Origin of the sequence: Acidovorax sp. K2F (assembly GCF_025246485.1) — a bacterium.
GTDB lineage: Bacteria > Pseudomonadota > Gammaproteobacteria > Burkholderiales > Burkholderiaceae_C > Acidovorax > Acidovorax delafieldii.
The window spans coordinates 1-56,229 of the sequence record NZ_JAOBSQ010000007.1; the positions used below are offsets into that span (position 1 = coordinate 1).

General features: G+C 66.0%; 51 protein-coding genes and 1 pseudogene (1 of these 52 only partly in view). 25 read left to right on the forward strand and 27 right to left on the reverse strand.

The window, feature by feature from the left end:
- The 9 genes and pseudogenes from N4G42_RS02330 to N4G42_RS02370 all read right to left on the reverse strand — a co-directional run.
- A pseudogene (locus tag N4G42_RS02330) lies at positions 1–324 on the reverse strand (integrase); the annotation flags it as partial.
- A 71-nt stretch (positions 325–395) separates the two neighbouring features.
- Positions 396–620, reverse strand: a complete 225-nt coding sequence (locus N4G42_RS02335; RefSeq protein ID WP_260666012.1) for a DUF4224 domain-containing protein — start codon at positions 618–620, stop codon at positions 396–398.
- Between the two features lie 9 nt (positions 621–629).
- Positions 630–1,148, reverse strand: coding sequence for a hypothetical protein (locus N4G42_RS02340; protein WP_260666013.1), 519 nt, complete (start codon positions 1,146–1,148; stop codon positions 630–632).
- A gap of 117 nt (positions 1,149–1,265) precedes the next feature.
- Positions 1,266–1,574 (reverse strand): hypothetical protein, encoded by a 309-nt coding sequence (locus tag N4G42_RS02345; RefSeq protein ID WP_056165032.1) that lies wholly within the window; start codon positions 1,572–1,574, stop codon positions 1,266–1,268.
- Positions 1,575–1,598: 24 nt separating this feature from the next.
- Positions 1,599–2,831, reverse strand: coding sequence for a phage/plasmid replication protein, II/X family (locus N4G42_RS02350; RefSeq protein WP_260666014.1), 1,233 nt, complete (start codon positions 2,829–2,831; stop codon positions 1,599–1,601).
- Positions 2,832–3,035: 204 nt separating this feature from the next.
- Entirely contained in the window at positions 3,036–3,197 is a 162-nt protein-coding gene (locus tag N4G42_RS02355; RefSeq protein WP_158236081.1) for a hypothetical protein, read from the reverse strand.
- Positions 3,198–3,725: 528 nt separating this feature from the next.
- Complete coding sequence (locus N4G42_RS02360) at positions 3,726–3,872, reverse strand: hypothetical protein (RefSeq protein ID WP_158274175.1); 147 nt, start codon at positions 3,870–3,872, stop codon at positions 3,726–3,728.
- On the reverse strand, positions 3,869–4,513 hold the full coding sequence (locus N4G42_RS02365) for a helix-turn-helix domain-containing protein (protein WP_260666015.1): 645 nt from the start codon (positions 4,511–4,513) through the stop codon (positions 3,869–3,871). The genes N4G42_RS02360 and N4G42_RS02365 overlap by 4 nt, the downstream gene beginning before the upstream one ends.
- Before the next feature lie 142 nt (positions 4,514–4,655).
- A complete protein-coding gene (locus N4G42_RS02370) occupies positions 4,656–5,255 on the reverse strand; it encodes a helix-turn-helix domain-containing protein (RefSeq protein WP_260666016.1) in 600 nt (199 codons plus the stop codon).
- Between the two features lie 364 nt (positions 5,256–5,619).
- Here N4G42_RS02370 and N4G42_RS02375 point away from each other — a divergent pair, with 364 nt between their 5' ends.
- Positions 5,620–6,873, forward strand: coding sequence for an Hsp70 family protein (locus tag N4G42_RS02375; protein ID WP_108498074.1), 1,254 nt, complete (start codon positions 5,620–5,622; stop codon positions 6,871–6,873).
- A 101-nt stretch (positions 6,874–6,974) separates the two neighbouring features.
- On the opposite strand, the gene rsmI is transcribed toward N4G42_RS02375, so the two are convergent.
- On the reverse strand, positions 6,975–7,904 hold the full coding sequence (gene rsmI / locus N4G42_RS02380) for a 16S rRNA (cytidine(1402)-2'-O)-methyltransferase (protein ID WP_260666017.1): 930 nt from the start codon (positions 7,902–7,904) through the stop codon (positions 6,975–6,977).
- On the opposite strand from rsmI, the gene N4G42_RS02385 reads away from it, so the two are divergent.
- From N4G42_RS02385 to N4G42_RS02395, 3 genes are all read left to right on the forward strand, one after another.
- Complete coding sequence (locus N4G42_RS02385) at positions 7,904–8,314, forward strand: YraN family protein (RefSeq protein ID WP_192421029.1); 411 nt, start codon at positions 7,904–7,906, stop codon at positions 8,312–8,314. The genes rsmI and N4G42_RS02385 overlap by 1 nt on opposite strands.
- A 90-nt stretch (positions 8,315–8,404) precedes the next feature.
- Positions 8,405–9,004, forward strand: a complete 600-nt coding sequence (locus N4G42_RS02390; RefSeq protein WP_056059914.1) for an SIS domain-containing protein — start codon at positions 8,405–8,407, stop codon at positions 9,002–9,004.
- Complete coding sequence (locus N4G42_RS02395) at positions 9,001–9,666, forward strand: BON domain-containing protein (protein WP_260666018.1); 666 nt, start codon at positions 9,001–9,003, stop codon at positions 9,664–9,666. The genes N4G42_RS02390 and N4G42_RS02395 overlap by 4 nt, the downstream gene beginning before the upstream one ends.
- 205 nt (positions 9,667–9,871) lie before the next feature.
- Here N4G42_RS02395 and N4G42_RS02400 read toward each other — a convergent pair whose 3' ends face one another.
- The 4 genes from N4G42_RS02400 to N4G42_RS02415 all read right to left on the reverse strand — a co-directional run bounded on the left by N4G42_RS02400 (position 9,872) and on the right by N4G42_RS02415 (position 13,827).
- Positions 9,872–10,786 carry an NAD(P)-dependent oxidoreductase gene (locus tag N4G42_RS02400; RefSeq protein ID WP_260666019.1) on the reverse strand — a complete coding sequence of 305 codons (915 nt, stop codon included), beginning with the start codon at positions 10,784–10,786 and terminating at the stop codon, positions 9,872–9,874.
- A gap of 99 nt (positions 10,787–10,885) precedes the next feature.
- A complete protein-coding gene (locus tag N4G42_RS02405) occupies positions 10,886–12,022 on the reverse strand; it encodes a PilT/PilU family type 4a pilus ATPase (RefSeq protein ID WP_056059906.1) in 1,137 nt (378 codons plus the stop codon).
- A 58-nt stretch (positions 12,023–12,080) separates the two neighbouring features.
- The gene (locus N4G42_RS02410; RefSeq protein ID WP_015012256.1) at positions 12,081–12,716 is read right to left on the reverse strand and encodes a Crp/Fnr family transcriptional regulator; all 636 of its coding nucleotides are present in this window, start codon (positions 12,714–12,716) and stop codon (positions 12,081–12,083) included.
- Positions 12,717–12,783: 67 nt separating this feature from the next.
- Complete coding sequence (locus tag N4G42_RS02415; RefSeq protein WP_015012257.1) at positions 12,784–13,827, reverse strand: type IV pilus twitching motility protein PilT; 1,044 nt, start codon at positions 13,825–13,827, stop codon at positions 12,784–12,786.
- 37 nt (positions 13,828–13,864) lie between these two features.
- Here N4G42_RS02415 and N4G42_RS02420 point away from each other — a divergent pair, with 37 nt between their 5' ends.
- Positions 13,865–14,584, forward strand: a complete 720-nt coding sequence (locus tag N4G42_RS02420) for a YggS family pyridoxal phosphate-dependent enzyme (RefSeq protein WP_056745817.1) — start codon at positions 13,865–13,867, stop codon at positions 14,582–14,584.
- 6 nt (positions 14,585–14,590) lie between these two features.
- Here N4G42_RS02420 and ltaE read toward each other — a convergent pair whose 3' ends face one another.
- The 3 genes from ltaE to N4G42_RS02435 all read right to left on the reverse strand — a co-directional run bounded on the left by ltaE (position 14,591) and on the right by N4G42_RS02435 (position 17,722).
- The gene (gene ltaE, locus N4G42_RS02425; protein ID WP_260666021.1) at positions 14,591–15,661 is read right to left on the reverse strand and encodes a low-specificity L-threonine aldolase; all 1,071 of its coding nucleotides are present in this window, start codon (positions 15,659–15,661) and stop codon (positions 14,591–14,593) included.
- A gap of 109 nt (positions 15,662–15,770) precedes the next feature.
- Complete coding sequence (locus N4G42_RS02430) at positions 15,771–17,018, reverse strand: branched-chain amino acid ABC transporter substrate-binding protein (protein WP_260666022.1); 1,248 nt, start codon at positions 17,016–17,018, stop codon at positions 15,771–15,773.
- Between the two features lie 53 nt (positions 17,019–17,071).
- Positions 17,072–17,722, reverse strand: coding sequence for a TetR/AcrR family transcriptional regulator (locus tag N4G42_RS02435; RefSeq protein WP_121941770.1), 651 nt, complete (start codon positions 17,720–17,722; stop codon positions 17,072–17,074).
- A 155-nt stretch (positions 17,723–17,877) separates the two neighbouring features.
- Between N4G42_RS02435 and N4G42_RS02440 the strand changes: the two genes are divergently transcribed.
- On the forward strand, positions 17,878–19,488 hold the full coding sequence (locus N4G42_RS02440; protein ID WP_260666023.1) for an AMP-binding protein: 1,611 nt from the start codon (positions 17,878–17,880) through the stop codon (positions 19,486–19,488).
- 87 nt (positions 19,489–19,575) lie between these two features.
- The gene (locus N4G42_RS02445; protein ID WP_260666113.1) at positions 19,576–22,848 is read left to right on the forward strand and encodes an acetyl-CoA carboxylase family protein; all 3,273 of its coding nucleotides are present in this window, start codon (positions 19,576–19,578) and stop codon (positions 22,846–22,848) included.
- A 28-nt stretch (positions 22,849–22,876) separates the two neighbouring features.
- Here the strand turns inward: N4G42_RS02445 and N4G42_RS02450 are convergent, their stop codons facing one another.
- Positions 22,877–23,488 carry a LysE family translocator gene (locus N4G42_RS02450; protein WP_260666024.1) on the reverse strand — a complete coding sequence of 204 codons (612 nt, stop codon included), beginning with the start codon at positions 23,486–23,488 and terminating at the stop codon, positions 22,877–22,879.
- A 98-nt stretch (positions 23,489–23,586) separates the two neighbouring features.
- On the reverse strand, positions 23,587–24,393 hold the full coding sequence (locus tag N4G42_RS02455) for an AraC family transcriptional regulator (RefSeq protein ID WP_260666025.1): 807 nt from the start codon (positions 24,391–24,393) through the stop codon (positions 23,587–23,589).
- A gap of 90 nt (positions 24,394–24,483) precedes the next feature.
- Here N4G42_RS02455 and N4G42_RS02460 point away from each other — a divergent pair, with 90 nt between their 5' ends.
- The gene (locus N4G42_RS02460; protein WP_260666026.1) at positions 24,484–25,623 is read left to right on the forward strand and encodes an aminotransferase class V-fold PLP-dependent enzyme; all 1,140 of its coding nucleotides are present in this window, start codon (positions 24,484–24,486) and stop codon (positions 25,621–25,623) included.
- A gap of 33 nt (positions 25,624–25,656) precedes the next feature.
- Positions 25,657–26,952 (forward strand): DUF445 domain-containing protein, encoded by a 1,296-nt coding sequence (locus tag N4G42_RS02465; protein ID WP_260666027.1) that lies wholly within the window; start codon positions 25,657–25,659, stop codon positions 26,950–26,952.
- 55 nt (positions 26,953–27,007) lie between these two features.
- Here the strand turns inward: N4G42_RS02465 and N4G42_RS02470 are convergent, their stop codons facing one another.
- The 5 genes from N4G42_RS02470 to purU form a co-directional block, all read right to left on the reverse strand.
- On the reverse strand, positions 27,008–27,733 hold the full coding sequence (locus N4G42_RS02470) for an LrgB family protein (protein ID WP_260666028.1): 726 nt from the start codon (positions 27,731–27,733) through the stop codon (positions 27,008–27,010).
- Entirely contained in the window at positions 27,717–28,076 is a 360-nt protein-coding gene (locus N4G42_RS02475) for a CidA/LrgA family protein (RefSeq protein ID WP_056745800.1), read from the reverse strand. The genes N4G42_RS02470 and N4G42_RS02475 overlap by 17 nt, the downstream gene beginning before the upstream one ends.
- A 5-nt stretch (positions 28,077–28,081) precedes the next feature.
- Positions 28,082–29,581 (reverse strand): FAD-linked oxidase C-terminal domain-containing protein, encoded by a 1,500-nt coding sequence (locus N4G42_RS02480; protein WP_260666029.1) that lies wholly within the window; start codon positions 29,579–29,581, stop codon positions 28,082–28,084.
- 269 nt (positions 29,582–29,850) lie between these two features.
- The gene (locus N4G42_RS02485) at positions 29,851–30,756 is read right to left on the reverse strand and encodes a LysR substrate-binding domain-containing protein (protein ID WP_260666030.1); all 906 of its coding nucleotides are present in this window, start codon (positions 30,754–30,756) and stop codon (positions 29,851–29,853) included.
- Between the two features lie 12 nt (positions 30,757–30,768).
- The gene (gene purU, locus N4G42_RS02490) at positions 30,769–31,617 is read right to left on the reverse strand and encodes a formyltetrahydrofolate deformylase (protein ID WP_056059864.1); all 849 of its coding nucleotides are present in this window, start codon (positions 31,615–31,617) and stop codon (positions 30,769–30,771) included.
- Positions 31,618–31,689: 72 nt separating this feature from the next.
- Between purU and N4G42_RS02495 the strand changes: the two genes are divergently transcribed.
- Positions 31,690–34,011, forward strand: coding sequence for a putative bifunctional diguanylate cyclase/phosphodiesterase (locus tag N4G42_RS02495; protein ID WP_260666031.1), 2,322 nt, complete (start codon positions 31,690–31,692; stop codon positions 34,009–34,011).
- 23 nt (positions 34,012–34,034) lie between these two features.
- Here N4G42_RS02495 and N4G42_RS02500 read toward each other — a convergent pair whose 3' ends face one another.
- Complete coding sequence (locus N4G42_RS02500; protein ID WP_260666032.1) at positions 34,035–34,973, reverse strand: ChaN family lipoprotein; 939 nt, start codon at positions 34,971–34,973, stop codon at positions 34,035–34,037.
- A gap of 71 nt (positions 34,974–35,044) precedes the next feature.
- Between N4G42_RS02500 and N4G42_RS02505 the strand changes: the two genes are divergently transcribed.
- The 15 genes from N4G42_RS02505 (at position 35,045) to N4G42_RS02575 (ending at position 54,849) form a co-directional block, all read left to right on the forward strand.
- A complete protein-coding gene (locus N4G42_RS02505) occupies positions 35,045–37,000 on the forward strand; it encodes a type IV pili methyl-accepting chemotaxis transducer N-terminal domain-containing protein (RefSeq protein WP_260666033.1) in 1,956 nt (651 codons plus the stop codon).
- Positions 36,997–37,719, forward strand: a complete 723-nt coding sequence (locus N4G42_RS02510; RefSeq protein WP_015012276.1) for a response regulator — start codon at positions 36,997–36,999, stop codon at positions 37,717–37,719. The genes N4G42_RS02505 and N4G42_RS02510 overlap by 4 nt, the downstream gene beginning before the upstream one ends.
- 219 nt (positions 37,720–37,938) lie before the next feature.
- On the forward strand, positions 37,939–39,231 hold the full coding sequence (locus N4G42_RS02515; protein ID WP_060984777.1) for an MFS transporter: 1,293 nt from the start codon (positions 37,939–37,941) through the stop codon (positions 39,229–39,231).
- Between the two features lie 21 nt (positions 39,232–39,252).
- Complete coding sequence (locus tag N4G42_RS02520; protein ID WP_260666035.1) at positions 39,253–40,662, forward strand: NarK family nitrate/nitrite MFS transporter; 1,410 nt, start codon at positions 39,253–39,255, stop codon at positions 40,660–40,662.
- 34 nt (positions 40,663–40,696) lie between these two features.
- Positions 40,697–44,500, forward strand: a complete 3,804-nt coding sequence (locus N4G42_RS02525; RefSeq protein WP_260666036.1) for a nitrate reductase subunit alpha — start codon at positions 40,697–40,699, stop codon at positions 44,498–44,500.
- A 17-nt stretch (positions 44,501–44,517) separates the two neighbouring features.
- Positions 44,518–46,041 (forward strand): nitrate reductase subunit beta, encoded by a 1,524-nt coding sequence (narH, locus tag N4G42_RS02530; RefSeq protein ID WP_260666037.1) that lies wholly within the window; start codon positions 44,518–44,520, stop codon positions 46,039–46,041.
- Between the two features lie 20 nt (positions 46,042–46,061).
- Positions 46,062–46,763 carry a nitrate reductase molybdenum cofactor assembly chaperone gene (narJ, locus tag N4G42_RS02535; RefSeq protein ID WP_260666038.1) on the forward strand — a complete coding sequence of 234 codons (702 nt, stop codon included), beginning with the start codon at positions 46,062–46,064 and terminating at the stop codon, positions 46,761–46,763.
- Positions 46,760–47,491: a respiratory nitrate reductase subunit gamma gene (narI, locus tag N4G42_RS02540; protein ID WP_260666039.1), complete on the forward strand. Its 732-nt coding sequence runs from the start codon at positions 46,760–46,762 to the stop codon at positions 47,489–47,491. Before narJ ends, narI begins: the two co-directional genes overlap by 4 nt.
- Positions 47,492–47,638: 147 nt before the next feature.
- Positions 47,639–48,472, forward strand: coding sequence for a peptidylprolyl isomerase (locus tag N4G42_RS02545; RefSeq protein WP_409557793.1), 834 nt, complete (start codon positions 47,639–47,641; stop codon positions 48,470–48,472).
- A gap of 36 nt (positions 48,473–48,508) precedes the next feature.
- Positions 48,509–49,186 carry a carbonic anhydrase gene (locus N4G42_RS02550; RefSeq protein ID WP_015012284.1) on the forward strand — a complete coding sequence of 226 codons (678 nt, stop codon included), beginning with the start codon at positions 48,509–48,511 and terminating at the stop codon, positions 49,184–49,186.
- A gap of 100 nt (positions 49,187–49,286) precedes the next feature.
- Positions 49,287–51,731, forward strand: a complete 2,445-nt coding sequence (locus tag N4G42_RS02555; protein WP_260666040.1) for an adenosylcobalamin-dependent ribonucleoside-diphosphate reductase — start codon at positions 49,287–49,289, stop codon at positions 51,729–51,731.
- 59 nt (positions 51,732–51,790) lie between these two features.
- Positions 51,791–52,468: a nitroreductase gene (locus N4G42_RS02560; RefSeq protein WP_199170848.1), complete on the forward strand. Its 678-nt coding sequence runs from the start codon at positions 51,791–51,793 to the stop codon at positions 52,466–52,468.
- 45 nt (positions 52,469–52,513) lie between these two features.
- Positions 52,514–52,927 (forward strand): hypothetical protein, encoded by a 414-nt coding sequence (locus N4G42_RS02565; RefSeq protein ID WP_056745769.1) that lies wholly within the window; start codon positions 52,514–52,516, stop codon positions 52,925–52,927.
- An 8-nt stretch (positions 52,928–52,935) separates the two neighbouring features.
- Positions 52,936–53,523: a hemerythrin domain-containing protein gene (locus N4G42_RS02570; RefSeq protein ID WP_260666041.1), complete on the forward strand. Its 588-nt coding sequence runs from the start codon at positions 52,936–52,938 to the stop codon at positions 53,521–53,523.
- A gap of 243 nt (positions 53,524–53,766) precedes the next feature.
- A complete protein-coding gene (locus N4G42_RS02575) occupies positions 53,767–54,849 on the forward strand; it encodes an AbrB family transcriptional regulator (protein WP_056059827.1) in 1,083 nt (360 codons plus the stop codon).
- A gap of 27 nt (positions 54,850–54,876) precedes the next feature.
- Here the strand turns inward: N4G42_RS02575 and N4G42_RS02580 are convergent, their stop codons facing one another.
- Positions 54,877–55,176 carry a DUF3567 domain-containing protein gene (locus N4G42_RS02580; RefSeq protein WP_055392879.1) on the reverse strand — a complete coding sequence of 100 codons (300 nt, stop codon included), beginning with the start codon at positions 55,174–55,176 and terminating at the stop codon, positions 54,877–54,879.
- A 208-nt stretch (positions 55,177–55,384) separates the two neighbouring features.
- Positions 55,385–56,229 carry the 3' portion of a DUF3108 domain-containing protein gene (locus N4G42_RS02585; RefSeq protein WP_260666042.1) on the reverse strand. It continues 307 nt past the right edge of the window, so the window shows 845 of its 1,152 coding nt (coding positions 308–1,152); the start codon falls outside the window, past its right edge; the stop codon is at positions 55,385–55,387.

Consider the following 56,229-nt stretch of genomic DNA (forward strand, 5'->3'; position numbering starts at 1 on the left):
CGAGAACAGGGCCTTCTCGCGGTTGGCGCGCACCTTCGCCACCTGGCCGCGCAGGTCCATGTACTGGCGGATGTGCATGGGGGCGATGGCCTCGATGGGCATGTGCCCGAACACGCGCAGCAGGTTGGCGAGTTCCTTGTCGTTGTCGCGTCGGGTCTGCGCGCTCTTGGTGGGGAACACCTCGCGCACGTACCGCCTGGCCACCACCGAGAAAAGCCGCGTGGATTCATCCTCGCGCACCCCTTCACGCTGGGCCCAGAGGCGCAGGGCTTCGGCCCGGTCGTTGGAGAGCTTCGTCCACACGCGGGGCAGGGTGCCGCTCACGTGATACCAGACGTTGCCCTTGCGGTGGAAGCGCGGGGGATCATCGAAGTTGGATTGCCTACGCCGACCCATCACGCCCCCTGCATTGCGCTGAAATTCGGCTGATAGGTCTGGGCTTCGGGGACACCGCAACCCAGCACTTTTTCTGCGTATTTGCGGGCCACGATGGCCTGGCGATTGCCGTTGATCTCGAAGCGCCAACCCTTGGTGCGCAGCCACTCGACTTGCTTTCTTGGGGACTTGAACCCCGTGAGCGTGCTGAGTTCATCGGCGGTTAGAAAGAGCGGCGAGTCCACGATAGCTCCTCAACGGCGGGCAGCGGCGCGCGTGCGTTCCAATGCCTGCATGGCTTGTGCGGCGCGTGAGGAAACAGTGGCGGGGGGCGCATCCTCGATAGGCGCAGACGCTTCGAGAGGCAGCGGCAGTGTGGCATCTGCACCGAACGTTGGGGGCTGCTGATAGCTGAGGTCGGGAAGCTCTTCAAAAAGTGGTTCATTGGCTGAGCCCGCATGCATGGCACGCAGCCCCGTGATGATGTCTTTGGCCTTCTGGTACTGGTCCTGCAGGATGCAGACTTGCCGATACAGCAGGCGGATTTCGTTCACCTGGTCGGTGAAGATTTGGGAGCGGCCCCACTTCGACTCCCAGAACAAAGCAAGCACTGCAGCCCGGGGCACGGGTGTGGCCTCGCGCAACCAGCTGCGAACAGTGTTTTCATGGATGCCAAGGTATTTGCTCACCCCCTCGACACCCCCGCCAACCTCGTCCATGAACATGCGGAAGCAATCGATACCGTAGATATTTCTGGGGGCGTGAAAAAGCATAGAGGCCTCAATTCATGGCCTCTGGTGGCCTACATGGAGTAAGCTGCCAAGGCCGATCACGGATAGGGTTTTGTGGTTCGGTGGGCGCTCATGTGTTGCTGCACGTGAGCGCTTTTTTTATTCCGACTCGGGCAGCTTGAATGGCTGCTGGAACTTGGCTTTCACCAGCGTCACAGTGGCTGTGCCGTCTTTTCCCGGCCTGGTCTTGGTCGTGATGTCGTAGATGGCAGGGGCGCCGTAGTGCTTGATGTCGTTGAACACCTCGTCGCTGATGGCAACCTTCATCGGCTTGTCGCCTACTGCGTTGGGTGTCTCGACCTGTGTGTCGCTGATGAAGTAGACGTTGGCGCCCTTGATGATTTCGCCGGTTTTTTCACTGGTGAATTCGTACCGGTCGGCACGCAATACGAGAACGGTTTCGCTCATGATGATTTCCTTAGGGAGAAGGCCTTACGCGGCCAGTTGGAGTAGTCCGCTTCGGTAGTCGAAAGCGGGTCTTTCGCGCACCAGGCTGGTACAGCGCCTGGCGTTTGCACGAACGGGGGAGAAATCAGCGGGCAACATTTGCCCCTGACGCTCAATGAGTTGCATGTCGGTGGCGAGCCAGGACACACCTGCATCGACAAGCTGTTTGCGGCGGCGGTAGAACGTGGCGCGGGTGCTGCGTGTCTTCATGTCGTCTTCGCCGTGGGTGGCAAGGCCCAGCCAGAAGCCATGCAGCAGCCCTGCCAGCTCGGGCGAGAAACGGGCCTCCAGTCGATCACGCACCGCCAGGCTGGAGCGGACCACTTTCACACCATCACGACCCTCACGCAGCAGGCGGGCAATTTCCTTGTCGAAGACGGCCTGCAGGTAGTCGGTGGTGACCTCGCGCACCTTGGGCTTGTGGCCGAAGTCGTAGTCCAGCTTCTCCGCGTGCACTTCCACCTCGGCGCGCAGGCGGTTGTTTGCCAGGCGCTGGATGGCCGCAACCTTGCGATATGCCTGCCGTTGGGCCCAATCTGGCGCAGCGTCGCGGGGCTTGTTTTCCTGAAAGTAGTTGCGCAGCACCCAGGCCAGGCGCTTGCGGTCGTTCTTCTGGAACTCGGGCCCCTTGTGGTACAGCTTGATCGTTGTGGTGGTGCCCGGCACGAAGATCGACTCGTTGCCGTACTTCTGCATCTTCCGCCGCGGGAAGGCCACGTGGTAGATGCCCTCGAAGAACTCCTGCACGGCCTGGTAAGGCAACTGGAAGGACTCGGCCCAGTCCACCCGCTGTACCGTCCAATTGCCGGTGTGAGGCAGTTCAATGCCCATGAGCTGCTGCAGCAGCGCGCGCACGTTCTCGCAGGCTGTTTGCATGTCCTCGACCACCCCATAGACGTTCTGGCCGTGCATGGCCTTGGGGACTGAGCATTCCACGATCAGATAGGGCGGGCTAGGGTGCCATTCGGGCTTGCCGCTCTTGGACTTCTGGCAGTCCTCGTACATGGGTTTGACCATGATCCGTGAGTCGTAGGAGCCCTTGAGGTTGGTGCGGGTGACTTCCCACAGCAGCTCGCCGGTTTCGTTGAGCACCTGGCAGTAGCTCTGCCCCTGGGCTTTGACCTTGTCCACGATGTTGCGGGCCATGTAAGGGCTTTTGATCCGTACCGTATCGAGTCCCATGAGCTGCTGCGCTTCGCTGGCTGCTGTCTCACTCATGAGACTCATACGGGGTGTTACTGCCCGTGAAGGCGAGAATTTGTGCCGTTGCACGGGTGGCCTCCTGTGGTCGTTGAGGTGAGGTCTTTGCGCCAGAAAAGGGACGGCGATGCAGGCCCATGGCGGGCTGTGTGGGCGCACGATGCAATGCGCGGGTGGTGGGCGTGGTCCACCAGGCGAAGGCGGGCTGTGCGGGCTTCTGGCTCATACCTTCACCCAGGGCCACAGCAGCGCGAGCTGCACGGGCTTGAGGAACAGGAAGACGCCCTCGTGGTCGATGGAGAACGAGAAAGGGCCGGTGTTGGCCGAGGGGTTGGAAAGCACGTACCAATCGAGCTTGGCAATACCCAAATCGAGCTTGACCATGATTCAGAGCCTCTGTGTGATGTGTTGATGGGGTGACCTGGGCCGGGTCTGCAGCGGGGCGCTGTGGCCCTGCGTCCAGCCCACCGCGCGTGATGAAAACCGTGCGGGGGTCCTGCCAGGTCAGGAGAAAACCGGCAGCGCGCCAAACGGCCACATAGCCGTCGAAGCACTGCAGCTGGCGAAAGCGCTTGCACCGGCCATCGGGTAGCGTGGCCCTGGCGATCCACCCGCCGCCGTCTGCTTGATCCACCGCCCTGGCGGACCTGGTTCCCTCCCCCCCCGCATGCACTGGCGTGCAAGCGGGTGCCCCGGTCGGCGCCTTGTGGCGCCACGTCTGGGCAGCTCGGAGGAATGCGAAGGCACCCTGTTCGGCATTGAAGGGGGCAGCCTGGCTGCTGCGTGCGTGTTGGCTGCCGCCACTGCGCGTAGGCAAGTCGGTGCCCGCTGCTGTCTGCGCGGCCACCGCAGACGCAACAGGCCCGAAACCCGCATCAGAACTGGGTTTTGACGGTTCTGAACGCATCAAAATCACCGTCCGGTGGTCTGATTGCGTGCTGTCGGATCGCTCTTGGACGCAAGCGCGAGCATCAAAAGCAGTCCGATCACACCGGCGGCCAGGGCTGCGCCCTTGCCTGAGCCGGCCACCATCGAGATAGGCGTGGTGAAGGTGTTCATGCTGCCTCCGCTTCGGCATCGGCAGGGTCAGCCTCGGGCAGCAGATCAGCCAATGGCGATGCCGCCAGGTAGCCCGACAGCCAGTCGCCCATGGTCTTGGGCTGGGCACCTTCGGGCAGCTTGCGGGCGATGTTCCGGCCCTGTAGCATCAGGATGGCCACGTAGTTCAAGGCCAGCAGCGCGAAGATTTCGCGGATCGCGTTCTCGGTGGTTTCCGAGAATTCGCCACCGAAAAAGCCGCCCTTGGCGAACTCGGTGTTCAGGATGTCGCCCACCTTGAGGCGGTTGGCCTCGATCAGATCGGTGAGCTTTTCCACCTGGGCGGCGGGCACATCCTCAGACAGCAGGATGGCAGGGCGCGTGATGCGCTTGACCATGCCTCCCAGACCATTCAACAGCTCTTGATCGCTGGCCTCTTGCTCTTCGGGGAAGTCCTCGCCCTGTTCTGCATATTCAGCTTCTAGGTAGCTACGGAGTAGGGCTTGCTCTGAGGGTTTGAAGTTTCGCTTCCCGTTGCGAAACTCGCTGATGTAGGCCTTTGACAGGCCGGTACCCTCTGCAATTGCCGCAACCGTCAGGTTGAGGTCTTTTGCTGCTTGCTGCAGCTGTTCGGGCGAAACGCCCTTCTTTGATGTGTTCATGTATGCCTCGTGTCAAAAACACCCACATGGGTGTAATTGAGACTTTATGGCATGGTTTTGAAAACGTCAAATTTATTTTTTTGCAGACCTGGGGAAGTGAGCGTTGGGGAGGGCGGGTTGTAAAACTTTCTAAGAAATGGCGCTAGGTCGGATCGCCCCGATTCACCTTGTCGGTTTCGTCCGCTGCCGTGAGGATAGAGGCGGCGTACTTTCGAGCCACTTCTGTATCGACCAGCAGCTTCCCATGAAGGGTGGCTTCAAATTTGCCTGTCGCCACAAAGAGATTGATGCCACTTTCGGCCTCTGCAGACCTGCGGCGGTCTACCGTCGCCTTAACTCCGTGTCTTGCAGTGGCGAGGGCATTGGCGAGTTGGTAGAACGCTGCGCACTCGCTTGACGAGAGAAGCGGGAGCAAAAATTCCAATCTAGTCTTGTAGTCAACTGGCTCAGCGGAAGTTGACTCCATCTTGTGGTGCCACGTCCGTTCAGGAAATGGGTTCTCATCTCCAAAAATGAGTCGGTTGGGACTGATTCGGAGGACTTGGCATAGCTGCTTGATCTCACGAGCTCCGGGAAAATTTCTTCCCGTTTCATATCCCTTGATGGCGGAAAGAGATACCTGACTGCGAGTTGCTAGCTCTGCCTGGGTGAGGCCAAGCAGCTCACGAGCCTTGATGATCTCGGAGCCAATAGTCTGTTTCTCTGCCTGAAGCTCGGGAGTGTCGTTGGTAGATCCTGCCATCGGTGCAGTCTATCGCACGGATAGGCTTGCGGTGCTTCTACAAATCGGAGGGCAGCGACGGTTTCATGCGGCTCGACGTGGCACAATCCCGCTCCCTTTTGTAGAGGGCTTTTTCTTGTTGGCCGTTACTGCACAAGGATTTTTTGAAAGATTGAAAATCCTTGTGTCGGTGGTTCGATTCCGCCCCAGCCACCAAACAAAAGCCCTTGATTTGCAAGAATCAAGGGCTTTTTCAATTTCGTACCGCCGAAGCAGGGCCACACCCAGCTGGGCAGGTGCGCATGTCGAAATCCTGCGTTGCCTTGGTGCTGGTTGCTGCCCGTACCGCGCATTGCCTTCCTTGTTGTTTCTCACCACGTTCCCCATGCCCCTTCTGCAGGACACCACCCTTGGTATCGACTTCGGCACTTCCAACTCCGCGATGGCGGTGCGGCAGGGCGCGGGCCTGTCGCGGATGGTGGCGCTGGAGGGGGATGCACACACGCTGCCCACGGCGCTGTTCTTCAACGCCGAAGACCAGCGCACGCACTTTGGGCGCGATGCGGTGGCGCAGTACCTCGCGGGCACGGAAGGGCGGCTGATGCGCTCGCTCAAGAGCCTGCTGGGCAGTGCGCTGCTGCAGGACAAAACCGCAGTGCACAACCAGCTGGTCAGCTACCAGGACATCATCGGCCTCTTCTTGCGGATGCTGGCGCAGAAGGCCCGCGACGAACTCGGTGGCATGCCCGGGCGGGTGGTGATGGGGCGGCCGGTGCATTTTGTGGACGGCGATGCCGAGCGCGATCAGCAGGCCGAGGACGCGCTGCGCCAGGCCGCGCTGTCTGCAGGGTTCGAAAACGTGAGCTTCCAGTTCGAGCCCATTGCGGCCGCGCTGGACTACGAGCAGCGCATCGACCGGGAGTCGCTGGTGCTGGTGGTGGACATTGGCGGCGGTACGTCGGACTTCACGGTGGTACGCCTGGGCCCCGAGCGCATGGCCCGCGCGGACCGCAGCAGCGATGTGCTGGCCACCACTGGCGTGCACATCGGTGGCACGGACTTTGACCGGCGCCTCAGCCTGGACCTGCTCATGCCGCTGCTGGGCTTTCGCCACATCGGTCCGTCGGGGCGCGAGGTGCCCAGCCGCGTGTTTTTCGACCTCTCGACCTGGCACCTGATCCAGTGGCTGTATTCGCCGCGCGCACTGCGCGACGCGCAGAACCTGCGCACCGACTATGCCGATGCCGCGCTGCATGCCCGGCTGATGCGGGTGTTGAACGAGCGGCTGGGCCACCGCCTGGCCAACACGGTGGAGCAGGCCAAGATCGCGGCTTCTCTGGCCGATGCCGAGGCGCCCATGCCGCTGGACTGGGTCGAGGCAGGGCTTGGCGCCGCCATCACGCCGCCCGGATTGGCGCAGTCCCTGGCGCAGCCGCTGGAACAGGTGGTGGCCTGCGCCCGCGACTGCCTGCAGATGGCGGGACTGGGCGATGGGGGGGTGGATGCGATCTACCTGACCGGGGGCTCGTCGGCATTGCGGCCCCTGCGCCAGGCACTGCGCACGGCCTTCCCGGCAACTCCGCAAGTGGAGGGTGATCTGTTCGGCGGGGTGGCTGCGGGCCTGGCGGTTTCGCGGTAGTCACGACATCCAGTTTGCTATTAATTAAATAGCTGATACGGCATATTGCACTAGCGCTACTGCCTAAAACCACTGCAAAAACTGCCCGGGAGCATCTGGAGTCAGTCGTGTACGCCATCCCCGCGCTTCCACTCCAGCGCGGTGTCGTACAGCACGTTGCGCGACGCGCCCGTGATCTCGGCGGCCAGGCGCACGGCGGTCTTCAGGGGCAGCTCGGCCAGCAACAGGCGCAGCACGCGGTGGCTGTCGCCCGCGTCGCTGACCACAGGGATCGGGTGCAGCAGCACCACGAATTCGCCGCGCGAGCGCTGGGGCGACCCATCCAGCCACGCCGTCAGCGCCTGCGCGGGCTGGGTGGTGACTTCTTCAAACTGTTTGGTCAGCTCGCGCGCCAGGGTGACGGGGCGCTCGCCCAATACGGCCAGGGCCTGGGCCAGCTCGCCGATGCGGTGGGGCGCTTCGAGCAGCACCACGCACCGGGGCTCCTGGGCCAGCTGCTGCGCAATCACGTTGGCACGCTCCGCGTTCTTGACGGGCAGGAATCCTGCAAACACAAAGCCGCCGTGATCGGTGCTGTGGGCCACGGCACCGGCCACGCTCAATGCGGTGGTGATGCTGCTGGCGCCCGGCAGGGGCACGGCACGCAGGCCCGCCGCCTGCACGGCAGCCACCAGACGTGCGCCGGGGTCGCTCACGCCGGGGGTGCCTGCGTCGCTCACATAGGCCACGCGCTGGCCCTGCTGCAGCCGGTGCACCACGTTCTGCGCGGCTTCGGCCTCGTTGTGCTGGTGCACAGCCAGCAGCTGGCTGGCGCCCTTGTCGATGCCGTAGGCGCGCAGCATCGACTGCGTATGGCGCGTGTCTTCGCAGGCCACCGTGTCGGCCAGTTGCAGCACATGCAGTGCGCGCAAGGTGATGTCGGCCAGGTTGCCGATGGGCGTGGCCACCACGTACAGCGCGCCCTGCGGATAATGCTGCGCAGCGGCGGCGTCGTGCGCCGCGCTCTGGGCTGAAGCGAAAGATGAGCTCAATGAATTTCCTTGGAAAAAGACCACCGGCCGTTGCCACCCCGGGGGCTGCCAAAAAAGCCACCACGCGTGAGCGGGGCAACGCTGCCGAGGACCAGGCATTGGCCCATCTGCAGGCAGCGGGACTGCAACTGGCGGTGCGCAATTATCGGACGCCCGGACGCGGCGGGGGCGAGATTGATCTGGTGATGCGTGACCGGGATGGCACCCTGGTGTTTGTGGAGGTGCGCAGCCGCGCGCATGGCGGCTTTGGCGGCGCCGGTGCCAGCATCAGCGCGACCAAGCAGCAGCGCATCATCTTTGCCGCGCGGCACTACCTGATGCGCTTGCCGTCGCCACCGCCCTGCCGTTTTGACGTGGTGCTGGTGGAGGAGGGGGTGCAGTGGCTCAAGGCGGCGTTCGATGCGCAGTAGCGGCGGGCGCCGTACCGGTCGCCAGCGCAATGCAGGTGGCTACCCTTTGCTACAAAAGCTGTAACACGCGGCGGGTATCATCGGGCCCTCATGCTTGAGCAACGCATCCAACAGCATTTCATCGACAGCGCCGACCTGAAGTACCAGGCCGCGCAGACCCTGAGCCACCCCATTGCCGCTGCCGTACAGGCGGTGCTGGCCTGCGTGACCAGCGGCGGCAAGGTGCTGGCCTGTGGCAACGGCCCGTCCGCCGCCGAAGCGCAGCAGTTTGCCGCCTTTTGCGTGGCGGGCTTCGAACGCGAACGCCCCGAGCTGGCCGCGCTGGCGCTCACATCCGACAACACACTGCTCACGGCGGCTGCGGGCAGCAACGATGCCACCCAGCAGTTTGCGCGTCAGGTGCGCGCCCTGGGCCAGGCGGGCGATGTGCTGCTGGCCCTGACGGTGCACGGCAACGACCCCAACCTGCTGGCTGCCGCCGAGGCCGCGCACGAGCGCGACATGACAGTGGTGGTGTTGGCGGGCCGCACCGGCGGCAAACTGGCCGCCATGCTGCGGGAGACCGACGTCTTGATCAGCGTGCCCCACGACCGTGCGGCACGCGTGCGCGAAGTCCACACGCTGGTATTGCATTGCATCAGCGACGGCGTGGACGCACAGTTACTTGGTGAACAGGAGATCCCACTATGAACCCGACAACCCTGAACCGCACCCGCCGCGTGGTGGGCACTGCCCTGGCTGCTGCCACGCTGGCCGCCGCACTATCGGCCTGCGCGCCCCTGATCGTGGGCGGCGCTGTGGTCGGCGGCGTGATGGCGGTGGACCGCCGCACGGCCGGCACCCAGATCGAAGACGAAGGCATTGAGCTGCGCGCGGCCAACCGCATCCGCGAAGCCCTGGGCGACCGGGCCCATGTCAACGTGACCAGCTACAACCGCCAGGCCCTGCTGACCGGTGAAGTCGCCACGGCCCAGGACCGCCAGGCGGTGGAGCAGATGGTGTCGCAGGTGGAAAACGTGCGCTCGGTCGTTAACGATCTGGCCGTGATGCCCCCTTCTACGCTGAGCCAGCGGTCCACGGACACCTTCATCACCGGCAAGGTGCGTGCGAGCCTGGTGGATGCGCAGGACATCTCGGCCAACTCCTTCAAGGTGGTGACGGAGCGCAACACCGTTTACCTGATGGGCCGTGTGTCACAGCGTGAGGCCAACCGCGCCACGGACATCGCCCGAGGTGTGACCGATGTGCGCAAGGTGGTGCGCGTGTTCGAGATCGTTTCGGAGGAAGAGCTGCGCCGCATCGCGCCGCAGCCTGCGCCGGTCACCACGGACACCAAGCCGGCTGGCGGCTAAGGGCGGGCATCAGACCGTAGGGTCCCAGTCCCAGACCGCAGCGCGTGGTCTGGGACTTTTTTCTTGCAGCGCAGCGCTGGGGCTCCGCCGCGCTGCCACACGTCGCCGGCGTTGCACCCGGGGGTGAGGCTGCGACGACGCCTGCTTTGCCCGACCGCCAGTCCTGCCCTTTGTCGGGGCAGACACCTCAGGCGGCTGAGGGGGGTTACTTCAAGCGCTGAATCAGGCTGGATGTATCCCAGCGGTTGCCGCCCATCTTCTGCACATCGGCATAGAACTGGTCCACCAGTGCCGTCACGGGCACGCGTGATCCGTTGCGCTTGGCTTCGTCCAGCACCAGTCCCAGGTCCTTGCGCATCCAGTCCACCGCAAAGCCGAAGTCGAACTTACCGTCCACCATGGTCTTGCCACGGTTGTCCATCTGCCAGCTCTGGGCCGCGCCCTTGCCGATCACTTCCAGCACCTGCTTCATGTCCAGACCGGCGTTCTGGCCAAACGCCACGGCTTCCGACAGGGCCTGCACCAGCCCGGCGATGCAGATCTGGTTGACCATCTTGGCCAGCTGGCCCGAGCCGCTGGCGCCCAGCAGCGTGAAGGCGCGCGAGAACGCCATGGCCACGGGCTGAGCAGCCTCGAAGGCTGCGGCATCGCCACCGCACATCACGGTCAGCAGGCCGTTCTGAGCGCCGGCTTGGCCGCCGGACACGGGCGCATCCACAAACTGCAGGCCGAGCGCCAGGGCGGCCGCATGCAGCTCGCGGGCCACCTCGGCCGAGGCCGTGGTGTGGTCCACAAAAATCGCGCCGGGCTTCATGCCTGCGAAGGCACCGTCCGCACCCAGGGTGACCGAGCGCAGGTCATCGTCATTGCCCACACAGCAGAACACGATGTCGGCGCCTGCCGCCGCCTCGCGGGGCGTGGCTGCATGCTGGGGGGCCTTGGTGCTCGCATACTCTGCGCACCACGCTACGGATTTGGTAGCGGTCCGGTTGTACACAGTGACTTCATGACCAGCCAGCGCCAGGTGGCCTGCCATGGGATAGCCCATCACGCCCAAGCCCAGAAAGGCGACTTTGCGGGAGGGGGTGGTGTCGTAATTGCGGGGGTTAGTGCTTGGCATGGTGTGGCGGCAAGATGTTGCAAAAGTATGTGTGAAAACGAAAACCCGCCCAGGAGGGCGGGTGAAGCTGCGCGAAGGTGTGTGGACCTGGCTCTGGGGTCAAACGATCGCGAAATGCTCGGTGCCCTGTGCCAGGTCGGGTGACTTGGCGCGCTGGCTGTTGAGCTTGATCTGCAGGCGCAAGTCGTTGAGCGAGTCGGCATTGCGCAGTGCGTCTTCGTAGCTGATGACATTGGCCTCGTAGGCATCGAACAGCGCTTGGTCGAAGGTCTGCATGCCCAGGTTGCGGCTCTTCTTCATGATCTCCTTGATCTCGGAGACCTCGCCCTTGAAGATCAGGTCGGAGATCAGCGGGGTGTTGAGCATCACCTCCACCGCTGCGGCGCGGCCTTTGCCGTCCTGCTTGGGGATCAGGCGCTGCGACACCATGGCGCGCAGGTTGAGCGACAGGTCCATCAACAACTGGGCACGGCGCTCTTCGGGGAAGAAGTTGATGATCCGGTCCAGGGCCTGGTTGGCGCTGTTGGCGTGCAGCGTGGCCAGGCACAAGTGTCCGGTTTCGGCAAACGCCACCGCATGCTCCATGGTCTCGCGATCGCGGATTTCGCCCATCAGGATCACGTCGGGCGCCTGCCGCAGCGTGTTCTTCAGCGCTGCTTCCCAGCTGTCAGTATCCAGGCCCACTTCACGCTGCGTCACCACGCAGTTCTTGTGCGGGTGCACAAATTCGATGGGGTCTTCCACCGTGATGATGTGGCCGAACGAGTTCTCGTTGCGCCAGTCCACCATGGCGGCCAGCGTGGTGGACTTGCCCGAGCCCGTGGCACCCACCAGGATGCACAGGCCGCGTTTGGTCATCGTCACTTCCTTGAGCACCTGCGGCACACCCAGGCCGTCGATGGTGGGCAGCGTGAGCGGAATGGTCCGCAGCACCATGCCGACCTTGCCCTGCTGGATGAAAGCGTTGACGCGGAAGCGCCCGATGCCAGCGGGCGAGATGGCGAAGTTGCACTCCTTGGTGCGCTCAAAGTCCGCCACCTGCTTGTCGCTCATGATGGCGCGCGCCAGCGTGAGCGTGTGGTTGGACGTGAGGGGTTGCGGCGACACCTTGGTCACCTTGCCATCGACCTTGATGGCGGGTGGAAACTCTGCCGTGATGAACAAGTCGCTGCCGTTGCGGCTCACCATCAGCTTGAGCAGGTCATTGATGAATTTACTGGCCTGATCGCGTTCCATCAGAAGTTCTCCCGGGGGTGGTCGTCTGCCGGACGATCTTGTGTCGTGGATAGGTGCATCATTTCTGGTTGTCGCTCAGGCGTGCGCTCACCACGCGCAGGCGCAGCGACAGCTTGCGCGCCAGCAGGGCAATCAGGCTGGCGGCGAGTTGCGGATCCTTGGTCATCATGTCGTCCATGGCCTCGGCGGAGAGCACGGCGATCTCGCAGTCGGTCAGCGTGGTGCAGGCCGAAAAGCGGATGCCGCTGTCCAGCAGCGACATCTCTCCCAGGATGTCCCCCGGGCGTGTCTCGGCCAGTCGCAATTGTTCGCCCCAAGGCTGCACGCGGTCCACGGCGATGGTGCCGGTGAGCAGCACCACCATGAAATTGCCGTACTCATCCTGGCGAATCACGTCGCGATTGGACGGGACGGCCGCAAATTCAAAAAAGCGCTCCATGCGCTCCACGGCGTCCTTGTCCAGGTGCGCCATGTACTTGTCCTTGGCCCACAGGCCTTGCAGCAGTTTGCCGCCCCGGCTGGTAGGCAGGCGCTTGGCGCCCACTTCCACGGCGCGTGCCTCCCAGGGCACCAGCATGGAGTCGTCCACACCCTGGCCCGCAAACGCGGTGGAAAACAGCACGGAATCCGTGTGGTCGTCCGATGGCTTGCCGCTGCGGGCTTTCATTTTCAGAAGGCTCAAAATGCCTTTCATATCGCGCTCCGGTATGCGGCGCCTGCAGGGGCCGCAAAGTCGTTCATGGGGGTGTGCTGTCGGGGGCTCAGCCGGGGAAGTTCTCGGGGATCTTGGCCTTGCTGCGTGCTTCGGCCGGACTGATGATGTTGCGGCGCACGAGGTCGGTCAGGTTCTGGTCCAGCGTCTGCATGCCCACGCTGTTGCTGGTCTGGATGGTGGAGTACATCTGCGCCACCTTGGCCTCGCGGATCAGGTTGCGGATGGCGCTGGTGCCCAGCATGATCTCGTGCGCAGCCACGCGGCCGGAGCCGTCCTTGGTCTTGCACAGCGTTTGCGAGATCACGGCCTGCAGCGATTCGGACAACATCGCACGGACCATTTCCTTTTCTTCGGCGGGGAACACGTCGATGATCCGGTCGATGGTCTTGGCGGCGCTTGAGGTGTGCAGCGTACCGAACACCAAGTGGCCCGTTTCAGCAGCCGTCATGGCCAGGCGGATGGTTTCCAGGTCGCGCATTTCGCCCACCAGAATGGCGTCCGGGTCTTCGCGCAGTGCAGACTTCAGGGCCGCCGCGAAGGACAGCGTCATCGGGCCGACTTCACGCTGGTTGATCAGGCACTTCTTGGACTCGTGCACGAATTCGATCGGGTCTTCCACCGTGAGGATGTGGCCGTATTCGGATTCGTTGAGGTAGTTGACCATGGCGGCCAGCGTGGTGGACTTGCCCGAGCCCGTGGGGCCGGTCACCAGCACCAGGCCCCGTGGCTTCAAGGCCAGGTCGCCGAAGATCTTGGGGGCGTTGAGCTGCTCCAGCGTCAGGATCTTGCTCGGAATCGTCCGGAACACGGCGGCCGCGCCCCGGTTCTGGTTGAAGGCGTTGACGCGGAAGCGGGCCAGGCCTTCGATCTCGAAAGAAAAGTCCACCTCCAGGAATTCTTCATACGTCTTGCGCTGCGCGTCGCTCATGATGTCGTACACCATGGCATGCACCGTCTTGTGGTCCAGCGCATCGACGTTGATACGCCGCACGTCGCCGTGGACCCGGATCATGGGCGGCAGACCGGCGGAGAGGTGCAGGTCGGAGGCCTTGTTCTTCACGCTGAACGCGAGCAATTGGGTAATGTCCACGGAGTCCCTCTATCGTTTGGTACGCTTGCCAAACATTATGACCACGATTGCTAACAACCTCCAACAGGTTATGGGCCGGATCGCCCAGGCGTGCCGGGCTGCCGGGCGCGACCCGGGCCAGGTGGGCCTGCTGGCCGTTTCCAAGACCTTTGGCGCCGATGCAGTGCTGGAGGCGGTGGCCGCAGGCCAGCGCGCCTTTGGCGAGAACTACATCCAGGAGGGCGTGGACAAGATTGCCGCCGTGCGGGCTGCCTTGCCCGGCGTGGCGCTGCAGTGGCACTGCATTGGCCCTATCCAGAGCAACAAGACCCGCTTGGTGGCCGAGCACTTTGACTGGGTGCACACGGTGGACCGGCTCAAGATCGCCGAGCGCCTGTCGGCCCAGCGGCCCGATCACCTGCCGCCGCTGCAGGTATGTATCCAGGTCAACATCGACGGTGGGCCCACCAAGTCGGGCGTGGCCCCGTCCGAAGCCCTGGACCTGGTGCGCGCTGTCGCAAAACTGCCACGGCTGGTGGTGCGAGGACTCATGAGCATTCCGGACCATGCTCCTGAATTTGAAGCGCAATTGGCAATCCACACTAGCGCCAGAAGGCTATTTGACGAGATATCGGCAGTGGGAGAGCCAGGCCTGGGGCAGTTTGACACCCTGTCCCTGGGCATGACGGCCGACCTGGAGGCCGCCATTCAGGCAGGCAGCACGCTGGTGCGCGTGGGCACCGGCGTGTTTGGTGGCCGGACCTACCCCGCCGCCTGAGCGGGCTCAGCCCGGCAGCGTGAAGCGCGCCACGCAGTCCAGCGCCGCTGTCACATCCGCCTCACTCACATCCAGGTGCGTCACCCAGCGCAGCCGGGTGGCGCCGCCATACAGGCTGCTGGTCACGCGTACGCCGTGCTGCGCCAGCCAGGCGGTGAAGGCTGGGGCCACCTCTGCGTGCAGGTCGGTGAAGAGGATGTTGGTCTGCCACGGCAGCACGGTGAGCTGGCCCTGCAGCACGGGGTGGCTGCGGTTGGCTTCGGTCAGCCCTTGGGCCAGCCGGTCCAGGCGGGCGTGGTCTTCCGCCAGGCGCCGCACATGGTGCTGCAGCGCGTAGTGGCCGGCAGCCGCCAGGACACCCGCCTGCCGCATGCCACCGCCCAGGATCTTGCGGGTGCGGCGCGCCTGCCGGATGAAGTCGCGCGAGCCCAGCACCAGCGAGCCCACGGGCGCGCCCAGGCCCTTGCTCAGGCACAACGATGCGGAATCAAAGTGGCTGCACAGTGCGCGCGCTTCCGCATACACATCGGTGCTGTTGCGCGCGGCATTGGCCGTGGCGGCGTTGAACATGCGTGCGCCGTCCAGGTGCATGGCCAGCCCCCGGCTGCGCGCCAGTTGCGCCACCTCGGCGATGTAGGCGGGCGGCAGCACCTGGCCGCCGGTCGTGTTCTCCAGCACCACCAGACGGGTGCGCGCAAAGTGCGGGTCGTCGGGCTTGATGGCGGCGGCGATGTCGGTCACGCGCAGCGTGCCGTCGGGCTGCGTCTCCACCGGCTGGGGCTGGATGGAGCCCAGCACGGCCATGCCACCCGCCTCCCAGCGGTAGGTGTGCCAGCTCTGGCCCACGATGGCTTCGTCGCCGCGCTGGCAGTGGCCCCACAGCGCGATCAGGTTGGTCTGCGTGCCCGAGGGGGCGAACAGCGCGGCCTCAAAACCCAGCAGCTCGGCGGCATGGTCCTGCAGTGCGTTCACTGAGGGGTCGTCGGCAAACACATCGTCGCCCAGCGGGGCCTTGAACATGGCCTCGCGCATGGCGGGCGTGGGCTGGGTGACGGTGTCGCTGCGAAAGTCGGGCATGGGCGCGGTCCTTGTGGGTCGGGTCAATGAATGCAATGACCGGCCATGGTAGCGGCGGCCTGTGGCGGTTGCCGCTGTGGGGATTTCGGCGCCCTTCGGCGCCGTGGCATCAAGGCCGCGTCATCTTGCACTCGGTGCCTTGGGCTATTTCATTGCCGGTGTAGGCCGCATCGGTGCGAAAGCCATAGTTGGTGCCTTCCCAGCCCACCTTCACGGCCTTGCCGTCCACCGGCGCGATGGTGTTGACCACCTGGGGTAGCAGCAGCTGGTGGTCTTCGCCGCGCATGCGCACGGGGCCCACCACCGAGTCGAGCGTCAGGTCTTCCAGCGCACGGGCCACCTTCACCGGGTCGGTGGACTGGGCCTTGTTGATGGCGGCGGCGAGGAAGCGCGGCGTCATCTCGATGCGCGGCGCAAGGAAGTCCTTGCCCGTCTTGGCCTTGTAGGTCTTGGCCAGCGCGTCCACCTTGGGGGTGTCGGCCTGGCCGGGGTGCCATTCGGCCACCCAGGTCAACTGGCCCTGCTTGGCCTGCGACACGGCCAGCACCGTGCCGGGGATGGAGCCCGCGCTGTGGTTGAAGTAGCGCAGGTTGTAGCCCGCATCGCCCGCCGCCTTCAGCAGCAGCGTCATGTCCTGCCCCCAGTTGCCGGTGATGACCGAGTCGGCCTCCGTGCTCTTGACCTTGGCGAGGTAGGGCGCAAAGTCCTTCACGCGGCCGATGGGGTGCAGCGCCTCGCCCACAAACTGGATGTCGGGCCGCGCCAGGCCCAACATCTCGCGGCCATAGTGCGCCCACTGCTTGCCGTGCGCGTAGTCCTGGTTCAGCAGGTACACCTTCTTGATGTCCGGCTGCTTCTTGATGTAGTTGGCAATCGCCTTCATCTTCATGGCCGTGTTGGCCTCGAACTGGAAGTGCCAGAAGTTGCAGGCCTTGCCCGTCAGCTCGGGGTCGATGGAGGAGTGGTTCAGCACCAGGATCTCCTTGCCCGGGTTGCGCTGGTTGTGGCGCGCTGCCGCCTGCACCAGCGCCGTGACCACGGAGGAGCCCGAGCCGCCCGTCACGATGGCCTTGGCTCCCTGGTCAATGGCGGCCTGCAGCGCGCTCTGGCTCTCTTGCGCCGAGAGCTTGCTGTCGAACTGCAGCAGCTGCAGCTTGGTGCCCTTGAGCACGCCGCCCTTGGCGTTGATGTCCTCGATGGCGTACTGCGTGTGGGTGAGCATCAGCTCGCCCACGTTGGCAAAGGGGCCCGACAGCGGGTCGATGTAGGCGACCTTGAAGGTCTCCTGCGCGCTGGCTGCCGTGCCGATCAGCAGCGCCGCCGCAGCGGCCAGGGGGGTGAGGAACACGGTTTTCATGGGTTTTGTCTCCGGTGGTTGTTGTGCTTGGTGTAGGGTTGCTGCGGTGCGCGTCAGGCTGGGTTGCGCTTGCGGGTTCGCCGCAACCCCAGCACACGCCAGGCCAGCTGCGCCAGCTCCTGCGCCACCTCGTCTTGCGACAGGCGGCCGTCAGGGCGGTACCAGTTGTAGAGAAAGCCGGGCAGGCTGCAGGCGGCCAGGGCGGTGATCTTGGTGTCGTTGAACTCGAACATGCCGTCCTGGCGGCCCTGTTCGAGCAGTGCACACAGCCGGTCGTAGAAGTGGTTCGCCAAATCCTTCTGCGCCGCCAGGTACTCGGGCCGGTACACCTGCGGCTCGCGGTACGGGAAGAAGGCCGAGGGGTGGTGCTCCAGCGTGGCGCGGATCAGCCGCTCGATGCCCTCCGTCACCTTCACATGGGCAGGCCGGTCATCGTCCGCCGCAAAGTCCATCGCAGTGAAACACGCCACGGCAGGCGCCCACGACAGCGTCTCGAAGATCTCCTGCTTGTTGCGAAAGTAGTAATACACAAAGGGCTTGGTCACGCCCAGCTGCTGCACGATCTGCTCGATGGTGGTGTTGGCGTAGCCCTGCGCATCGAACAGCGCCTCGGCCGCGCGCAAGATGCGTTCGCGCTTTTCGTCCGACCCGGCCGTGGCGGCCTTCTGACGGCCGCTGGCCTGCACGGGGGGCTGCTGGTTCATCGGTGTCCTTTGCGCGACGTTGGAGTTATACCCATGGGTAGCATTGTTCTACCGTGCGGTATATATTGGCAAGACGCTGGCGGGTGAGGGCACCCAGAGAAAACCCTGAGTGGCCGCCAAGAACCAGCGATTCCAGACACCTCGGAGACAACGCCATGCCTTCTGCCGCACCGCAGCTGCCGCTGCACGAACACCTGCGCCGCCACGCGCGCGAAACGCCCGACCGCATCGCCTACCTCTGGTACGGCCAGCCCGTCACGTGGGCGCAGCTTGATGCGGCCAGTGATGCATTTGCTGCGCGCCTGCAGGCGCTGGGTGTGGCCAAGGGCGAGCCCGTGGCGCTGTTCATGAACAACTGCCCGCAGTACGTGATGGCGCACTACGGCATCCAGAAGATCGGCGCCATCGTCTGTCCTTGCGGGCCGCTGAACAAGGAGCACGAGCTCGAATACCAGCTCACCGACCTGCAGGCGCGCGTGATCGTCGCGGCCGATGTGCTGCTGCCCGTGGTGGACAAGGTGCGCGCCAAGACCGCGCTGCAGCAGGTGTTTGTGGTGCGCTATGCCGAGCTGCTGCCCGAGGGCGCGCCCAGCATCGACGTACCCGCCGAGCTGCTGGCCATGCGCGCCGCCATGGCGCCGGTGCCTGCGGGCTGCGAAGACTTCCTGGCCGCCACCCGCACCGGTGCGCGGCCTGCGCCCGTGGCGCTGTCGATGGATGACATCTCGCTCATGACCTACACCTCGGGCACCACCGGGTTACCGAAGGGCGCGATGCTGAGCTACGGCAACGCCACGTTCAAGACCGCTGCATCGGCGGACTGCAATGGCATGACACCGCACGAAACGCTGCTGGCAGTGGCGCCGCTGTACCACATCGCCGGCATGGTGATGGGCGTGAACCTGCCGGTCTACACCGGCGCCACCGCCGTGCTGCTGTACCGTTTTGATCCATTGGGCGTGGCCCAGGCGCTGGAGCGCCACCGCGTGACCTGGTGGTACAGCATCGCGCCCATGAACGGCGCGCTCATGCAGGTGCCCGGCGCACGCGAGATGGACTGGAGCGCGCTGCGCCGCAACCCAGTCACCAGCTTCGGCATCACCTTCACCGAGGCGCTGGCCCTGCAGTGGCAGCAGTTCGCGCCGAACTGCATTGCGCACGAGGCGGCCTATGGCCTGTCGGAAACCCACACCGTGGACACCGCCATGCCGGTGGACGCGATCCGCTGGGGCACCCAGGGCAAGCCCGTGCCGGGCAACACCCTGCGCATCGTCGACCCCGACACCGGTGCGCCGCTGTCCGTTGGCGAGGTGGGCGAGATCACCATCCACGGCCCCGGCAACTTCAAGGGCTACTGGAACAAGCCCGAGGCCACGGCCAAGACGCTGCGGGATGGCTGGGTCTACACCGGCGACATGGGCAAGATCGATGCGGACGGCTATGTCACCTTCATCGGCCGTTTCAAGGAAATGATCAAGGTGTCGGGCTACAGCGTGTTCCCCGAAGAGGTCGAGACCCTGCTCATCAAACACCCTGCCGTGGCACAGGCCGCGGTTATTGGCGTGCCCGATGCAGAAAAGGGCGAGGTGGTGCGCGCCTTCATCGTCAAGAAGTCCGGCCAGGAGGTGGACGCCGCCGGCCTGGTGGCCTGGTGCCGCGAGAACATGGCGCCCTACAAAGCCCCGCGCGAGGTGCGTTTCATCGACGCACTGCCCGCCACGGGCGCTGGCAAAGTGCTGCGCCGCCTGCTGCGTGATATTGCTTGAATGAGTGAAAAATTGGCTGCTGGCGCCAGTTGAATATGCGCTGGCAGCTATAAAAAATAGAGCGACTGCCCCATGCCATCTTCTGTTCTGTTCACCAAAGTGCTGGTTGCCAATCGGGGCGAAATCGCACTGCGCACCGTGCGCGCCCTGCACGACCTGGGCATTGCCAGCGTGGCCGTGTATGCCGACGATGACGCCGCCAGCCCCCATGTGCACGCAGCCATTGCGGCCGTGGCACTGGGCGCCACCGGCCCGGCGGCGTACCTGGACGGTGCGCGCCTCATCGCGATTGCCCAGGCGCAGGGCTGCGATGCCGTGCACCCGGGCTATGGCTTCTTGAGCGAGCGCGCCGACTTCGCCCGCGCCTGTGCCGACGCTGGGCTGCGCTTCATCGGCCCCACGCCTGCGCAGCTCGCGCTGTTCGGCGACAAGGCGCAGGCCCGTGCGCTGGCGCAGCAGCAGGGCGTGCCGCTCATGCCCGGTACGCAGGCGGCGGTGACGCTGCTGGAGGCGCAGGCCTTCTTCGCGCAGCACGCCCATGCTGGCATCGTCATCAAGGCCATCGGTGGCGGCGGCGGGCGCGGCATGCGCGCGGTGGCGTCGGCCGATGACTTGCCAGCGGCCTACGCGCGCTGCCGCAGCGAGGCGCAGGCCGCCTTTGGTGTGGACGGCGTGTACGTGGAGCGCCTGATGGGCAACGCCCGCCACATCGAGGTGCAGGTGCTGGGCGACGGGCGCGAGGTGATCGCGCTGGGCGAGCGCGAGTGCACGCTGCAGCGGCGCTTTCAGAAGGTGGTGGAGATCGCGCCCAGCCCTTCGCTGCCCGCAGTGCTGCGCGAGCGGATCACCACCGCCGCACTGTCCATGGCGCGGGCGGTGCAGTACGAAGGCCTGGGCACCTTCGAGTTTCTGGTGGACCTGGCCTCGAACGACCTGCCGTTTGTATTCATCGAATGCAACCCGCGCCTGCAGGTGGAGCACACCATCACCGAAGAGGTCACCGGCGTGGACCTGGTGCAGGCGCAGATCGCGCTGGCCGCAGGCCGCACGCTGCAGAACATTGGCCTCAACCCCGCCGCACCGCCTGCCGTGTTGGGCTTTGCCGTGCAGTGGCGCATCAACGCCGAAACCCTGGACGCGCAGGGCAACGCCACGCCCGGCAGCGGCACGCTCCGCCGTTTTGACCTGCCCGCAGGCCCTGGAGTGCGCGTGGACACGCACGGCGCAGCGGGCGCCACGCCGTCGCCGCACTACGACACGCTGCTGGCCAAGCTCATCGTGCACACGCGCAGCCCGCGTTTTGCCGATGCGCTGCGCCGCTCGCAGCGCGCGCTGGCCGAGTGCCGCATCGACGGTGTAGCCACCAACCTCGCGCTGCTGCAGGCCCTGGCCGCACGGCCCGAAATGGAGAGCCAGCAGGTGCACACGCGCTGGCTGGAAACCGTGTTGCCGGCATTGCTGAATGCTTCCGAAAAAATAGCTGCTAGCGCTTATCCATCAAGCGCTAGCGGCCAAAAAGACTCAAATTTCTCAATGTCTGCACCCGAAGGCGCTGTGCTGGCCCCCATGCCCGCCCGCCTGGTGCAACTGAGCGTGGCCGAGGGCGACGTGGTCGCCGCAGGCGCTGAGCTGGCCGTGCTCGAAGCCATGAAGATGGAGCACGTGCTGCTGGCCCCACACGCGGGCCGCGTCGGCGCGCTGCTGGCCGTGGCCGGTGGCTACGTCGCGCAGGGGCAGCCGCTGCTGGTGCTGGACGCAGTGGATGATGCGGCCGATGTCGAAGTGCAGGGCAGCGCTGCGCACGACCCCGACCACATCCGCGCCGACCTGCAACGCGTGATCGACCGCCACGCCTTCACGCTCGACGCCGCGCGCCCCGACGCCATGGCCAAGCGCCACGCGCAAGGCGGCCGCTCCGCGCGCGAGAACATTGCCGACCTGTGCGACGACGGCAGCTTCATCGAATATGGTGCCCTCGCCATCGCCGCGCAGGCGCGCCGCCGCAGCAAGGAAGACCTCATTGCCAACACGCCCGCCGATGGCATGGTCACGGGCATTGGCGGCATCAACGGTGCACTGTTTGGCGAGGTGAAATCCCGCGCGGTGGTCATGTCGTATGACGCCACCGTGCTCGCAGGCACCCAGGGCGCGCGCAACCACGCCAAGACCGACCGCATGCTCGGCATCGCGCTGGCGCAGAAGCTGCCGGTGGTGCTGTTCGCCGAGGGCGGCGGCGGGCGCCCGGGCGACACCGACATGCCCGTGGTGGCGGGGCTGCATGTGCACACCTTCGCCAGCTACGCGGCGCTGTCGGGCCAGGTGCCGGTCATCGGCATCGCGGCCGGGCGCTGCTTTGCGGGCAACGCGGCGCTGCTGGGCTGCAGCGACGTGATCATTGCCACGCGCGCCAGCAACATCGGCATGGGCGGCCCGGCCATGATCGAAGGTGGTGGGCTCGGCGTCTTCAAGCCCGAGCAGATCGGCCCGAGCCGCGTGCAGCATGCCAACGGCGTGATCGACGTGCTGGTCGATGACGAGGCCGGGGCGGTGCAGGCCGCGCGCCACTATCTGTCGTTCTTCCAGGGCCGCACATCGCAGTGGTCTGCACCCGACCAGCGCCTGCTGCGCGCCGTGGTGCCCGAGAACCGCCTGCGCGTGTACGACACCCGCACGGCGATGGCGGGCCTGGTGGACGACGGCAGCCTGCTGCTGCTGCGCACCGGCTTCGGTGCCGGCATCCACACGGCGCTGGCGCGCATCGAAGGCCGCCCCGTGGGTCTGCTGGCCAACAACCCGCAACACCTGGGTGGCGCCATCGACGCCGATGCGGCCGACAAGGGCGCGCGCTTCATGCAGCTGTGCAACGCGCATGGCCTGCCCATCGTGAGCCTGGTGGACACGCCCGGCTTCATGGTCGGCCCCGAGGTCGAAGCCACGGCCCAGGTGCGCCACGTGAGCCGCCTGTTCGTCACCGCCGCCAGCCTGCGTGTACCCACCTTCAGCGTGGTGCTGCGCAAGGGTTACGGCCTGGGCGCCATGGGCATGACGGCCGGGGGCTTCCATGCGCCCGTGTTCACTGTCGCCTGGCCCACGGGCGAGTTCGGCGCCATGGGGCTCGAAGGCGCCGTGCGCCTGGGCTTTCGCAAGGAGCTGGAGGCGCTGCCCGAGGGCGCCGAGCGCGACGCGCTGTTTGCCAAGCTGCTGGCCAAGTCCTACGCCAACGGCGAGGCGATGCACATGGCCGCCACGCTGGAGATCGACGCTGTGATAGACCCGGCCGACACGCGGGCCTGGCTGGCGCGGGGGCTGGCGTCGGCGCAGGTGGCTCCGCTGGGTCCACGTTGCATCGATACCTGGTGAAGCAGTACGGCACCTGGCACGGTGGTGCCTATCGGTGCATCAGGGCGAGCTTTGCGCCGAGCCCGACAAACGCGGCCGCAAAGCCGCGGCGCAGCCACACCAGCGCGCCGGGGCGCTGCAGCACCTGGTCACGAAACCGGGCGGCAAAGACGCCATAGCCCAAGAACACCACAAAGGTCATGGCCATGAAGACCAGCGAGAGCTGGACCATGCGCCACGCGGGCTGCGCTTCACCCGGTGCGATGAACTGCGGCAGAAAGGTGAGGAAGAACAGCGACAGCTTGGGGTTGAGCAGGTTGATCAGCATGGCTTCCGCGATACGCCCACCGGCTTTGCGTGCGGGTGCGTCAGTGCGAACCTCCAGTGTGGCGGGCGAGCGCCACGTGGCCCAGCCCATGTAGACCAGGTAGGCGACCCCCGCGTAGCGCAGGACTTCAAATGCCGTGGCGCTGGCGTTGAGAAGTGCGGCCAGCCCGGTGATCGCCGCCAGCAGGTGCGGCACGATGCCGAGCGTGCAGCCCAGCGCCGTCACGGCGGCGGCCCGCGCGCCGCCCGAGAGTCCGGCCGCCACGGTCAGCAAAGTTCCTGGCCCCGGCGAGACGACCACGATGAGAGAGGTGATGAGAAATTCGATGCCCATGGCGAGAGGCCGCGCGGCGGCGGCGTGAATTGGCGATGCCCGCAGCATCGGCCAACCCCCGCACAACGGTCTTGAACGAAATTGCAGGGTCCGGGCTGTCAGCCGCGTGTGCGGACGTAGGCGCCCGGTGTGATGCCAAAGCTGCGCGTGAAGAGGCGCGTCAGGTGGCTTTGGTCGGCAAAGCCACTGGCTGCGGCGACATCAGCCAGGGGCGTACCCGCACCCATCAGATGGCGCGCAAGCTGCAGTCGGCGCTGCAGCAGGTAGGCGTGCGGCGTCAGGCCCGTGGCCTGGGCAAATTGGCGCACGAGCTGGTAGCGGCTCAAACTTGCTGCATCGGCCAGTTGCGCGAGGCTCCAGGCCGCGGTGGGATCGTCGTCCATCATGGTGCGAGCCCTGGCGATGGACGCGGCGGATTGTTGGTGGCCCTTCGGCCGCAGCAGGCCGCTCAGCACCCGCAACAGGCATTCCTCCACATGCAACGCTGCGGCCGAGTGGTTGGGGCGGTGGGTGGCCGCGTCGAACAGCGCCAGTACCTGGTCCGCCAGCCGCGCATCGCGCATCGTCGGAGCATGGAATTCGAAGGCGGAGCCGTGCGGGCCCGGATGCACCTCTGCCGCCAATGGCGCCACCAGGGCGGGCTCCAGGTAGAGCATGCGCCAGGCGCGTCCACGCTCGTCCAGCGGCATGCCATCGTGGACTTCGCCGGGGTTGACCGTGATGGTGTCGCCTGGGCCCGATTCCACAATCCCCCGGCCGCTGGCCGATTTCTGCGCACCCCGCTCGATCACGCCGAGGCCGAACTGCAAGTGCATGTGCCTGCCGAAGACGAGGCGGGAGTCGGCCTGCATCGCTTCGATGCCGGGCAGTGCGGTGGGCAGGAATCGGAAGGGTTTTTGCTGCATGGCGCGCGGCCTTGGGGTGGCGCGGGGCCATGATAAGCTGACCTGATCGTCCCTTTTTCCTCCCTCAGTTTCACACGCGGAGACTCCTCTATGCCCGGCCTTTTGCCCGATATCGACCCCGATGGTTTGCTCGAATTTTCGGTGGTCTACACCGACCGCGCGCTCAACCCCATGTCCAAGCGCTTCACCGGCGTGGTGCAGGACATCCTGGGCACGCTCAAAGAGGTCTACCACGCCCACACGGCCGTGCTGGTGCCCGGCAGCGGTACCTTCGGCATGGAGGCCGTGGCGCGCCAGTTTGCCAACAAGGAAAAGGTGCTCATCGTGCGCAACGGCTGGTTCAGCTACCGCTGGACGCAGATCTTTGATGCCGACAAGGGCTTGGGCGGTGGTTCCGTGGTGTGCAAGGCGCGCCAGCAGGGCAGTGGCCCGCAGGCGCCCTGGGCACCATGCCCCGCAGAAGAAGTCGCCGCCACCATCCGCGCAGAAAAGCCCAAGGTGGTGTTTGCGCCCCATGTGGAAACAGCCAGCGGCATCATCCTTTCGGACGACTACATCCGCACGCTGACGGCGGCTGCGCATGAGGTGGGCGCGCTGTTTGTGCTGGACTGCGTGGCGTCGGGCGCGATGTGGGTGGACATGCAGGCCACGGGCGTGGATGTGCTCATCAGCGCGCCGCAAAAGGGCTGGAGCGGATCGCCTTGCTGCGCCATGGTGATGCTGTCCGAGCGTGCCCGCCAAGCCATCGAGGGCACCACGAGCAGCAGCTTCTCGTGCGACCTCAAGAAGTGGATGCAGATTGCCGAGGGCTACGAAAAGGGCCAGTACGCGTACCACACCACTATGCCCACGGATGCGCTGGTGCGCCTGCGCGAGGTGATGGCCGAGACGCGTGAATATGGATTTGCCAAGGTGCGTGACGAGCAGATCGAATTGGGCGCCAAGGTGCGCGCGCTGCTCGAATCGCGCGGCTTCCCCAGCGTGGCGGCCGAGGGCTTCAAGGCGCCCGGCGTGGTGGTGAGCTACACCACCGACCCCGGCATCCAGAACGGCAAGAAGTTCATGGAAGTGGGCCTGCAGACGGCTGCGGGTGTGCCGCTGCAGTGCGATGAGGGGCCGGACTTCAAGACCTTCCGCATTGGCCTGTTTGGCCTGGAGAAGTGGCACAACGTGGACCGCACGGTGGACCACCTGTCGAAGGCGCTGGACCAGATTGCGGCGGCTGCCTGACACATTGGGGTCGAGGTCGGCGGGCGTGCCCGGATGAACGCCGAGACTGATAGCGCAACCCTCGCCTTGCGCCGGGCCAAGCGCCAGGCACTGGGCCTATTGCTGCTGGTGACGGCCGTGTTCATCGCCACCAGCGTGGTCGAACGCGGACTGTGGCTCAACGGTGTGAAAGCCATGGCCGAGGCCGCCATGGTGGGTGCGCTGGCGGACTGGTTTGCGGTGGTGGCGCTGTTCCGGCGCCCGCTGGGCCTGCCCATTCAGCACACCGCAGTCATCGCGCGCAACCAGGCGCGCATCGGTCGCAACCTGGCCACCTTTGTGCGCGACAAGTTCTTGGACGTGCCTTCGCTCGTGTCGCTGATCCGCCGGCATGACCCGGCCGAGCGGCTGGCGCAGTGGCTCACGGCGCCTGGCAACGCCACGCTGCTGGGGCACCAAGCCACGCGCCTGGCCTCGGCTGCGCTGGAGACGGTGCAAGACGCGCAGGTGGAGCGCTTCATCCACAAGGCCGCGCGTGCCTTGATCGGGCAGGTGGATATGTCGCGTGCCTTGGCGGCGGTGCTCGACACCCTCACGCACAACGGCCGTCACCAAGCGCTGCTGGACGACGTGCTGGCCAAGCTCATCGAACTGCTGCAGAACGAGCAAACCCGCACCTGGGTCGCGCAGTCCATCGTGGCCTGGCTCAAGAAGGACCACCCGCGCACGGAGAAGTTGCTGCCCAGCGACTGGCTGGGCGACAAGGGCTCGGCCCTGCTGGCCCGCGCGCTGGAGAGCCTGATGGCCGATGTGGCCGCCAACCCGCAGCATGCACTGCGTGCGCAGTTTGATGTGGCGGTGCAGCGCTTTATCGAGCGTCTTCGCAGCGACCCGGAATGGGAGCGCAAGGGCGAGGAGATCCGCACATGGTTGCAGACCGACGCCACGGTGGCAGGTTATGTGCAGACCTTGTGGTTGGATCTGCGCGGCGCTCTGCAACGCGACCTGGCCGATGCCAACTCGGTGCTGGCGCGGCAGGTGGGCAAGCTGGGGTTATGGCTGGGCGAGTCGCTGGCGGGGGACGCGGCGCTGCGGCAGTCGTTCAATGACAGGCTGGAGCGTTGGGTAGAGGGTCTGGCTCCGGACGTGTCGGCGTTCATTGCGCAGCACATCGAGGACACGGTGCGGCGGTGGGATACGGAAGAGATGACGCAGCTGATCGAGCTGAACATTGGCAAGGACCTGCAGTACATCCGCATTAATGGCACCGTGGTGGGCGGGTTCATCGGGCTGGTGTTGTTTGCTGTGTCGCATGTGGGGGAGATGGGGCGGGCTTTGTGGGGCGGGTGAGGGCCGCTGAGCGCGGCGCAGCGTGGGACAAGAGGTGATGCCCCTGCCGGACCCCTCACAACAACCGGAACACCAGCGGCATCAGCACCGCCGCCAGCACCACCTGCAGCCCCAGCGCCAACCCTGCATACGCCCCCGCTTCGGCATGCACCTGCAGCGCATGCGCCGCGCCGATGCCATGTGAGGCCGTGCCCAGCGCGAAGCCCCGCAGTGCCATGCCTTGCGCGTCGGTGGGCAGGCGCATCAAGCCAAACAACCAGCGCGCAGACAGCGCCCCCACCATGCCCGTCAGCGCCGCGAATACGGCGGCCAGGGCGGGCACGCCGCCAATTTGTGCGGCAATGCCCATGGCGACCGGGGCGGTGACGGATTTGGGGGCCAGCGACATCAGCACATCACCCGGCAGGCCCAGTGCCCAGCCCAGGCCTACAGCGCTGGCGGCCGCCGCGCTGCCACCCGCTAGCGAGGCCAGCACCAGCAGGCCCCAACGCGAGCGCAAGGCCGCGCGGCGCTGCCACAGGGGCCAGCCCAGCGCCACCACCGCAGGGCCCAGCAAGAAGTGGATGAACTGCGCGCCCGCAAAGTACGTGGGATAGGCTGTGCCGGTGGCCAGCATGACCGTGGCCAGAATGGCCACCGACAGCATCACCGGGTTGGCCCAGGGCGCGTGCCCCGAGCGCACCGACAGCGCCTGCGCCAGCACATACACCGCCAGCGTTGCGGTCAGCCCGAACAGTGGGGCCGATGCCAAGTACACCCACAGCTCAACGAAGTTCGCCATGGTTCTCCTTGGGCTGCAAAAGACGCAGCACCAGCGCCGTCACGGCCATACCGACCCAGGTGGACAGCACAATCACCGCCACCAGCTGCAGGCCATAGGTGCTCAGCAGCGCCAGGTGGGTCATGACCCCCACGCCCACCGGCACAAACAGCAGCGACAGGTGCTGGAGCAAGAAGCCCGCCGCTGGGGCTACGGCATCCCGCACGGGCTGCCAACGCAAGGCCAGCAAGAGCAGCACCATGCCGACCACCGGCCCTGGGACCGGGAGCTTCAAAAAGTGAGACAGCGCCTCGCCCCCTGACTGCATGAGCAGAAGAAAGGCCAGCCCTTGCAGCGCCTTCATGGCGATCAGAAACGCGGCAGATCAGGGTGCTTGATCTGCCCCCCACGCACCAGCATCTTCCCGTACTCCGCGCACCGGTTCAGCGTGGGGATCACCTTGCCGGGGTTCAGCAACCCCGCCTGATCAAACGCGTGCTTGAGCCCGAACATCTGCGCGTTCTCCGCCGCAGAAAACTGCACGCACATGCTGTTGAGCTTCTCCACGCCCACGCCATGCTCGCCCGTCACCGTGCCGCCCATGGCCACGCTGGTCTCCAGAATCTCCGCGCCAAAAAGCTCGCAGCGGTGCAGCTGGTCAGCGTCGTTCGCGTCGAACAGGATCAGCGGATGCAGGTTGCCGTCGCCCGCGTGGAACACGTTGGCACAGCGCAGCTGGTATTTCTTTTCCATCTCCTGGATGGCCAGCAGGATGTCGGCCAGGCGCTTGCGCGGGATGGTGGAGTCCATGCACATGTAGTCGGGGCTGATTCGGCCGCTGGCGGGGAAGGCGTTCTTGCGGCCGCTCCAGAAGCGCAGGCGTTCGGCTTCGTCGTTGCTGACCGAGATGGCGGTGGCGCCTGCAGCGCGCAGCACCTCGCTCATGCGGCCGATTTCTTCCTCTACTTCTTCGGGCGTGCCGTCGCTCTCGCACAGCAGGATGGCTTCGGCGGTCAGGTCGTAGCCCGCATGCACAAAGTCCTCCACGGCAGCGGTCATGGGTTTGTCCATCATCTCCAGCCCGGCGGGGATGATGCCGGCCGCTATGACCGCAGCCACCGCGTCGCCCGCTTTGCGCACATCGTCAAAGCTGGCCATGATGCAGCGCGCCAGCTGGGGCTTGGGGATGAGCTTGACGGTGACCTCGGTGGTCACGGCCAGCATGCCCTCGCTGCCGATCACGGCGGCCAGCAGGTCGTAGCCAGGGGCGTCGAGTGCCTCGCTGCCGAATTCGACGAGCTCGCCTTCCACCGTGAAGCCCTTTACCTTGAGCACGTTGTGCACGGTAAGGCCGTATTTGAGGCAGTGCACGCCGCCCGAGTTCTCGGCCACGTTGCCGCCGATGGTGCAGGCGATCTGGCTGCTGGGGTCAGGCGCGTAGTAGAGGTTGTAGGGGGCCGCCGCCTCGCTGATCGCGAGGTTGCGCACGCCACACTGCACCACGGCCGTGCGGCTTTCGGGGTTGATGTCGAGAATGCGGTTGAACTTGGCCAGCGACATCGTCACGCCCAGGGCGTGGGGCATGGCGCCGCCCGACAGGCCCGTGCCCGCACCGCGCGCCACCACCGGCGCCTGCAGCCGGTGGCACACCTGCAGCACGGCCTGCACCTCGTCGTAGGTCTCCGGCAGGCACACCACCAGCGGGCGCTGGCGGTAGGCGGTGAGGCCGTCGCATTCGTAGGGCGTGGTGTCCTCGTTGTGCCAGAGCAGTGCGTGGGCGGGCAGCACGCGGCCCAGGGCCTGGACAACCTCGGCCTGGCGCGCGGCGCGTTCGGACAGGGCTACGGTGGAGTCGGCGGCAGTGTTCATGGCTGTCACTGTAGGGGATGGCTCGGTGCCCGGGCTTGAGCTTTTCTTCAGGGGATTGTGAAAAACACCGGATTGCTCACCAATTGATAGCTACTAGCGCCTTTTGGGCAAGCACTGGAGGCAAATTTGCCTGAACCTGGTGGAGGAGGGCGCGGCTCTGGCGAGGGCTGCCGAGCAAGGGCCGCCCCGCAGCAAGGGCTGCGTCCCCCTTCCCGGCGCAGCCAAGAGAAGGGGGAAGGCGCCCAAGGCGACTCAGGGAGATACCTCTACTACGCCATGGTTTTGCGCAGCCACTCGGCAAACGCCGCGCATTCCCACCGGTCCATGGTGCCCGTGCGCCAGCACAGGTAGTGCGCGTGGGGGCTGGCGGTGTCGGTGTCAAACAGGCGCACCAGTGTGCCGTTCTCCAGCCAGGGCGCGCCCAGCTTCAGGCGTACCAGCGCCACGCCCATGCCGGCAGCGGCGCCGTCGCACATCAGGCCGATGTCGTTGAACTGCGAGCCCTCGCTGGGTTCGGCCCAGTCGAGATCCGTGGCAGCAAACCAGGTGCGCCAGGGCTCCAGCGGGCTGCGCAGCAGGGGCACGCCCTCCAGGTCTTCGGGGCGGTCAAAGGGCCCGTGCTCGCGCACGAACGCGGGCGAGGCCAGGGGCGTGACCACGTCGCGCGCCAGCTCCACATGCTCCACGTCGGCATAGTGGCCGGGGCCAAAGCGCACCATCAGGTCGGCGTCTTCGGCCACCACGTCCAGCAGCGGTATGGAGACCTGCAGCGCCAGGTCGATCTCGGGATAGGCCTCGGTGAACTGGCGCAGGCGGGGGATGAGGATGGTGCGCGCAAACGTGGGCGTCACGGCCAGCTTGAGCCGCCGGCGCCCTGGCGCGGCCGCCTGGCCGGGGAACCGCTGCAGCGCACCCAACCCCTCGCGCACATGGGCCAGGTAGGCGCTGCCCTCGGTGGTGAGCGAAAAATCGGCCCGGCCAAACAGCCGCACGCCCAGGATCTGCTCCAGCTGCTTGACGCGGTGGCTCACGGCGCTGGGCGTCACGCACAGCTCGTCGGCCGTCTGCGTCACGCTGCGCAGGCGGGCCAGCGCCTCGAAGGTCAGCAGGCACTGGATGGGCGGGATGCGCCGGGCGGCGCTGCTGAGGAAGGAGTACGGGGCTGCCGTGGCCATGGGAAAGCTGGACTAGCGGAAGATGACTGTCTTGTGGCCGTTCAAGATCACGCGGTGCTCGCTGTGCCACTTCACGGCGCGGGCCAGCACCTGGCTTTCGGTGTCGCGGCCGCGGGCCGTGAGGTCTTCCACGGTGTCGGTGTGGTCGGCGCGGGCCACGTCCTGCTCGATGATCGGGCCTTCGTCCAGGTCGGCCGTCACATAGTGGGCCGTGGCGCCGATCAGCTTCACGCCCCGGTCATGGGCCTGGTAGTACGGCTTGGCGCCCTTGAAGCTGGGCAGGAAGCTGTGGTGGATGTTGATGGCCCGACCGGCCAACTTTTGACATAGGTCAAGAGAAAGTATCTGCATGTAACGGGCCAATACCACCAACTCGGCCCCTTCGCCCTCGATAATCTCAAACTGTTTGGCTTCGGCCTGGGCCTTGGTGCTGCCCGTCATCGGGATGTGATGAAACGGCACGTTGTAGCTGGCCGCCAGCTGGTAGAAGTCGCGGTGGTTGCTGATGATGGCGCGGATGTCGATGGGCAGCAGGCCACTCTTCCAGCGGAACAGCAGGTCGTTGAGGCAGTGGCCTTCCTTGCTGACCATGAGCACGGTTTTCATGGGGGCTGCCGTGGCGTGCAGGCTCCAGTGCATGTTGTAGGGCTCGGCAAAGCTGGTCAGGCGCGCTTTGAGGGTGGGGTGGTCGTGCTGGTCGCAGGCAAACTGCACCCGCATGAAGAACAGGCCCGTGGCGTGGTCGTTGTACTGCGCGGCTTCTTCGATGTTGCCGCCATGCTCCAGCAAAAAGCCGGAGACGGCGTGCACCAGCCCCAGGCGGTCGGGGCAGGACAGGGTAAGGATGTAGGCGTTGGTCATAGCTGTGCAATTGTCGCAGCAAGGGCCAAAGGCCGTGAAACCGTGAAATCAACAAGGAGCGCAAGAAGCGCAATGGGCAACGAGGGCTATGCCTCATCACTGGTCCCCTGGCGGGGCATGCTGCTGTACCTGGTGCTGGGGGTGGCCTGGGTGTTTGCGGGCGATGTGTTGCTGGCCCACTGGGTGACCGACCCGGCCCTGTTGACCCGTTTCCAGACCTGGAAGGGCTGGGGCTATGTGGCGCTGACCAGCGGCCTGGCCTGGTGGCTGCTGCGGCGCATGCGCCGCGCCGAAAAGGTGCGCATGGCCATGGCGCAGGAGCTGACGCAGATCGTGCGCCACGCGCCCGCCGGTTTTGCGCGGGTGGCGCTGGATGGCAGCTTTCTGTGGGCCAACGCCCGCCTGTGTGACCTGCTGGGCGCTGAGCCCGTGCAGACGCTGAGCCTTAATTTCCGCGATGTGATGATCGCCCAGGACCCCGACTGGGCAGCGTCGCAACTGGAGCGCCTGCTGGCCGGCGAGATCGACCACTACGTGGGCGAGCGCCACTGCCTGCGGCTGGACAACGGCCGCCGGGCGCCTGTGCTGTGCACCGTGACGCTGGCGCCCGAAGTGGGCGATGAGCCCGCGCACCTGGTGTGTGTGGTGCAGGACCTCGACGAGATCAAGGCCGCGCGTGCGGCGCTGCAGCGCAGCGAGGCCCGCCAGCGCCTGGCGGCCACGGTGGTGGACAACACCATGGAGGGCGTGGTGGTGACCGACGCCCACAGCCGCATCCTGTCGGTTAACGCGGCGTTCACCCGGCTGCTGGGCTATACCGAGGAGGAGCTGCTGGGCAAGACCCCGCGCGTCTTCAAGTCGGGCCGCCACGACAAGGCTTTTTATGAGGCGATGTGGTCGGCGCTGACCGAAACCGGGTACTGGCAGGGCGAGATCTGGAACCGCCGCAAGAACGGCGAGATCTTCCCGGAGCACATGTCCCTGTCGGCCGTGCGCGACCCGGCGGGCGAGATCACGCACTACGTGTGCATGTTCACCGACATCTCCGAAGAAAAGGCCCAGCAGCGGCAACTGGAATACCTGGCGCACAACGACCCGCTCACGGGCTTGTCCAACCGCACCTGGTTCGGGCACCAGCTGGAGCTGGCGGTGCAGGAGGCGCAAGGCAGTGGCGAGCACATCGCCGTGCTGCTGCTCAACCTGGACCGCTTCAAGGACGTGAACGACAGCTACGGCCATGCCACGGGCGACGAGGTGCTCAAACACATTGCGCGGCAGGTGCAGTCCGCCCTGCGGCCCGGAGACGTGCTGGGGCGCATGGCGGGCGACGAGCTGGCCGTGGTGGCGCGCAACCTGCGCCATGCCGACGGTGCGGCCGCCGTGGCGCGCCACCTGATCCGTGCCGTGGCCGAGCCCTGGCGTTCGCCCGATGGGCTGGAGGTGGTGGCGGGCGTGAGCGTGGGCATCTGCATGTTCCCCGAGCATGCGGGCACCACCGAGCTGCTGCTGCAGGGCGCCCATGCGGCCGTGTACGGTGCCAAGGCGCGCGGCCGGGGGGCCTGGTGCTTCTTCCACGAAGCCATGACCCAGGCGGCCCGCGAGCGGCTGGAGCTGGAGTCGCGCTTGCGTCTGGCACTGGCCCAGGGCCACCTGCAGATGTACTACCAACCGCAGATTGATATCGCCACCGGCCGCATCCAGGGCGCCGAAGCCCTGGTGCGCTGGAACGACCCGCAAGAGGGGCTGATCTCGCCCGCACGCTTCATCCCCGTGGCCGAGACCTCGGGCGTGATCGGCCCGCTGGGGGAATGGGTGGTGCGCGAGGTCTGCCGCCAGGGGCAGCAATGGCGTGATGCCGGGCTGCCTCCGCTGACCCTGGCGCTGAATGTGTCGCCGCGCCAGTTCCACCTGACCGACTTGGCCGGTTGCGCGGCGGCCGCGCTGCAGGCCAGCGGGTTCCCTGCGGCACTGCTGGAGCTGGAGATCACCGAAAGCGCCCTGGCCGAACGTACCGAAGAAGCCCGCCAGGTGCTGGTGCGCCTGCGTGAGCTGGGGGTGCGCATCGCGGTGGACGACTTCGGTACCGGCTATTCGTCGCTGGCGCAGCTCAAGCGGTTTCCCATCGACGTGCTCAAGATCGACCAGGGCTTCATCCGCGACATTCCACAGAGCGAGGACGACATGGCCATCAGTGCCGCCATCATCGCCATGGGGCACAGCATGGGCCTGTCGGTACTCGCCGAGGGCGTGGAGACCGAGGGCCAGCTGGCGTTCCTGCGCGAGCGGGGCTGCGACGCCTACCAGGGCTACCTGTGCAGCCGTCCTGTGCCTGCGGACGAGTTCGTGGCGTTGCTGCGGGCACAGGCCGAGCCCGCCGCCACCGAGCAGGGCTGACGGGGCGGGCTTTGATCAGGCTCTTAGACCTTCTGGCCCGGCGGCGCAGGGCGCCATTGCTCGCGCAACTCGGCGCACACATCGCGTGGGGGCAGCGCCGGGGTCTGGACCACGGCATCGGCTTGTGCACCTGATTTGATAGCTACAGACGCATGTTCCACCTGCGCTACCACCACTTTTGACACCAAACTGGCGGGCCAATGTGTGGGCACGCCCAGGTGGCGCAGCACATGGCCGCCGCCGGCCACCAGCAGCACCGTCTGGCCCGATCGCAACGCCTCCTGGGCCGTCTGGGCCAGGCTGGCGTCGCGGGCGATCTGGATGCGGGCCATGGGCGCGATTTGCGACTCGGGCAGCAGGCCACAGTGGCCGTCCCGCATGGCCTGCTGCTGCTCGGCCAGCGCCGGGGCGGGCAGGTGCTGGTCGAGGGAGGCGTCGGCCTTGGCGGCGCGCATGCGCGTGCGGGGCAGGTTGCCGCCCAGCACCGGCACCCCTGCGCCCACGGCAGCCATGACCACCGGGCCATAGGCCTTCCAGGGCCAGGCCGCGTCGTCCCACTGCAGGGCGGCACGCGCCTGGGCCTCGCTGGCATCGCGGGGCAAGCCCTGGGTGCTGTGCCCGCGCTCGGCCATTTCCATCACCAGGGCTGCCAGCTGGCCCCGGCTGGCGAGCCAGGCCACCGCCTCGCGCTGCAGGCGCTGGTGGTCCGGGGCGTCGTGCTGCTCGCCCAATAGCAGCACGTCGGCGGGCAGCCATTGCTGCAGGCGCTCCGGCCAGGCTGCGGCGGGCACCACCGCAGCAGCCTGTGTGGACGGGGACGGCATGGGCTTTAGGGCTGGGCCCGCGCAGCCGGCCAGGGTGGCCAGGCAGGCCACGGCCAGGACTGCGGATGCAGGGCGCCAGGAGATGGCACGGGTGGTGTGGAGGGTGGAATGGCGGATGAGGCGGCTCGGCGTATGCATCCGGCCATGCTAGCGGGCGCGCACTTGACGCAGGTCAAGAACCGCACAAAACCCCTTGCCTACACTGCGCCATGCGCTCGCGGCCCACCCTTTCCACCAAGCTCCTGGCCATGGGAGCCGGATTCTTGCTGGTGGCCCTGGCTTCCATTGGGCTCACCTTGTGGGTGACCTGGAAGCTCGAAGGCGGCGCGGCAGCCGTCAACGAGGCGGGCCGCCTGCGCATGAACATGCTGCGCATGGTGCTGGTGCTGCAGACCGAACCTCCCGAGGCCGTGCAGGAGCGCGCGCGCCAGTTCGACGCCAGCCTGGAGTTGCTGCGCACGGGCGATCCGTCGCGCCCGCTGTTTGTGCCGTGGAGCGACGAGACGCGCACGCGGTTCGACGGCATCCGCACCCGCTGGGCCGAGGCCCGCACCGGGTGGGTCAGCGCCTTGCCCCCCGACCGCGCCCGGAACCTGGCCGAGGCCGATGCCTTTGTGCAGCAGGTGGACGGCTTTGTGGATGCCATCGAAATCCAGATCGCAGGCTGGACCGCCGCGCTGCACCTGTTCCAGCTGTTCATGATGGCGCTGGCCATCGTGGCGGCCGTCACCTTCATGGCCGTGAGCTATTTGCTGGTGATCAACCCCGTGGCGCGCCTGCAGCAGGCCCAGGCCCGGCTGCGCCAGGGCGAGCTGGGCACGCGGCTGCCAGTGGACACCGACGATGAGTTCGGCCAGCTCTCGGCCGGCTTCAACCTGATGGCGCATGCGCTGCAGGCCTCGCACGACGAGCTGGAGCACAAGGTGCGCGAAAAGACCGCCAGCATCGCCGTGCAGAACCAGCGGCTGGCCGCCCTGTACGAGGTCAGTGCGCTGGCCAGCACCGCCAGCAGCTTGGAGCTGCTGGCCCAGGGCTTTGTGCAGCAGATCCGCCGCGTGGCGGGCGCCGATGCCGCCGCCGTGCGCTGGTCCAACGAGGCCAACGAGCGCTACGTGCTGCTGGCCGGCGATGGCCTGCCCGTGGCCATGGCCGAGGGCGAGCACTGCCTGCACACCGGCAGCTGCCTGTGCGGCCAGCCGCAGGCGCAGGCGCGCACCCGGGTCATCCCCATCACGCCATCCACCGAGGTCGCCTTGCCGCACTGCCGCGATGCAGGGTTTGAAACCATGGTCACCATCCCCGTCAAGATGCAGATGCGCATGCTGGGCGAGGTCAACCTGTTCTTCCGCTCGCCCGTCGAGATGACCGACGAGCTGCGCGATCTGCTCGAAGCCATGACCCGCCACCTGGCCAGCGCCATGGAGGGCCTGCGTGCCACCGCGCTGGAGCGCGAGGCGGCCGTGGCCGAGGAGCGCGGCCTGCTAGCGCGCGAGCTGCACGACTCCATCGCCCAGTCGCTGGCCTTCCTCAAGATCCAGACTCAGCTGCTGCGCGACGCAGTGGCGCGCGGCGACGAGGCCAAGCGCGACCGCAGCATCGGCGAGCTGGATGTGGGCGTGCGCGAGTGCTATTCGGATGTGCGCGAACTGCTGGTGCACTTTCGCACCCGCACCAGCGAGGAAGACATTGAATCGGCGCTGCGCGCGACCTTGTCCAAGTTCGAGCACCAGACCGGCATGGTCACCACGCTGGGCATGGTGGGCCATGGCCTGCCACTGGCGCAGGACGTGCAGATCCAGGTGCTGCACATGGTGCAGGAGGCGTTGTCGAACGTGCGCAAGCACTCGGGCGCGACGCGGGTCGATGTGCTGGTGCACCGCCACCCCCGCTGGCGCTTTGAGGTGCAAGACAACGGCACGGGTTTTGACGTGACGGCCGTGCCGCCCGATTCGCTGCACGTGGGCATGGGCATCATGCGCGAGCGGGCCCAGCGCATTGGCGCCGTGGTCCAGGTGGAGTCCGCGCCAGGGCAGGGCACCCGGGTGTGCATCGAGCTGCCTTCGGTCGTGCCCGCCCAGACCGTGGCCGTTGCGTCTGAGGGGCCATTGGCTCAAGCTGCCTACGCTGCCCAGGCCGACATTCCCCACACCGCCAACACTCCATGACGAACCAAGCTGCCTCCGCCACCGCATCTTCTCCCCTGGTCACGCTGCTGGTGGTGGACGATCACACGCTGTTCCGGCGCGGGTTGATCGCGCTGCTGGGCCAGTATGAGGGCCTGTCCGTGGTGGGTGAGGCGGGGGATGCCGCGCAGGCCCTGCGGCTTGCGCCCCAGCTGCAGCCCCAGGTCATCCTGCTCGACAACCACCTGCCCGGCGTGATGGGCGTGGATGCGATCCAGGGGCTGCGCGAGGTGTCGCCCACCTCGCGCGTGCTCATGCTCACCGTGAGCGAGGACGCGCAGGACCTGGCGACCGCGCTGCGCAATGGTGCCCAGGGCTACCTGCTCAAGACCATCGACGGCGAGCTGCTGGCGCAGGCCATTCACCGCGCCGCCAGGGGCGAGCCCGTGGTCAGCCCTGAGCTGATGGGCAAGCTCGTGGCGGCGTTCCAGTCGCAGGGCGCGCCCGAGGCGCCCCCCGCGCCGATGCCACCTGCCGACGCAGCGGCGGCCGCCCCCAACGGTTTCACCCCCCTGTCGCCGCGCGAGGAAGACGTGCTGCGCGAGATCGCCCGGGGTGCGAGCAACAAGGAGATCGCCCGCACGCTCGACATCGCCGAGACCACGGTGAAGATCCACGTGCAGCACATCCTGCGCAAGCTGGGTCTCAGCTCGCGCGTGCAGGCAGCGGTGTACGCCTCGGACCGGCAGCGCGCCGAATAGCACACGCATAGACGTCTGCACGCCCGCACACGCGGCGTGCATCGCGTGCTTGGCGGGCAGGGGCAGCACCGTCCAACGCGTGCGCCATAGTTCTTTCGGACGATGCCGCACCCCCAGTGACTACTCCCTCTGCCGCGCCGCACACCCTCTAGCGAAGGATGTGCAAAAGCCTCTGCACACGCGACCATTCCTCTCATGCAAAAAGAGAGGAATCGCGCAATGGCCAACGCAACTTTGCCGCCGGGCGACAGCCCGCAGCGCACCCGTCAGGCGTGGTCGGTGCTCATCGTCAGCACCTTCGCCTTCACCGTCTGCTTCATGGTCTGGATGATGTTTGGCGTCATCGGCATCCCCATCAAGAAGATGCTGAACCTGAACTCCACGCAGTTCGGGCTGCTGATGTCCATGCCCGTGCTCACGGGCTCACTGGTGCGGGTGCCCCTGGGTATCTGGACCGACAAGTTCGGTGGCCGCATCGTGATGGCGGCCGTCATGGCCACCACCGTGCCTGCTATCTGGCTCATGAGCTATGCCACGGAGTACTGGCACTTCCTGACGATCGGCCTGTTTGTGGGCTTGGCGGGGGGCTCGTTCTCAGTGGGTACGCCTTATGTGGCGCGCTGGTTCCCCAAGCATCGCCAGGGCACGGCCATGGGCGTGTACGGCGCGGGCAACTCGGGTGCGGCCGTCAACAAGTTCGTGGCGCCCGTGATCCTGGTGGCCTTCGGCTGGACCATGGTGCCGCAGGTGTACGCCGCCATCATGCTCGGCACGCTGGTGCTGTTCTGGCTGTTCAGCTACAGCGACCCGGCCCATCTGGTGCCCAGCAACGTCAAGTTCACCGACCAGCTCAAGGCGCTCAAGGACCCCAAGGTGCTCAAGTACTGCCAGTACTACAGCATTGTGTTTGGCGGCTACGTGGCGCTGTCGCTGTGGATGGTGCAGTACTACGTGGGCGAATACGGCCTGGACATCCGTGTGGCCGCATTGTTGGCCGCCTGCTTCTCGCTGCCTGGCGGCGTGCTGCGCGCCATTGGCGGCATGTTGAGTGACAAGTACGGCGCCCACAGTGTGACCTGGTGGGTGATGTGGGTGAGCTGGATCTGCCTGTTCCTGCTGAGCTACCCGCAGACCGACTTCACCATCCTCACGGTCAACGGCCCGCAGACCTTCCACATCGGCCTGAATGTGTACCTGTTCACTGGCCTCATGTTCCTGCTGGGCATCTGCTGGGCCTTCGGCAAGGCCAGTGTCTTCAAGTACATCAGCGACGACTACCCCCACAACATCGGCGCCATCAGCGGCATCGTGGGTCTGGCAGGCGGCATGGGCGGCTTCGTGCTGCCCATCCTGTTCGGCGCGCTGATGGACCTGACCGGTATCCGCTCCAGCGCTTTCATGCTGATGTATGGAGTGGTGTGGGTCTCGCTCATCTGGATGTACTTCACCGAAGTGCGCAACACCCGTCTCATGGGTTCGCAAAGCGCCGTCGCACAGACGGCCGCCCGCTGATTTTTTCCAAGGACTCTCACCATGTCTGCCACCACCACCAGCGGGCGCCAGGGGCGTCTGCTCACCCTCTGGGCCCCGGAGGACAAATCGTTCTGGGAGCGCGAAGGCGAAGCCATTGCCAAGCTCAACCTCTGGATCTCGGTGCCCGCGCTGTTCCTGGCCTTTGCCATCTGGCAGGTCTGGAGCGTGGTTGCCGTGAGCCTGCCCGGCCTCGGCTTCAAGTACTCGACCAACCAGCTGTTCTGGCTGGCGGCCGCGCCCGCACTCTCGGGCGCCACACTGCGCATCTTCTACTCCTTCATGGTGCCCCTGGTCGGTGGCCGCCGCTGGACGGCGATCTCCACCGCCTCGCTGCTGATTCCCGCCCTGGGCATCGGCTTTGCGGTGCAGGACAACACCACGGCCTACCCCACCATGCTCATCCTGGCGCTGCTGTGCGGCCTGGGCGGCGGCAACTTCAGCTCCAGCATGGCCAACATCAGCTTCTTCTTTCCGAAAGAGCGCAAGGGATCGGCGCTGGGTGTGAACGCGGGCCTAGGCAACCTGGGCGTGTCGGTGGTGCAGTTCCTCAGCCCTCTGGTCGTTACGGCCGGTATCTTTGGGGTCTTTGGCGGTGATGCGCAGACCATTGTGAAGAACGGCCAGACCGCGCATGTGTGGACGCAGAACGCTGCCTTCATCTGGGTGCCATGGATTGCGCTGACGGCGCTGGCCGCCTGGTTCGGCATGAACGACATTGCCGATGCGCGTGCCTCGTTCGCTGCGCAGGCCGCCATCTTCAAGCGCAAGCACAACTGGCTGATGTGTGTGCTGTACCTCGGCACCTTCGGGTCGTTCATCGGCTATGCCGCAGGCTTCCCGCTGCTCATCAAGAGCCAGTTTCCTAACATCAACCCCCTGGCCTACGCGTGGCTGGGGCCGCTGGTGGGCGCGGTGGTCCGGCCGTTTGGCGGGTGGCTGGCCGACAGGCTCGGCGGCGCGCGCGTCACGCTGTGGAACTTCATCGTCATGGCGATTGCCGTGGTGGGCGTCACGGTGTTCCTGCCATCTGCAGGCAATGAAGGTCAGTTTGCAGGCTTCTTCGTGTGCTTCCTGGTGCTGTTCCTCACCACCGGTATCGGCAATGGCTCCACCTTCCGGATGATCCCCGTGATCTTCCTGACCGAAGCCATGCGCGGTGTGGACCCCCGCAACACTGCGGCCGTGGCCCAGGCCAACAAGGAAGGCAACACCCTGGGTGCCGCCACGCTGGGCTTCACGGCCGCCATGGCGGCCTACGGCGGGTTCTTCATTCCCAAGAGCTATGGCAGCTCCATCGCGCTGACCGGCAGCCCCCACGCAGCGCTGTGGACGTTCTTCGCCTTCTACCTCGTTTGCATCGTGATCACCTGGTGGCACTACGCGCGCAAGAACGCAGCCATGCCTTGCTGATGACCCCTGAACAGAACAGAACAAGGAGCCCCCGATGAGCCATTTCCTCGACCGCCTTTCGTACTTCTCGCAGCCCCGCGAGACCTTTGCCCAGGGCCATGGCGAAACCAATGGTGAAGACCGCACCTGGGAAGACGCCTACCGTGACCGCTGGGCACACGACAAGATCGTGCGCAGCACCCACGGCGTGAACTGCACGGGCTCCTGCTCGTGGAAGATCTACGTCAAAGGCGGCATCGTCACCTGGGAAACCCAGCAGACCGACTACCCCCGCACCCGGCCCGACCTGCCCAATCACGAACCCCGTGGCTGTGCACGCGGCGCCAGCTACAGCTGGTACCTGTACAGCGCCAACCGCGTGAAGTACCCCATGGTGCGCGGCCGCCTGCTCAAGCACTGGCGCGCCGCCATCGCCCTGGCCAAGAGCCCGGTGGACGCCTGGGCCAGCATCGTCGAGAACGATGCCTCCAAGCGCGAATGGCAAAAGCAGCGCGGCCTGGGCGGCTTTGTGCGCAGCACCTGGGACGAGGTCAACCAGATGATCGCTGCGGCCAACGTGTACACCATCAAGAAACACGGGCCGGACCGCATCATCGGCTTCTCGCCCATCCCGGCGATGTCGATGATTTCGTACGCTGCGGGTTCGCGCTACCTGAGCCTCATCGGCGGCGTGTGCATGAGTTTTTACGACTGGTACTGCGACCTGCCCCCCAGCAGCCCACAGACCTGGGGCGAGCAGACCGACGTGCCCGAGTCGGCCGACTGGTACAACAGCTCGTACATCATTGCCTGGGGCTCCAATGTGCCCCAGACGCGCACGCCGGATGCGCACTTCTTGACCGAGGTGCGTTACAAGGGCACCAAGGTGGTGTCCATCACGCCCGACTACTCCGAAGTCGCCAAGCTGGGCGATCTGTGGATGCATCCCAAGCAGGGCACCGACGCTGCCGTGGCCATGGCCATGGGCCATGTGATCCTGAAGGAGTTCTACTTCAAGGACGGCGGCAAGGGCCGCTCGGCGTACTTTGATGACTACGCACGCCGCTACACCGACCTGCCGCTCCTGGTGGTGCTCAAGGAAAAGACGCTGCCCGATGGCCGCACGGTGATGGTGCCCGACCGCTATGTGCGCGCCAGCGACTTTCCGAACAAGCTCGACCAGTCCAACAACCCCGACTGGAAGACCGTGGGCTACGACGAACTGGGCCAGGTCACGCTGCCCAATGGCTCCATCGGCTTCCGCTGGGGGGCCGACGGACGTGCCGACCAGGGCCTGTGGAACCTGGAGAACAAGGAAGCGCGCACCGGCAACACCGTCAAGCTCAAGCTCTCGGTGATCGAGGACGGCGCGCAGGCCCACGACGTGGCCGATGTGGCCTTCCCGTACTTTGGCGGCGTGGCAACGCCCAACTTCACGGCCAACGAACAAGGCGGCGACGTGATGGTGCGCCGCGTGCCGGTGTCCCACCTGGAGCTGGCCGGGCACGAAGCCCAGGGCCGGGTGATGGTGGCCACCGTGTTCGACCTGCTGGCTGGCAACTACGGCATTGACCGGGGTCTGCCCGGCGAAGAGCAGGGCGTCACCTACGACAGCGACCGCCCCTACACGCCCGCCTGGCAGGAAAAGATCACCGGTGTGCCACGCGATCAGATCATCACCGTGGCCCGCCAGTTTGCCGACAACGCGCACAAGACCCATGGCAAGTCCATGGTCATCATTGGTGCGGCCATGAACCACTGGTACCACAGTGACATGAACTACCGCGGCATCATCAACATGCTGATGCTCTGCGGCTGTATCGGTCAGAGTGGTGGCGGCTGGGCGCACTACGTGGGCCAGGAAAAGCTGCGCCCACAGACCGGCTGGACGGCGCTGGCCTTTGCGTTGGACTGGATCCGCCCACCGCGCCAGATGAACAGCACCAGCTTCTTCTACGCCCACACCGACCAGTGGCGCTACGAGAAGCTGGGCATGGAGGAGGTCCTCTCGCCGCTGGCCGACAAGAAGGCTTATCACGGCGCGCAGATCGACTACAACGTGCGCGCCGAGCGCATGGGCTGGCTGCCATCCGCCCCCCAGCTCAAGACCAGCCCGCTGCAGGTGGCCAAGGACGCCGCAGCCCGGGGCATGGACGCCAAGGACTACGTGGTCCAGTCACTGAAAGACGGCAGCCTGCAGATGAGCTGCGAAGACCCGGACCACCCTGCCAACTGGCCGCGCAACATGTTTGTGTGGCGCTCCAACATTTTGGGCTCGTCGGGCAAGGGGCATGAATACTTCCTCAAGCACCTGCTGGGCACCACCCACGGCGTGCAGGGCAAGGATCTGGGCAAGGACGAAGCTAAGCCCGAGGAAGTGCAGTGGCACACCAACGCGCCCGAAGGCAAGCTGGACCTGCTGGTCACGCTCGACTTCCGCATGAGCACGACCTGCCTGTACTCCGACATCGTGCTGCCCACGGCCACCTGGTACGAGAAGAACGACCTCAACACCAGCGACATGCACCCCTTCATCCATCCGCTGTCCACCGCGGTGGACCCTGCCTGGCAGGCCAAGAGCGACTGGGAGATCTACAAGGGTTTTGCCAAGGCCGTGAGCGAGGTCAGCGTGGGCCATCTGGGCGTCGAAAAGGACGTGGTGCTCACACCCATCATGCACGACACGGCCGGCGAAATGGCCCAGCCCTATGGTGTGCGCGACTGGAAGCGGGGCGAGTGCGAACTGATCCCCGGCAAGACGGCGCCGCAGGTCACGGTGGTTGAGCGCGACTATCCCAACCTCTACAAACGCTTTACCGCGCTGGGCCCGCTGATGGAGAAGGTGGGCAACGGCGGCAAGGGCATTGGCTGGAACACGCAGACCGAAGTCGGCCAGCTGGGCGACCTGAACGGCCGCGTGAAGGAAGAGGGCGTGACGCAGGGCATGCCCCGCATCGTGACCGACATCGACGCCACCGAAGTGGTGATGATGCTGGCCCCCGAAACCAACGGCCACGTGGCCTGCAAGGCCTGGGAGGCCCTGGGCAAGCAGACCGGGCGCGACCACGTGCACCTGGCGCTGCACCGCGAGGACGAGAAGATCCGCTTCCGCGACATCCAGGCGCAGCCGCGCAAGATCATCAGCTCGCCCACCTGGTCTGGCCTGGAAAGCGAAAAGGTCAGCTACAACGCCGGCTACACCAACGTGCACGAGTACATCCCATGGCGCACCCTCACGGGCCGCCAGCAGTTCTACCAAGATCACCCGTGGATGCGTGACTTTGGCGAAGGCTTCGTGAGCTACCGCCCACCCGTGCACCTCAAGACGCTGGAAGAAGTGGAAGGCAAGAAGCCCAACGGCAACCGCGAGATCGCGCTGAATTTCATCACGCCGCACCAGAAGTGGGGCATCCACAGCACGTACAGCGACAACCTGATGATGCTCACGCTCAACCGGGGTGGCTCGGTGGTGTGGCTGAGCGAGGACGACGCCAAGGTCGCTGGCATCGTGGACAACGACTGGGTCGAACTCTTCAACGCCAACGGTGCCATTGCAGCCCGTGCGGTGGTGAGCCAGCGTGTAAACCCCGGCATGGTGATGATGTACCACTCGCAAGAGAAGATCATCAACACCCCTGGCTCCGAGATCACCGGCACCCGTGGCGGTATCCACAACTCGGTCACGCGCATCGTGCTCAAGCCCACCCACATGATTGGCGGCTACGCACAGTACAGCTACGGCTTCAACTACTACGGAACCATCGGCACCAACCGCGACGAGTTCGTGCTGGTGCGCAAGATGGACCGCGTGGACTGGCTCGACGATGAGCCTGTGTCCAGCACCGCAGCCCACGCCTGAAGCCAAGGAGAAACACGATGAAAATTCGCGCACAAATCGGCATGGTGCTGAACCTGGACAAGTGCATTGGTTGCCACACCTGTTCCGTCACCTGCAAGAACGTCTGGACCAGCCGCCCCGGGGTGGAATACGCCTGGTTCAACAACGTCGAAACCAAGCCCGGCATCGGCTACCCCAAGGAATGGGAAAACCAGGACAAGTGGAATGGCGGCTGGGTGCGCAGCCCCGACGGCTCCATCGCGCCCCGCCAGGGCGGCAAGTGGAAGCTGCTCATGCGCATCTTCGCCAACCCCAACCTGCCGCAGATCGACGACTACTACGAGCCCTTCACGTTCGACTACGACCACCTGCAGTCCGCGCCTGAAACCAAGGCCGCACCCACGGCCCGCCCGCGCAGCTTGATCACCGGCAAGCGCATGGAGAAGATCGAGTGGGGCCCGAACTGGGAAGAAATCCTGGGCGGTGAGTTCAGCAAGCGCAGCAAGGACAAGAACTTCGACGATGTGCAAAAGGACATCTACGGCCAGTTCGAAAACACCTTCATGATGTACCTGCCGCGCCTGTGCGAGCACTGCCTGAATCCGGCGTGTGTGGCATCGTGCCCCAGCGGCTCGATCTACAAGCGCGAGGAAGACGGCATCGTGCTGATCGACCAGGACAAGTGCCGTGGCTGGCGCATGTGCGTCTCAGGCTGCCCCTACAAGAAGATTTACTACAACTGGCAATCGGGCAAGGCCGAGAAGTGCATCTTCTGCTATCCCCGCATCGAAGCGGGCCAGCCGACCGTGTGCTCGGAAACCTGCGTGGGCCGCATCCGCTACCTGGGTGTGCTGCTGTACGACGCAGACCGCATCCAGGAAGCCGCCAGCGTGGAGCGCGACCGCGACCTGTACCAGGCCCAGCTCGACATCTTCCTGAACCCGAACGACCCCGATGTCATCAAGCAGGCCCGCATCGACGGCATCCCGGACAGCTGGATGGACGCCGCCCGCAACAGCCCCGTCTACAAGATGGCGGTGGACTGGAAGGTGGCCCTGCCGCTGCACCCCGAGTACCGCACGCTGCCCATGGTCTGGTATGTACCGCCCCTGTCGCCCATCACGGCCGCTGCCAATGCCGGCCACGTGGGCGTGAATGGCGAGATCCCCGACGTGTCGCAGCTGCGCGTCCCCGTACAGTACCTGGCCAACCTGCTCACCGCCGGTGACACCGGGCCCGTGGTGCGGGCGCTGGAGCGCATGCTGGCCATGCGCACCTACCAGCGCGACAAGCATGTGGAGCAGCGCCAGAACCTGTCGGTGCTCAAGCAGGCCGGCCTGTCGATGGCGGAGGTGGAGGAGATGTACCACGTGATGGCGATTGCCAATTACGAGGACCGCTTCGTCATCCCATCGGCCCACCGCGAGTACGCAGAAAACGCGTTCGACATCCGGGGCGGCTGCGGCTTCTCGTTTGGCAACGGTTGCTCCGACGGCGCCACCGAGACCAGTATGTTCGGTGGCAAGAAGCCGCGGACCATTCCCATCAAAGCGACTGTTTGAGCGACACGGAAGGAATCACCATGTTCAAGAAGAACCCGACCTCCGTGCGCCTGACCCTGCGCGCCCTGGGCTACCTGCTGAGCTACCCCGATGCTCAGCTGCGCAGCGTGATGCCGCAGCTCATCGACGCTCTGCAGGCCGAGCAAGCCCTGACGGCCGAGCGCATGGAGGAGTTGAAGGCGGTGTGCGAGCACCTGGCTGCACTCGACCCGCTGGAAGCCGAAGCCCGCTACGTGGACAACTTTGATCGAGGTCGCCAGACCTCGCTGCACCTGTTCGAGCATGTGCACGGCGATTCGCGTGACCGGGGCCCGGCGCTCATCGACCTGTTGCAGACCTACGAGAAGGCAGGCCTGCAGTTCCAGGCAGAGGAGCTGCCCGACCACCTGCCGGTGGTGCTGGAGTTCGCCTCCACCCAGCCGCCCGAAGTGGCCAAGGAGTTCCTGGGCGAAATGGCCCACATCCTCAATGCGCTGTTCAGCGCCCTCGTGGCGCGCAACAGCCCCTACGCCAGCGTGATCGCCGCCGTGCTCGAAGTCTCGGGCCAGCGTGTGCAGTCGGTGGCGCTCACGCCCGAGCCGCCCATGGACGAGGTCTGGGCCGAGCCCGAAGCGTTTGGCGGTTGCAGCACCCAGGGCCAGTCCAAGCCCGACCAGCCGCAGCCCCTGCATTTTGTTCGTACCCCCCGCGCCGAGCGGGCACCCGAAGGAGTCTCAGCATGACCACCTGGCTTGACACCCTGCTGTTTGGCATCTATCCCTACATTTGCCTGGCCGTGTTCTTCATCGGCAGCTGGGCGCGATTTGACCGTGACCAGTACACCTGGAAGAGTGACTCGTCGCAGCTGCTGCGCACTGGAAGCCTGCGCTGGGGCAGCAACCTTTTCCACATCGGCGTGCTGTTCCTCTTCTTCGGCCACACGGTGGGCATGCTCACGCCGCACTTTGTGTACGAGCACTTCATGAGTGCGGGCGCCAAGCAGCTCATGGCCATGGTCTCCGGCGGGATCGCGGGCACGCTGGGCTTCATCGGCCTGTCCATCCTGCTGCACCGCCGCCTGTCGGACCCTCGCATCCGCGCCACGTCCAAGGCCAGCGACATCCTGATCCTGGTGCTGCTGTGGCTGCAACTGGCGCTGGGCCTGGCGACCATTCCGCTGTCGGCGCAGCATCTGGATGGCTCCATGATGATGAAGCTGGCCGAGTGGGGGCAACGGGTGGTGACCTTCCGCAGTGGCGGGGTGGAGCTGCTGGCCGAGGCGGGCTGGATTTTCAAGGCCCACATGTTCCTGGGCATGAGCATCTTCCTGGTCTTCCCCTTCACCCGTCTGGTGCATGTGTGGAGTGGCTTTGGCACGCTGGCCTATGTGCTGCGCCCCTACCAGGTGGTGCGTGCGCGCCGCTTGAACCTGCCCCCAGGCCACATGCAGTCGCAAGACCGCCGCGCCTGAAATCCACCGACTATCAAGGAGCACACCATGAGCGGATGTGGAACCGGGAGCTGCGGATGCGGCTCCACTGACGGCGGCGTGGCGGCAGCACCTGCCAGCACGCTGACCCCGACGCAGGCTGCGGCCTACGAGGCCCTGGTGGCAACGATGGACGATGTGCCTCTGCAAGCCGCCCTCGCACCACCAGCCGGCGCCATGGGGGGCAGGGGCTTGGTGGCGGCCGAGGTGGCACGTGTCAATGGCGTGGCCCTCAACGCCCCGCACGAGTCGCTGGACGAAGAGGCCCTGCGCCAGCGTGCGTGCACCGAGTTGCTGCGCCAGGCGGCGCAACAAGCGGGTCTGCTGCCCGCGAGCGATGTGCCGGGTGCCCTGGGCGCCATCAGCGTCGAGGCCTCCGATGCCATTGAGCAGTTGCTGGAGCGCGAGCTGGACCTCCCTGATCCTTCAGAAGAAGCCTGCCGCCGCTACCACGACGCCCACCCTGCGGCCCATGCCCAGGGGGAGCGTGCGCAACTGCGCCATGTGCTGTTTGCGGTGACACCGGGCGTGGATGTGAAGCAGCTGCGCCTGCGGGCCGAGGCCTTGCTGATCGAGCTGCGCTGCGCGGACGATGGCGGTGCACAGTTCGCCAAGGCCGCCGCCCAGTGGTCCAACTGCCCCAGTGGCCAGCAGGGCGGTGACCTGGGCTGGCTGACCCGCGCCGACTGCGCCCCCGAGTTCGCGCGCGAGGTGTTTGGCTGTGCTGAGATCGGTGTGCTGGCACGCCTGGTGCACAGCCGCTTTGGTCTGCATGTGGTGGAGGTGGTGGCCCGTGACCCGGGGCAACAGCCCTCGTTCGAAGAGGTGCGCCAAGCCATTGCGCTCACCCTGCGCCAGCAGGCCTGGGCGAATGCGTTGCGCCAATATTTGCAGCTGCTGGCGGGCGCCGCCGTGGTCGAAGGGGTGGCGCTGGACGCTGCCGACACACCGCTCGTACAGTAGTTGCTCCACACACCACCGTTATCTGATTGCCTGCCCATGCCCGACGAGTTGCTGGACCGCTTGCGCCGCTTCCATGACGACGCTTTCCCCCAGTATCGCCAGCAGTTCCAGGCGCTGGTGGACGAAGGGCAGCATCCCACCACCTTGTTCATCGGGTGTTCCGACTCCCGCCTGGTGCCCTATCTGCTGACTGGTGCGGGGCCGGGCGAGCTGTTTCTGGTGCGCAATGTGGGTGCGTTCATCCCGCCGTACGACGGGTCGCATGGCCACCATGGCACCACGGCGGCCATCGAGTTCGCGGTGCTCAACCTGCAGGTGCGCCGCATCGTGGTGTGCGGCCACAGTCACTGTGGGGCCATCAAGGCGATGTATGGTGAGGTGTCGCCCGAGGCCCCCAACCTCAACCGCTGGCTGGACCTGGGGCGCGAGGCACTGTTGCCCATGCAGCCGGGTCCCGAGGTATTGCGCCGCACCGAGCAGCGCGCGGTGGTGCTGCAGCTGGAGCGCCTCATGGAGTACCCCATGGTACGCAGCCGGGTGCAGTCGGGCCAGATCAGCCTGCACGGTTGGCACTATGTGATCGAGGACGGCGAAGTGCATGTGTTCGACGTCCAGACCGGTGGATTTGTGCCCGCTTCGCAGTCGGACCACAGCGGCACCGGCCCCTACCAGCCCTACGTGGAGCATGATGGGCAGGTGCTGGTGGACGAGTGAGCGGCCACTGACTTGCCATGGCGCTGCATTCGGAGTGGAATGAGCGCTCCTTGACGGAACGCAACCCCGTTTCAGCCTGAAACCCAAATCATCGGCCCCCATGAAACGCGAACCCCAGCCCCCACTCAACCCCACCTCGTCCCTGCAGCCCATCAGCCTGGATGTGCTGCGGGAGAAATACCTCAAACCCGGCGAAACCACGGCCGACGAGCTATACCAGCGCGTGGCACGGGCCCTGGCCTCGGTCGAAAAACCCGAACTGCGCGCAAAGTACGAGGCACTGTTCCTCGCCAACCTGAAGGCGGGCGCCATCGGCGCAGGCCGCATCATGAGCGCAGCGGGCACCGACATCCAGGCCACCCTCATCAACTGCTTTGTGCAGCCCGTGGGTGACTGCATCCAGGGCGTGGATGACGAAGGCTTTCCGGGCATCTACGAAGCGCTGCGCGAGGCGGCCGAGACCATGCGCCGTGGCGGGGGCGTGGGCTACGATTTCTCCCGCATCCGTCCCAAGGGCGCACAGGTGAAGGCCACCGCCTCCATGGCATCGGGGCCGTGCAGTTACATGAACGTGTTCGACCAGTCCTGCTCCACCGTGGAGAGCGCTGGCGCACGCCGGGGCGCGCAGATGGGCGTGCTGCGCATCGACCACCCCGATGTGCACGAGTTCATCACCGCCAAGCGCATGCCAGGCCGCTGGAACAATTTCAATGTGTCGGTGGGGGTGTCGGACGAGTTCATCCAGGCCGTGCAGAACAACGCACCGTGGGAGCTGGTGCACAAGGCCCGCCCCGGCACCGCACTGCTGGCCCAGGGCGCTCGCCAGCGCGCCGATGGCCTGTGGGTCTACGCCACCGTGGCCGCGCGCGAGCTGTGGGACACGATCATGAAGTCGGCCTACGACTTTGCCGAGCCTGGCATCCTGTTCCTGGGGCGCATCAACGAAGACAACAACCTGCATTACTGCGAAGACATTGCGGCGACCAACCCCTGCGGAGAGCAGCCGCTGCCGTCCTATGGCTGCTGTGACCTGGGCCCCATCATCCTCACCCGCTTTGTGCGCCACCCCTTTGGTTTTGGCGGTGTGGCCGCCTTTGACTTTGACGCATTCACCCAAGCCGTGGCACTGCAGGTGCGCGCACTCGACAATGTGCTCGATGTGACCTACTGGCCGCTGCCGCAACAGCGCGATGAGGCCATGGCCAAGCGCCGTATTGGCGTGGGCTTCACCGGCATGGGCAACACGCTGGCCATGCTGTGCCTGCGCTACGACCTGCCTGAGGGCCGCACCATGGCCGCGCGCATTGCCGAGTGCATGCGCGACGCAGCGTATGCCGCATCGGTGGACCTGGCGCGCGAGAAAGGTGCGTTTCCAAAGTTCGATGCGCGGGGCTACCTGGCGGAAGGCACGTTTGCGAGCCGGCTGCCCGAATCGCTCAAGGCCGCGATCCACCAGCACGGCATCCGCAACAGCCACCTGTTGTCCATCGCGCCCACGGGCACCGTGAGCCTGGCCTTTGCCGACAATGCCTCCAATGGCATCGAGCCGCCGTTCTCGTGGATGTACAAGCGCAAGAAGCGCGAGTCCGACGGCAGCACCACCGAATACGCGGTGGAAGACCATGCCTGGCGCCTGTACCGCGAGCTGGGCGGGGATGTGGAGGCGTTGCCAGACTACTTCGTCTCGGCCCTGGCCATGCCGGCCGAAGGCCACATCGCCATGATGGAAGCCGTGCAGCCTTTTGTGGACACGGCCATCTCCAAGACCGTGAACATTCCCGCGGACTACCCCTACGAAGGGTTCAAGGACCTGTACCTGCAGGCCTGGCGCGCCAAGCTCAAGGGCCTGGCAACCTACCGGCCCAACAGCATTCTGGGTTCGGTGCTCGAAACCCATGCGGAACCTGCGCCTGCGCCCGCTGCGGCGCCTGTGGCGCCACCCGCACCCCCGGTGGACCCCATGCGCACCGTGATCGAAAGCCGTCCGCAAGGGGGCCTTTCGGCGGTGGCTGAGAAGCTTGAGTACTGGACACAGGAAGGCCACAAGACCCTGTACCTCATCGTGTCCTTCCTGCCCGTGCCAACGGGCGTGGGCAACGGTACGGTGGACCGCGCCATCGAGTTCTTCATGCCGGTGGGCCAGAGCGGCGAGTCGCAGCAGTGGATCACGTCTAGCATGCGCATGCTGTCGCTCGCAGCGCGTGGCGGTTTTCTGGAGCGGGCGCTGTCGGACATGCGCAAGGTCGCCTGGGACCGCGGCCCGGTGCGCCTGGGCACCCACCGCAAGGACGACGGCACGCTGGTGCCCATGTGGCACGACTCCGAAGTGGCGGCCATGGCCTATGCCATCCAGAACATCCTGGCGCGCCGCGTGGCCGACCCGGTGCAGCAGCAACTGCCGCTGGACGAGCCCGTTCCGCTGCCCGTGGCCGTTCCCCAGGCCATGGCGGGCAAGAAGTGCAGCGAATGTGGCGCCCACGCGGTCATCCGCAAGGACGGCTGCGACTACTGCACGCAGTGTGGGCACCTGGGGAGCTGTGGATGAATGGTCGGGTCCCGCATCGGCCTTCCCGGGACACACGGTAAGCATTGGAAGGATTCCCCATGTCTGTCATTCCCTGGCCGTTGAACCCTTCGTCTCGCGCGCAGCCTGCTGCGGCGCGGGCCAGTGCGCCTGACGATGTGGCCGGGCTGGCGGCGGCGTTGATCCAGTCACGCCAGACCATTCTGCCCAAGCGCCTGGGCGGGCCAGGCCCCAATGCGGCCGAGCTGGCGCAGATACTCCAGGCCGCAGCCCACGCGCCAGACCATGGTCAGCTGCTGCCCTGGCGCTTCATCCTGGTGCCGCAGGCCGCGCGTCCGCCGCTGGCCGATGTGTTTGCGCAGGCCCTGCTGGAGCGCGACTCTGCCGCCACCCCCGAGCAGGCCGAGCAGGCACGCGAGAAGGCGTACCGCTCCCCGGTGTTGCTGTTGGCGGTGGTAGATGCCGAGCGGGGCGACGCCGAGATTGATCTGGCCGAGCGCACCGTCTCTGCCGGCTGTGCCGTGCAGAACATGCTGCTGATGGCCACCGCGCAAGGCTACGGTTCGGCACTGACCAGCGGCAAGGCGCTGAAGGCGCCGAGCCTGCGGGCCTTGTTCCAGCTGGCGGCCTCCGAGCAGGCCTTGTGTTTCATCAGCATCGGCACCGTGTTGTCGCGCAAGGCGGTGCGCGCACGCCCTGCGGCAGGCGCCTATGTGAGCACACTGGATGCCAAGCGGGGCGTGGTGCCTGGATTTTGAAGCGCGCTGGTGGCTCCCACCTTTCATTGATTGCGAGACCTTTTCATGGATATTTCCAGTTTTGACGACCTGCTGCAGGCTGCGCGCATGCAACCCGAGCCGCAGCGCCTGCTGTTCGTCTTCGCGGCGGTGGAGCTGCCCGACGACGCCACCCCCGCGCAGCGCGCGCGCTTCGAGGCCGGGCAGGGCGGTGCCCTGGTGCCTCTGATGTGTGTGGACAAGACGCCGCAGGAACTGGCATCGTTCGACGCACTGGCGACCGAGGCCCGCCAGTTCACCGCCCCGGGCCACGACTGGGCCATCGTGTTTGCGGCGGCGATGTCCGGCACGCTGAACCAGGCGCCCAGCAGCGCCGATGCCGAGACGCCCTTGCAGCGCATGGTGGATGCGATCAAGGGTGGGGCGCATGGGGCGTTCATTCCGTTTGACCGCCAGGGCCACCCTGTGCGGTTTGGCTGAGGCCTGCCATGGCACAGGCGTCCGTACCTGCGTCCGCATCCGTATCTGCTGCTGCGCCAAGGCATCTGCCCGGCTTCAGCGCGCCGGCCGTGGGCTTTGAGCAGCCTTTTGCCATGCTGGAGGCCTGCCACGAGCGCGTGCAACGCACGCTGGGTTTGCTGGGCCGCTTGCGTGAGCATGTGCGAAAGCAGGGCGTTGACAACGATGCCCGCCAGGCCGCGCGGGATGTACTGCGTTATTTCGACATCGCAGCACCGCTGCACCACCAGGACGAAGAACTGCATGTGTTCCCCCTGCTGCTCGCCCAGGCCACGCCCGAGGTCCGGGCGCTGGTCACGCGCCTGCAGCGCGACCACGTGGCCATGACCGCCGACTGGGCAGCGGCCCGGGCCGGGCTGCAAGCGTTGCTGGATGAAAGCGCCACCGGCTTCACGCCCCAGGACGAGGCCGCGCTGGACCGTTTTGCCATGCGGTACGACGCCCACATCGCCGCCGAAGAAGGTGTGGCCTACCCTGCTGCTGCCACTTTGCTGCCGCCCGCGTCCCTTGCGGCGATGGGGCAGGAGATGGCTGCGCGGCGGGGTGCGACTAATTGATATCAAAAATATAGCTGCAAGCGCATATTCGACTAGCGCAAGAGGCCGCTAGGGCTGAAATTTTGGCGCCTGCTGCCCCCAGGGACTGCTTGGCGCCCGGTGCCAAGCGGCCGTTGCCCGGTGGCGATGCCAGCCGTTCCGTCTGGGCAGCGCCTTGGCGGCTGCAGGGCCAGCGGCTCGCGCGATACTGCGGGGTTGCGCGACCTGCCGCGCCTGTTTGCTTGCCTGCCTGCCGTTTCCCGTATGCGCCCCCTCTTTATTGTTCGCACCCTGGCCACCCTGGCCTTGGCGTGGGCCGCTGCCGCTGCCTGTGTGGCCCTGCAGACCCCGCTGCCCTGGATGATCGGCCCACTGCTGGCTACTTCTGTCGTGTCGATGGCCGGCGGCCCCACCGAAAGCTGGGGCCCGCTGCGCAACGCCGGGCAATGGACCATTGGCGCCGCGCTGGGCCTGTATTTCACGCCCCAGGTGGTCGCGCTGATCGGCGGCCTGTGGTGGGCCATCGTGCTGGGCATTGCGTGGGCGCTGTTCCTGGGCTGGCTGTTTGGTGCGTGGCTTTACCGCGTGCATGCGCCCCGCATGCACGGTGTTCCTGCACCGATGCTGCGCGCCACCAGCTACTTTGCCGGCGCGATTGGAGCGGCGTCCGAGATGACCTTGTTGTCCGAGCGCGAAAACGCGCGTACCGACCTGGTGGCTGCCAGCCACAGCCTGCGGCTGCTGATCGTTACGGTGACCATTCCGTTCGCGCTGCAGTTCAGTGGACTGCATGGCCTCGATATCCTGCCGCCCACGCTGCGGGTGGTGAACTGGCCGGGGCTGGCGCTGATGGCGCTGTTGACCGGTGCAGGGGCGTTGCTGATGGACCGGCTGGGCCGCGCCAACCCCTGGTTCATGGGGGCGATGCTGGTGTCCATGGGCCTGACCATGGCGGGCCAGAGTCTGTCGGCGGTGCCCCAGGGCATGGTCAACGCAGCGCAGCTCGTGATCGGGGTGAGCCTGGGCGTGCGGTTTCGCGCGGAGTTCTTGCACACTGCGCCGCGCTGGCTGGCGTCGGTGGCGCTGGGCACGGTGGCGTTGATGGGCGTGTGCGCACTGTTTGCCGGTGCCCTGGCCTGGGCGACGGGGCTGCCCTGGGTCACCTTGCTGCTGGGCACTTCGCCCGGCGGCATCACCGAGATGGCCATCACGGCCAAGGTGCTGCAGCTGGGGGTGCCCGTGGTGACGGCGTTCCAGGTGTGCCGGCTGATTGCGGTGCTGATGCTGGTGGACCCGCTGTACCGGAGGATTTATCCGCCCAGCGCACACGAAGGCTCGGTGGGCTGAGCTAACGCACCGGCCTTTGTCGCGGTGTCAGTGCACCACCACCGGGTTTTGCGCCAGGCCCGCGTAGCGGTCCAGTGCGTCTTCCACTTCTTCCTGGGTGGGCGTGTCGCGCTGCCAGGCCAGGATCTGTTCCTGGAACATCTCGGCCCAGGAACCGTCCAGGTAGACCTCTTTGCCGGAGCGCTTGTCCACGATTTCAAAACCATGGCGTGCAAGCTGGGGAACGGCGGGGGCGGTGTCGTTGAGCACCTGGGCGCTCTTTTTCTCCACGGCATCGGGCAGCATATGGACCACCACGAAGGATTCTGAGTCGTAGAGCATGTGCATCGTGTTCCCCTTGTCGATATAGATGTCAGATGACAGCGGGTGCGCAGAGTTCAAGGCCTTAGAACGTTCCTAGGTAAACCACGGCTTTTGTTCCCTGCTGCGTTGCAGTATTTCATGAAAAACGTAGCACGCCGGGCTTGTGGGGCTTTTTTGCCCAGATGGCGCTTGGGCGCAACACTCCGTGCGGCGCAGCGATCACAGGCTGCGCTCAGGGAGGGCCGCTGGCGCGCAGCAGCAGGTCGGCGAAATCGCCGTTGGCCTGGGTGAGCTTGATGCGCACGGGCAGATAACCCAGCCCCGGCGCCACCCAGAGTTCGGCCTTCTGGTCGTAGTCCTTGCGGGGCAGGCGCAGCAGCTTGAGGGCAGGCGTGGGCCCGGCGGGCAGGTCCAGGGTTTCGGGGCCTTCCACGGTGAAGGTCCAGCGGTCGGCGCTGCGGGCGCTCACCGTGGTCAGCGTGATCTGGGTGCCAGGCACAAACCGGCCCGGGTCTGCGGCCAGCATCGCGCCCAGCTGGATGAACAGGCTCAGCCGGTCCTGCACGCCGGGGCCTGCCACGGCATCGGGCGTGTTGGCGCTGAAGGTGACGCGGCCCTTGTCGTAGTCAAAATGCGCGGCCTGCTCGCTGCGGGATTTGTCGGAGAACTTCTCGGGCAGCAGTCCTTGCTCCGTGACCGTGCCCACGCTGCGCTGCGTGCGGGTGCCTACCAGAAAGGCGCTGATCTCCTGGCGCGCCTCGTAGCGATTGCCGTCGTGCTGCCACAGCAGTTCGGCCCGGGCGCTGTAGGCGAACTTTTTGGCCTGGCCGCTTACGTCAAACGCGAGGCGCGTGGGGGCAGGCATGCGCACGGGCGGCGGTGGGGCGCTGGCACTGCGGCCGGTGCCTCCGGGCGGGCGGATGTCCACGCCCGTGCCGGGCTGGGCGTCTTCAGCCGTGGGCTCTGGGGGGGCGGCCGGTGCCGATGCCGCAGGCGCGGGTGCCGGGGCGGCGTCGTTGGCAGGCGTCTCAGGGGTTGCGCTGGCCACGGTGGTTGCGGCACCAGGGTCCGCAGGCG

Excerpts from the sequence above, each read along its gene's own strand:
- N4G42_RS02385 (WP_192421029.1), top strand. The coding sequence starts at position 7,904 with ATGAATTTCCTTGGAAAAAGACCACCGGCCGTTGCCACCCCGGGGGCT.
- N4G42_RS02505 (WP_260666033.1), top strand. The coding sequence starts at position 35,045 with ATGCGCTCGCGGCCCACCCTTTCCACCAAGCTCCTGGCCATGGGAGCC.
- ltaE (WP_260666021.1), bottom strand. The coding sequence starts at position 15,661 with ATGCCCGACTTTCGCAGCGACACCGTCACCCAGCCCACGCCCGCCATG.
- N4G42_RS02340 (WP_260666013.1), bottom strand. The coding sequence starts at position 1,148 with ATGCTTTTTCACGCCCCCAGAAATATCTACGGTATCGATTGCTTCCGC.
- N4G42_RS02345 (WP_056165032.1), bottom strand. The coding sequence starts at position 1,574 with ATGAGCGAAACCGTTCTCGTATTGCGTGCCGACCGGTACGAATTCACC.
- N4G42_RS02580 (WP_055392879.1), bottom strand. The coding sequence starts at position 55,176 with ATGCACATGCTCTACGACTCAGAATCCTTCGTGGTGGTCCATATGCTG.
- N4G42_RS02370 (WP_260666016.1), bottom strand. The coding sequence starts at position 5,255 with ATGGCAGGATCTACCAACGACACTCCCGAGCTTCAGGCAGAGAAACAG.
- N4G42_RS02510 (WP_015012276.1), top strand. The coding sequence starts at position 36,997 with ATGACGAACCAAGCTGCCTCCGCCACCGCATCTTCTCCCCTGGTCACG.
- N4G42_RS02515 (WP_060984777.1), top strand. The coding sequence starts at position 37,939 with ATGGCCAACGCAACTTTGCCGCCGGGCGACAGCCCGCAGCGCACCCGT.
- N4G42_RS02495 (WP_260666031.1), top strand. The coding sequence starts at position 31,690 with ATGGGCAACGAGGGCTATGCCTCATCACTGGTCCCCTGGCGGGGCATG.
- N4G42_RS02555 (WP_260666040.1), top strand. The coding sequence starts at position 49,287 with ATGAAACGCGAACCCCAGCCCCCACTCAACCCCACCTCGTCCCTGCAG.
- N4G42_RS02475 (WP_056745800.1), bottom strand. The coding sequence starts at position 28,076 with ATGAAGGCGCTGCAAGGGCTGGCCTTTCTTCTGCTCATGCAGTCAGGG.
- N4G42_RS02520 (WP_260666035.1), top strand. The coding sequence starts at position 39,253 with ATGTCTGCCACCACCACCAGCGGGCGCCAGGGGCGTCTGCTCACCCTC.
- N4G42_RS02455 (WP_260666025.1), bottom strand. The coding sequence starts at position 24,393 with ATGCAGCAAAAACCCTTCCGATTCCTGCCCACCGCACTGCCCGGCATC.
- N4G42_RS02470 (WP_260666028.1), bottom strand. The coding sequence starts at position 27,733 with ATGGCGAACTTCGTTGAGCTGTGGGTGTACTTGGCATCGGCCCCACTG.
- N4G42_RS02450 (WP_260666024.1), bottom strand. The coding sequence starts at position 23,488 with ATGGGCATCGAATTTCTCATCACCTCTCTCATCGTGGTCGTCTCGCCG.
- purU (WP_056059864.1), bottom strand. The coding sequence starts at position 31,617 with ATGACCAACGCCTACATCCTTACCCTGTCCTGCCCCGACCGCCTGGGG.
- N4G42_RS02570 (WP_260666041.1), top strand. The coding sequence starts at position 52,936 with ATGGCACAGGCGTCCGTACCTGCGTCCGCATCCGTATCTGCTGCTGCG.
- N4G42_RS02550 (WP_015012284.1), top strand. The coding sequence starts at position 48,509 with ATGCCCGACGAGTTGCTGGACCGCTTGCGCCGCTTCCATGACGACGCT.
- N4G42_RS02350 (WP_260666014.1), bottom strand. The coding sequence starts at position 2,831 with ATGAGTGAGACAGCAGCCAGCGAAGCGCAGCAGCTCATGGGACTCGAT.
- N4G42_RS02435 (WP_121941770.1), bottom strand. The coding sequence starts at position 17,722 with ATGAACCAGCAGCCCCCCGTGCAGGCCAGCGGCCGTCAGAAGGCCGCC.
- N4G42_RS02390 (WP_056059914.1), top strand. The coding sequence starts at position 8,405 with ATGCTTGAGCAACGCATCCAACAGCATTTCATCGACAGCGCCGACCTG.
- N4G42_RS02440 (WP_260666023.1), top strand. The coding sequence starts at position 17,878 with ATGCCTTCTGCCGCACCGCAGCTGCCGCTGCACGAACACCTGCGCCGC.
- N4G42_RS02405 (WP_056059906.1), bottom strand. The coding sequence starts at position 12,022 with ATGGAACGCGATCAGGCCAGTAAATTCATCAATGACCTGCTCAAGCTG.
- N4G42_RS02500 (WP_260666032.1), bottom strand. The coding sequence starts at position 34,973 with ATGCATACGCCGAGCCGCCTCATCCGCCATTCCACCCTCCACACCACC.
- N4G42_RS02565 (WP_056745769.1), top strand. The coding sequence starts at position 52,514 with ATGGATATTTCCAGTTTTGACGACCTGCTGCAGGCTGCGCGCATGCAA.
- N4G42_RS02575 (WP_056059827.1), top strand. The coding sequence starts at position 53,767 with ATGCGCCCCCTCTTTATTGTTCGCACCCTGGCCACCCTGGCCTTGGCG.
- N4G42_RS02430 (WP_260666022.1), bottom strand. The coding sequence starts at position 17,018 with ATGAAAACCGTGTTCCTCACCCCCCTGGCCGCTGCGGCGGCGCTGCTG.
- N4G42_RS02400 (WP_260666019.1), bottom strand. The coding sequence starts at position 10,786 with ATGCCAAGCACTAACCCCCGCAATTACGACACCACCCCCTCCCGCAAA.
- N4G42_RS02465 (WP_260666027.1), top strand. The coding sequence starts at position 25,657 with ATGAACGCCGAGACTGATAGCGCAACCCTCGCCTTGCGCCGGGCCAAG.
- N4G42_RS02355 (WP_158236081.1), bottom strand. The coding sequence starts at position 3,197 with ATGGTCAAGCTCGATTTGGGTATTGCCAAGCTCGATTGGTACGTGCTT.
- N4G42_RS02365 (WP_260666015.1), bottom strand. The coding sequence starts at position 4,513 with ATGAACACATCAAAGAAGGGCGTTTCGCCCGAACAGCTGCAGCAAGCA.
- N4G42_RS02560 (WP_199170848.1), top strand. The coding sequence starts at position 51,791 with ATGTCTGTCATTCCCTGGCCGTTGAACCCTTCGTCTCGCGCGCAGCCT.
- N4G42_RS02485 (WP_260666030.1), bottom strand. The coding sequence starts at position 30,756 with ATGGCCACGGCAGCCCCGTACTCCTTCCTCAGCAGCGCCGCCCGGCGC.
- narJ (WP_260666038.1), top strand. The coding sequence starts at position 46,062 with ATGTTCAAGAAGAACCCGACCTCCGTGCGCCTGACCCTGCGCGCCCTG.
- narH (WP_260666037.1), top strand. The coding sequence starts at position 44,518 with ATGAAAATTCGCGCACAAATCGGCATGGTGCTGAACCTGGACAAGTGC.
- N4G42_RS02460 (WP_260666026.1), top strand. The coding sequence starts at position 24,484 with ATGCCCGGCCTTTTGCCCGATATCGACCCCGATGGTTTGCTCGAATTT.
- narI (WP_260666039.1), top strand. The coding sequence starts at position 46,760 with ATGACCACCTGGCTTGACACCCTGCTGTTTGGCATCTATCCCTACATT.
- N4G42_RS02360 (WP_158274175.1), bottom strand. The coding sequence starts at position 3,872 with ATGAACACCTTCACCACGCCTATCTCGATGGTGGCCGGCTCAGGCAAG.
- N4G42_RS02375 (WP_108498074.1), top strand. The coding sequence starts at position 5,620 with ATGCCCCTTCTGCAGGACACCACCCTTGGTATCGACTTCGGCACTTCC.
- N4G42_RS02420 (WP_056745817.1), top strand. The coding sequence starts at position 13,865 with ATGACCACGATTGCTAACAACCTCCAACAGGTTATGGGCCGGATCGCC.
- N4G42_RS02545 (WP_409557793.1), top strand. The coding sequence starts at position 47,639 with ATGGACGATGTGCCTCTGCAAGCCGCCCTCGCACCACCAGCCGGCGCC.
- N4G42_RS02525 (WP_260666036.1), top strand. The coding sequence starts at position 40,697 with ATGAGCCATTTCCTCGACCGCCTTTCGTACTTCTCGCAGCCCCGCGAG.
- N4G42_RS02395 (WP_260666018.1), top strand. The coding sequence starts at position 9,001 with ATGAACCCGACAACCCTGAACCGCACCCGCCGCGTGGTGGGCACTGCC.
- N4G42_RS02410 (WP_015012256.1), bottom strand. The coding sequence starts at position 12,716 with ATGAAAGGCATTTTGAGCCTTCTGAAAATGAAAGCCCGCAGCGGCAAG.
- N4G42_RS02480 (WP_260666029.1), bottom strand. The coding sequence starts at position 29,581 with ATGAACACTGCCGCCGACTCCACCGTAGCCCTGTCCGAACGCGCCGCG.